Source organism: Belnapia moabensis DSM 16746, assembly GCF_000745835.1.
GTDB lineage: Bacteria > Pseudomonadota > Alphaproteobacteria > Acetobacterales > Acetobacteraceae > Belnapia > Belnapia moabensis.
The window spans coordinates 1-55,229 of record NZ_JQKB01000028.1 but is presented as its reverse complement, the minus strand read 5'-3'; the positions used below and the strand labels follow the sequence as shown (position 1 = coordinate 55,229).

55 protein-coding genes and 1 pseudogene (1 of these 56 running past the window's edge) are annotated in these 55,229 nt (G+C 72.2%); 29 read left to right on the top strand and 27 right to left on the bottom strand.

Annotated elements, in window-relative coordinates; all coding sequences use genetic code 11:
* From EP26_RS17905 to EP26_RS38630, 3 genes are all read left to right on the top strand, one after another.
* A protein-coding gene (locus tag EP26_RS17905; RefSeq protein WP_043340553.1) for a hypothetical protein crosses the window boundary here: on the top strand, window positions 1-247 show its 3' portion. The gene continues 209 nt to the left of window position 1, outside the view; 247 of the gene's 456 nt are visible here — the last part of the coding sequence; its start codon lies off the left edge, out of view; its stop codon occupies window positions 245-247.
* Between the two features lie 12 nt (window positions 248-259).
* The gene (gene ychF, locus EP26_RS17900; RefSeq protein ID WP_043340551.1) at window positions 260-1,354 is read left to right on the top strand and encodes a redox-regulated ATPase YchF; all 1,095 of its coding nucleotides are present in this window, start codon (window positions 260-262) and stop codon (window positions 1,352-1,354) included.
* A gap of 73 nt (window positions 1,355-1,427) precedes the next feature.
* Window positions 1,428-1,595: an MgtC/SapB family protein gene (locus tag EP26_RS38630; protein WP_084112638.1), complete on the top strand. Its 168-nt coding sequence runs from the start codon at window positions 1,428-1,430 to the stop codon at window positions 1,593-1,595.
* Between the two features lie 159 nt (window positions 1,596-1,754).
* Here EP26_RS38630 and EP26_RS17890 read toward each other — a convergent pair whose 3' ends face one another.
* Together EP26_RS17890 and EP26_RS17885 are read right to left on the bottom strand one after the other, a co-directional pair.
* Complete coding sequence (locus tag EP26_RS17890) at window positions 1,755-2,195, bottom strand: hypothetical protein (protein ID WP_043340549.1); 441 nt, start codon at window positions 2,193-2,195, stop codon at window positions 1,755-1,757.
* A gap of 38 nt (window positions 2,196-2,233) precedes the next feature.
* Window positions 2,234-2,476 carry a DUF4169 family protein gene (locus EP26_RS17885; RefSeq protein ID WP_245624440.1) on the bottom strand — a complete coding sequence of 81 codons (243 nt, stop codon included), beginning with the start codon at window positions 2,474-2,476 and terminating at the stop codon, window positions 2,234-2,236.
* On the opposite strand from EP26_RS17885, the pseudogene EP26_RS17880 reads away from it, so the two are divergent.
* From EP26_RS17880 to EP26_RS33280, 5 genes and pseudogenes are all read left to right on the top strand, one after another.
* A pseudogene (locus EP26_RS17880) lies at window positions 2,475-3,139 on the top strand (dienelactone hydrolase family protein). The gene EP26_RS17885 and the pseudogene EP26_RS17880 overlap by 2 nt on opposite strands.
* A 91-nt stretch (window positions 3,140-3,230) precedes the next feature.
* Window positions 3,231-4,223, top strand: a complete 993-nt coding sequence (locus EP26_RS17875) for a TRAP transporter substrate-binding protein (RefSeq protein WP_043340547.1) — start codon at window positions 3,231-3,233, stop codon at window positions 4,221-4,223.
* A 52-nt stretch (window positions 4,224-4,275) separates the two neighbouring features.
* Complete coding sequence (locus EP26_RS17870; RefSeq protein WP_052389332.1) at window positions 4,276-4,785, top strand: TRAP transporter small permease; 510 nt, start codon at window positions 4,276-4,278, stop codon at window positions 4,783-4,785.
* Entirely contained in the window at window positions 4,785-6,104 is a 1,320-nt protein-coding gene (locus EP26_RS17865) for a TRAP transporter large permease (RefSeq protein ID WP_043340545.1), read from the top strand. Before EP26_RS17870 ends, EP26_RS17865 begins: the two co-directional genes overlap by 1 nt.
* 73 nt (window positions 6,105-6,177) lie before the next feature.
* Window positions 6,178-6,333 carry a DUF3309 domain-containing protein gene (locus EP26_RS33280; protein ID WP_043340543.1) on the top strand — a complete coding sequence of 52 codons (156 nt, stop codon included), beginning with the start codon at window positions 6,178-6,180 and terminating at the stop codon, window positions 6,331-6,333.
* Between the two features lie 42 nt (window positions 6,334-6,375).
* Here EP26_RS33280 and EP26_RS17855 read toward each other — a convergent pair whose 3' ends face one another.
* Genes EP26_RS17855 through EP26_RS17845 form a run of 3 tightly spaced genes read right to left on the bottom strand, consistent with a single transcriptional unit; the run spans window position 6,376 to window position 8,119 of the window.
* Window positions 6,376-7,299 carry a 3-hydroxyacyl-CoA dehydrogenase NAD-binding domain-containing protein gene (locus EP26_RS17855; protein ID WP_043340539.1) on the bottom strand — a complete coding sequence of 308 codons (924 nt, stop codon included), beginning with the start codon at window positions 7,297-7,299 and terminating at the stop codon, window positions 6,376-6,378.
* A 4-nt stretch (window positions 7,300-7,303) separates the two neighbouring features.
* Entirely contained in the window at window positions 7,304-7,681 is a 378-nt protein-coding gene (locus tag EP26_RS17850) for a rhodanese-like domain-containing protein (RefSeq protein WP_043340537.1), read from the bottom strand.
* A gap of 30 nt (window positions 7,682-7,711) precedes the next feature.
* Complete coding sequence (locus EP26_RS17845; RefSeq protein WP_043340536.1) at window positions 7,712-8,119, bottom strand: MAPEG family protein; 408 nt, start codon at window positions 8,117-8,119, stop codon at window positions 7,712-7,714.
* Window positions 8,120-8,184: 65 nt separating this feature from the next.
* Here EP26_RS17845 and hemW point away from each other — a divergent pair, with 65 nt between their 5' ends.
* The gene (gene hemW / locus EP26_RS17840; protein ID WP_043340606.1) at window positions 8,185-9,336 is read left to right on the top strand and encodes a radical SAM family heme chaperone HemW; all 1,152 of its coding nucleotides are present in this window, start codon (window positions 8,185-8,187) and stop codon (window positions 9,334-9,336) included.
* On the opposite strand, the gene EP26_RS17835 is transcribed toward hemW, so the two are convergent.
* Window positions 9,333-10,193, bottom strand: coding sequence for a hypothetical protein (locus EP26_RS17835; RefSeq protein WP_052389331.1), 861 nt, complete (start codon window positions 10,191-10,193; stop codon window positions 9,333-9,335). The genes hemW and EP26_RS17835 overlap by 4 nt on opposite strands.
* Window positions 10,180-11,082 (bottom strand): 16S rRNA (cytidine(1402)-2'-O)-methyltransferase, encoded by a 903-nt coding sequence (rsmI, locus tag EP26_RS17830; RefSeq protein WP_052389330.1) that lies wholly within the window; start codon window positions 11,080-11,082, stop codon window positions 10,180-10,182. The genes EP26_RS17835 and rsmI overlap by 14 nt, the downstream gene beginning before the upstream one ends.
* On the opposite strand from rsmI, the gene EP26_RS17825 reads away from it, so the two are divergent.
* The 4 genes from EP26_RS17825 to EP26_RS17810 all read left to right on the top strand — a co-directional run bounded on the left by EP26_RS17825 (window position 11,067) and on the right by EP26_RS17810 (window position 14,979).
* On the top strand, window positions 11,067-12,209 hold the full coding sequence (locus EP26_RS17825; protein ID WP_084112634.1) for a penicillin-binding protein activator: 1,143 nt from the start codon (window positions 11,067-11,069) through the stop codon (window positions 12,207-12,209). The genes rsmI and EP26_RS17825 overlap by 16 nt on opposite strands.
* A gap of 6 nt (window positions 12,210-12,215) precedes the next feature.
* A complete protein-coding gene (locus EP26_RS17820; RefSeq protein WP_043340534.1) occupies window positions 12,216-13,619 on the top strand; it encodes an ATP-binding protein in 1,404 nt (467 codons plus the stop codon).
* 132 nt (window positions 13,620-13,751) lie between these two features.
* A complete protein-coding gene (locus EP26_RS17815) occupies window positions 13,752-14,471 on the top strand; it encodes a Crp/Fnr family transcriptional regulator (RefSeq protein WP_043340533.1) in 720 nt (239 codons plus the stop codon).
* A gap of 79 nt (window positions 14,472-14,550) precedes the next feature.
* The gene (locus EP26_RS17810; protein WP_052389328.1) at window positions 14,551-14,979 is read left to right on the top strand and encodes a response regulator; all 429 of its coding nucleotides are present in this window, start codon (window positions 14,551-14,553) and stop codon (window positions 14,977-14,979) included.
* A 155-nt stretch (window positions 14,980-15,134) separates the two neighbouring features.
* Here EP26_RS17810 and EP26_RS17805 read toward each other — a convergent pair whose 3' ends face one another.
* From EP26_RS17805 to EP26_RS17795, 3 genes are all read right to left on the bottom strand, one after another.
* Complete coding sequence (locus EP26_RS17805) at window positions 15,135-15,650, bottom strand: SRPBCC family protein (protein WP_043340532.1); 516 nt, start codon at window positions 15,648-15,650, stop codon at window positions 15,135-15,137.
* A gap of 61 nt (window positions 15,651-15,711) precedes the next feature.
* A complete protein-coding gene (gene uvrB / locus EP26_RS17800) occupies window positions 15,712-17,913 on the bottom strand; it encodes an excinuclease ABC subunit UvrB (RefSeq protein ID WP_043340531.1) in 2,202 nt (733 codons plus the stop codon).
* 83 nt (window positions 17,914-17,996) lie between these two features.
* Complete coding sequence (locus EP26_RS17795) at window positions 17,997-18,368, bottom strand: hypothetical protein (RefSeq protein WP_043340530.1); 372 nt, start codon at window positions 18,366-18,368, stop codon at window positions 17,997-17,999.
* Between the two features lie 84 nt (window positions 18,369-18,452).
* Between EP26_RS17795 and EP26_RS17790 the strand changes: the two genes are divergently transcribed.
* Window positions 18,453-19,646 carry a TIGR03862 family flavoprotein gene (locus EP26_RS17790; protein WP_043340529.1) on the top strand — a complete coding sequence of 398 codons (1,194 nt, stop codon included), beginning with the start codon at window positions 18,453-18,455 and terminating at the stop codon, window positions 19,644-19,646.
* Between the two features lie 3 nt (window positions 19,647-19,649).
* Here the strand turns inward: EP26_RS17790 and EP26_RS17785 are convergent, their stop codons facing one another.
* From EP26_RS17785 to EP26_RS17770, 4 genes are all read right to left on the bottom strand, one after another.
* On the bottom strand, window positions 19,650-20,606 hold the full coding sequence (locus EP26_RS17785; protein ID WP_052389327.1) for an esterase-like activity of phytase family protein: 957 nt from the start codon (window positions 20,604-20,606) through the stop codon (window positions 19,650-19,652).
* Window positions 20,607-20,661: 55 nt separating this feature from the next.
* Window positions 20,662-22,530 carry a cobaltochelatase subunit CobT gene (gene cobT / locus EP26_RS17780; protein WP_043340528.1) on the bottom strand — a complete coding sequence of 623 codons (1,869 nt, stop codon included), beginning with the start codon at window positions 22,528-22,530 and terminating at the stop codon, window positions 20,662-20,664.
* Between the two features lie 54 nt (window positions 22,531-22,584).
* The gene (gene cobS, locus EP26_RS17775; RefSeq protein ID WP_043340527.1) at window positions 22,585-23,595 is read right to left on the bottom strand and encodes a cobaltochelatase subunit CobS; all 1,011 of its coding nucleotides are present in this window, start codon (window positions 23,593-23,595) and stop codon (window positions 22,585-22,587) included.
* 90 nt (window positions 23,596-23,685) lie between these two features.
* Window positions 23,686-24,291, bottom strand: a complete 606-nt coding sequence (locus EP26_RS17770; RefSeq protein WP_084112633.1) for a J domain-containing protein — start codon at window positions 24,289-24,291, stop codon at window positions 23,686-23,688.
* Between the two features lie 86 nt (window positions 24,292-24,377).
* Between EP26_RS17770 and EP26_RS17765 the strand changes: the two genes are divergently transcribed.
* From EP26_RS17765 to EP26_RS17755, 3 genes are all read left to right on the top strand, one after another.
* Entirely contained in the window at window positions 24,378-24,662 is a 285-nt protein-coding gene (locus EP26_RS17765; protein ID WP_043340524.1) for a BolA family protein, read from the top strand.
* Window positions 24,663-24,721: 59 nt separating this feature from the next.
* The gene (locus tag EP26_RS17760; RefSeq protein ID WP_043340522.1) at window positions 24,722-24,940 is read left to right on the top strand and encodes a DUF3126 family protein; all 219 of its coding nucleotides are present in this window, start codon (window positions 24,722-24,724) and stop codon (window positions 24,938-24,940) included.
* Between the two features lie 163 nt (window positions 24,941-25,103).
* Window positions 25,104-25,385 (top strand): hypothetical protein, encoded by a 282-nt coding sequence (locus EP26_RS17755; RefSeq protein WP_043340520.1) that lies wholly within the window; start codon window positions 25,104-25,106, stop codon window positions 25,383-25,385.
* A gap of 1 nt (window position 25,386) precedes the next feature.
* Here the strand turns inward: EP26_RS17755 and bcp are convergent, their stop codons facing one another.
* A complete protein-coding gene (gene bcp / locus EP26_RS17750; protein WP_043340518.1) occupies window positions 25,387-25,860 on the bottom strand; it encodes a thioredoxin-dependent thiol peroxidase in 474 nt (157 codons plus the stop codon).
* Complete coding sequence (locus EP26_RS17745) at window positions 25,857-28,799, bottom strand: bifunctional [glutamine synthetase] adenylyltransferase/[glutamine synthetase]-adenylyl-L-tyrosine phosphorylase (protein ID WP_043340516.1); 2,943 nt, start codon at window positions 28,797-28,799, stop codon at window positions 25,857-25,859. The genes bcp and EP26_RS17745 overlap by 4 nt, the downstream gene beginning before the upstream one ends.
* Before the next feature lie 17 nt (window positions 28,800-28,816).
* Between EP26_RS17745 and EP26_RS32120 the strand changes: the two genes are divergently transcribed.
* Window positions 28,817-32,512, top strand: a complete 3,696-nt coding sequence (locus tag EP26_RS32120; RefSeq protein ID WP_157033607.1) for a YhdP family protein — start codon at window positions 28,817-28,819, stop codon at window positions 32,510-32,512.
* 194 nt (window positions 32,513-32,706) lie between these two features.
* Window positions 32,707-33,903 (top strand): sensor histidine kinase, encoded by a 1,197-nt coding sequence (locus EP26_RS17735; RefSeq protein ID WP_052389324.1) that lies wholly within the window; start codon window positions 32,707-32,709, stop codon window positions 33,901-33,903.
* Between the two features lie 8 nt (window positions 33,904-33,911).
* Here the strand turns inward: EP26_RS17735 and EP26_RS32115 are convergent, their stop codons facing one another.
* Both EP26_RS32115 and tyrS read right to left on the bottom strand, forming a co-directional pair.
* On the bottom strand, window positions 33,912-35,456 hold the full coding sequence (locus EP26_RS32115) for a GGDEF domain-containing protein (RefSeq protein WP_052389323.1): 1,545 nt from the start codon (window positions 35,454-35,456) through the stop codon (window positions 33,912-33,914).
* A gap of 183 nt (window positions 35,457-35,639) precedes the next feature.
* Window positions 35,640-36,875 carry a tyrosine--tRNA ligase gene (gene tyrS / locus EP26_RS17725; RefSeq protein WP_043340514.1) on the bottom strand — a complete coding sequence of 412 codons (1,236 nt, stop codon included), beginning with the start codon at window positions 36,873-36,875 and terminating at the stop codon, window positions 35,640-35,642.
* A 63-nt stretch (window positions 36,876-36,938) separates the two neighbouring features.
* Here tyrS and EP26_RS17720 point away from each other — a divergent pair, with 63 nt between their 5' ends.
* Window positions 36,939-38,087: an anhydro-N-acetylmuramic acid kinase gene (locus EP26_RS17720; RefSeq protein ID WP_157033608.1), complete on the top strand. Its 1,149-nt coding sequence runs from the start codon at window positions 36,939-36,941 to the stop codon at window positions 38,085-38,087.
* Window positions 38,088-38,227: 140 nt separating this feature from the next.
* Window positions 38,228-38,509 (top strand): hypothetical protein, encoded by a 282-nt coding sequence (locus tag EP26_RS17715; RefSeq protein WP_043340509.1) that lies wholly within the window; start codon window positions 38,228-38,230, stop codon window positions 38,507-38,509.
* Between the two features lie 467 nt (window positions 38,510-38,976).
* Here the strand turns inward: EP26_RS17715 and EP26_RS17710 are convergent, their stop codons facing one another.
* Together EP26_RS17710 and EP26_RS17705 are read right to left on the bottom strand one after the other, a co-directional pair.
* Complete coding sequence (locus tag EP26_RS17710) at window positions 38,977-39,936, bottom strand: DMT family transporter (RefSeq protein ID WP_245624439.1); 960 nt, start codon at window positions 39,934-39,936, stop codon at window positions 38,977-38,979.
* Between the two features lie 152 nt (window positions 39,937-40,088).
* On the bottom strand, window positions 40,089-40,694 hold the full coding sequence (locus EP26_RS17705; protein WP_043340508.1) for a DUF2889 domain-containing protein: 606 nt from the start codon (window positions 40,692-40,694) through the stop codon (window positions 40,089-40,091).
* 173 nt (window positions 40,695-40,867) lie between these two features.
* On the opposite strand from EP26_RS17705, the gene EP26_RS17700 reads away from it, so the two are divergent.
* From EP26_RS17700 to EP26_RS17685, 4 genes are all read left to right on the top strand, one after another.
* Window positions 40,868-41,755, top strand: a complete 888-nt coding sequence (locus EP26_RS17700) for a cation diffusion facilitator family transporter (protein ID WP_043340506.1) — start codon at window positions 40,868-40,870, stop codon at window positions 41,753-41,755.
* Window positions 41,752-42,639, top strand: coding sequence for an energy transducer TonB (locus EP26_RS17695; protein ID WP_052389322.1), 888 nt, complete (start codon window positions 41,752-41,754; stop codon window positions 42,637-42,639). Before EP26_RS17700 ends, EP26_RS17695 begins: the two co-directional genes overlap by 4 nt.
* 11 nt (window positions 42,640-42,650) lie before the next feature.
* Window positions 42,651-43,211 (top strand): cob(I)yrinic acid a,c-diamide adenosyltransferase, encoded by a 561-nt coding sequence (locus tag EP26_RS17690; RefSeq protein WP_043340505.1) that lies wholly within the window; start codon window positions 42,651-42,653, stop codon window positions 43,209-43,211.
* Between the two features lie 242 nt (window positions 43,212-43,453).
* The gene (locus tag EP26_RS17685; protein WP_043340502.1) at window positions 43,454-43,996 is read left to right on the top strand and encodes a DUF1003 domain-containing protein; all 543 of its coding nucleotides are present in this window, start codon (window positions 43,454-43,456) and stop codon (window positions 43,994-43,996) included.
* 230 nt (window positions 43,997-44,226) lie between these two features.
* On the opposite strand, the gene EP26_RS17680 is transcribed toward EP26_RS17685, so the two are convergent.
* The 6 genes from EP26_RS17680 to modB all read right to left on the bottom strand — a co-directional run bounded on the left by EP26_RS17680 (window position 44,227) and on the right by modB (window position 50,609).
* The gene (locus tag EP26_RS17680; RefSeq protein ID WP_043340501.1) at window positions 44,227-44,772 is read right to left on the bottom strand and encodes a cytochrome b; all 546 of its coding nucleotides are present in this window, start codon (window positions 44,770-44,772) and stop codon (window positions 44,227-44,229) included.
* Window positions 44,769-45,824, bottom strand: coding sequence for a catalase family peroxidase (locus tag EP26_RS17675; RefSeq protein WP_043340499.1), 1,056 nt, complete (start codon window positions 45,822-45,824; stop codon window positions 44,769-44,771). Before EP26_RS17675 ends, EP26_RS17680 begins: the two co-directional genes overlap by 4 nt.
* An 82-nt stretch (window positions 45,825-45,906) precedes the next feature.
* Complete coding sequence (locus EP26_RS17670; RefSeq protein ID WP_043340498.1) at window positions 45,907-47,862, bottom strand: molybdopterin biosynthesis protein; 1,956 nt, start codon at window positions 47,860-47,862, stop codon at window positions 45,907-45,909.
* A gap of 43 nt (window positions 47,863-47,905) precedes the next feature.
* Window positions 47,906-48,835, bottom strand: coding sequence for a molybdopterin-binding domain-containing protein (locus tag EP26_RS17665; protein ID WP_052389321.1), 930 nt, complete (start codon window positions 48,833-48,835; stop codon window positions 47,906-47,908).
* Window positions 48,832-49,920, bottom strand: coding sequence for a molybdenum ABC transporter ATP-binding protein (modC, locus tag EP26_RS17660; protein WP_043340497.1), 1,089 nt, complete (start codon window positions 49,918-49,920; stop codon window positions 48,832-48,834). Before modC ends, EP26_RS17665 begins: the two co-directional genes overlap by 4 nt.
* Window positions 49,920-50,609: a molybdate ABC transporter permease subunit gene (gene modB / locus EP26_RS17655; RefSeq protein WP_043340496.1), complete on the bottom strand. Its 690-nt coding sequence runs from the start codon at window positions 50,607-50,609 to the stop codon at window positions 49,920-49,922. Before modB ends, modC begins: the two co-directional genes overlap by 1 nt.
* Window positions 50,610-50,706: 97 nt before the next feature.
* Between modB and EP26_RS17650 the strand changes: the two genes are divergently transcribed.
* The 3 genes from EP26_RS17650 (at window position 50,707) to ggt (ending at window position 54,305) form a co-directional block, all read left to right on the top strand.
* Complete coding sequence (locus tag EP26_RS17650) at window positions 50,707-51,681, top strand: ATP-grasp fold amidoligase family protein (protein ID WP_043340495.1); 975 nt, start codon at window positions 50,707-50,709, stop codon at window positions 51,679-51,681.
* A gap of 49 nt (window positions 51,682-51,730) precedes the next feature.
* Window positions 51,731-52,528, top strand: a complete 798-nt coding sequence (locus EP26_RS17645) for an enoyl-CoA hydratase-related protein (protein ID WP_043340494.1) — start codon at window positions 51,731-51,733, stop codon at window positions 52,526-52,528.
* Between the two features lie 124 nt (window positions 52,529-52,652).
* Window positions 52,653-54,305 (top strand): gamma-glutamyltransferase, encoded by a 1,653-nt coding sequence (gene ggt / locus EP26_RS17640; RefSeq protein ID WP_043340492.1) that lies wholly within the window; start codon window positions 52,653-52,655, stop codon window positions 54,303-54,305.
* 71 nt (window positions 54,306-54,376) lie between these two features.
* Here the strand turns inward: ggt and EP26_RS34955 are convergent, their stop codons facing one another.
* Complete coding sequence (locus tag EP26_RS34955) at window positions 54,377-54,652, bottom strand: hypothetical protein (protein ID WP_157033605.1); 276 nt, start codon at window positions 54,650-54,652, stop codon at window positions 54,377-54,379.
* Between the two features lie 188 nt (window positions 54,653-54,840).
* Here EP26_RS34955 and EP26_RS32110 point away from each other — a divergent pair.
* Window positions 54,841-55,229, top strand: a 389-nt coding sequence (locus EP26_RS32110) for a transposase (protein ID WP_157033604.1), incomplete at its 3' end; no start/stop codon positions are given.

Here is a 55,229-nt window from a genome sequence, read left to right as displayed (position 1 = left end):
CCTCGCCATGGCCGCCGCCGGCGAGGCCGCGCTGAAGGCCGCGCTCCTGCTGGAGGCCGCCGACCTCATCGCCCCCGGCGGCAACGCGGCCGAGCCGATCATTGCCGCCCGCCGCGCCGGCGCATCTCCCGCGCTGCTGGTGCCGCCCATCCGCGCCGCAGCCCTTTCGCTCGCCACCGATGACGGCGCCGCCCGCATCGCCGCCGCCACCATCGCCGAGGCGCTGGCCCAAGCCCTCGTCGCCTAGGAGTACCACCCCATGGGTTTCAACTGCGGCATCGTCGGCCTGCCCAATGTCGGCAAGTCCACGCTCTTCAACGCCCTGACCGAGACCGCCGCCGCCCAGGCCGCGAACTACCCCTTCTGCACCATCGAGCCGAATGTCGGCCGCGTCGGCGTGCCCGACCCGCGCCTCCAGGCCCTGGCGAAGATCGGCAAGAGCCAGAAGATCGTTCCGACTACGCTTGAATTCGTGGACATCGCCGGCCTGGTCCGCGGCGCCTCCAAGGGCGAGGGCCTCGGCAACCAGTTCCTCGCCAATATCCGCGAGGTGGATGCCATCGTCCACGTCCTTCGCTGCTTCGAGGATGGCGACGTCACCCATGTCGAGGGCAGCGTCGATCCGGTGCGCGACGCCGAGACGGTCGAGACCGAGCTGATGCTCGCCGACCTCGACGGCCTCGAGAAGCGCCAGATCGGCCTGCAGAAGCGCGCCCGCAACGGCGACAAGGAGGCGACGCAGCAGCTCTCGCTGATCGACCCCATCGTGAAGGCCCTGCAGGACGGCAAGCCGGCCCGCACCGCCGTTCCCAAGGGGGAAGAGGAAGCGGCGAAGCGGCTCCAGCTGCTGACGACCAAGCCGGTTCTCTATGTCTGCAACGTGGAGGAAGCCTCGGCCGCCTCCGGCAACGCCCATTCGGAGCGGGTCTTCGCCATGGCCCGCGCGCAGGGGGCCAGCGCGGTGATCGTCTCGGCGGCCATCGAGGCCGAGATCAGCCAGATGGCGCAGGAGGATCGCGGCGACTTCCTCGAGAGCCTCGGCCTGCACGAGGGCGGCCTCGACCGCGTCATCCGCGCCGGCTACGCGCTGCTCGGCCTGCTGACCTACTTCACCGTCGGCCCGAAGGAGACGCGGGCCTGGACCATCACGCGCGGGATGAAGGCTCCCCAGGCCGCCGGCGTCATCCATGGCGATTTCGAGCGCGGCTTCATCGCCTGCGAGACCATCGCCTATGACGACTACGTTGCCCTGGGCGGCGAGCAGGGCGCCAAGGAAGCCGGCAAGATGCGGGTCGAGGGTAAGGAATACGTAGTGAAGGACGGCGACGTCCTGCTCTTCCGCTTCAACGTGTAGCGTCGCGGCGGATGCTTCCCGCCGCTTTCCCTGCGAACGCTCTCGCCGTCCTCATCGCCTCGGCCTCGGCGCGCTGATCGGGGCGGAGCGCGAGTGGCGGCGCCATCCGGGCGGCCTCCGCTCCTGCGCCATCGTCGCCGCGGCCGCCTGCGTCTTTGCCCGCATCGCGGTCGAGCACGCCGGTGTCATCCTGCACCATGGGATGACGGTGAGCGGCCTCTCCACCGCCACCACCTTCTGAGCGGTCGCCGCCATCGGCACCGCGGCCGGGCTCGGCGACTACGGCATGGCGCTCGGCCTCACCACGCTGGTCTGCTTCGCCCATGTGCTGCTGCGCCGGGCCTCCTCCTGGATCGAGCACCGCGCCCCGCCGGTGGAGGACGGGCCGAAATAATCGCGCTCAGCTTCGCTTCACCATCCGCACTGCATAAGCGCAGAGCCCGTTGCGGTACTCGCCCTGGAACACCCCATCGGCGAAGAGCCCCGTGGTGGCGATGGTCCGGTCCAGCGAATCCACCATGCGGATCGAGCCGTCGGCGCTGACGAAGCCGCTCTGGCTCTGGCGAATCTGCGGGTTGAGTACGAAGACCGCCTGCCCCTGCGTCACGGTCATCTCGCGATCGCCCGAGGGCGCCCGTGGGCATTCCCGCGTCCGGTCCGGCTGGAGGGTGATGGTGCCGATCCAGCGCCCATCGAAACTCGTCACCTTCGGCGCCGGCGGCGCGGGCCGCGCGGGGGCGGTGGCGTTGCGCGCGGTGACCGAACTCGCTTCCGGCAAAGCGGTCTCGTTGGCGCAGGCGGCCAGCAGCAGCAGGCAGGTGGCGGAAAGGGTGTGGCGCATGCATATCCTCGGGTGATGGCGTTGCGCGAGGAAAACCCTCAACCCTCGTCCTGGCAAGCCTCCGGCCCCCGTCGCACGCCGTCGAGCAGCGCCTGCCGCCGCGCCTCTGCCCGCCGGTCGTTAGCCTTCTCCGCCGCTGTCCGCCCGTGCTTCACGCGATTCGCCGCCGCCTCGGCCGAGGCCCGTTCGCGCGCCTGCCGCTTCTTCGCCTGCTTCAGGTTGACGATCTCGCCCATGCGCCCAGCATAGGCCACGCAATCAGAAGGGGAGGGGTCATCCATGCCGACCATCGAACTCACCGCCGCCGACGGCCATGAACTGCCGCCTACTCCGCCGGCCCCACGGATGCGCCGCGCGCCCTGGTCGTCGTCCAGGAGATCTTCGGCGTGAACCGCCACATGCGCCGGGTCTGCGACGATTTCGCGAAGGAGGGCTACGCCGTCATCTGCCCCGCCCTGTTCGACCGCACCGAGCGCGGCGTCGAGCTCGGCTACGAAGCCGCCGATGTCGCTCGCGGCCGCGACCTGCGCGGCACCATCGATGCCGGCAAGACGCTGCTCGACGTGCTGGCCGCAGCTGCCGCCCTGCCGCGCGCCGCGAAGCGGGGCATCGTCGGCTATTGCTGGGGCGGCACCGTCGCCTGGCATGGCGCGACGCGCAGCAGCGCCTTTGCCGCCAGCGTGGGCTGGTATGGCGGCGGCATCGCCGCAGCGAAGGCGGAGCAGCCGAACTGCCCCGTCCAGCTGCATTTCGGCGAGACCGACGCCTCCATCCCGCTCGCGGATGTGGAGGCCATCCGCGCCGCCCAGCCCAGCGTCGAAATCTTCGTCTACGAGGGCGCCGGCCACGGCTTCGGCTGCGAGGAGCGAGGCAGCTACGTCCCAACCGATGCGGCGAAGGCCCAGGAGCGGACGCTGGCCTTCTTCGCCAAACACCTCGATTAGGACAGTCGGGGGCTGTTCCCACTCCGGATGATTTGCGGCTAACCTCCCGTCCAGAGTCCGGCGTCAGGCCGGCCGTCCAAGGGAGAGAAGAATGCACCGCAGGTCCTTGTTCGGCGCGGCCCTCGCCGCGCCCGCCCTCCTCGCCATCCCAGTCCGCGCCCAGGGCACCATTACTCTGAACGGCGCCTCCCAGTTCGGCGACGAGCACCCCTATACCAAGGCGCTCGTCCGCTTCGAGGAGTTGGTGAAGCAGTACTACGGCAAGCCGATCAACTTCGTGCTGCACAAGAACTCGTCGCTCGGCCTCGAGAAGCAGTATTTCGAGTACATGGCGCAGGGCCGGGCGGTGGACTACGCCATCGTCTCGCCCGCCCACATGTCGACCTTCTCCAAGGCCGCGCCCTTCGTCGATGCGCCCTTCCTGTTCCGCGACGTCGCCCATTGGAACGCGGTGCTCGACCAGGACATGTTCAAGCCGGTGGCCGACGAGGTCGAGAAGCGCGCCCGTGTGGCGATGATTGGCTATGGCGGCGGCGGCGTGCGCAACATCTTCTTCAACAAGCGCGTGACCAACCTCGCCGGGCTGAAGGGCCTCAAGGTCCGCGTGCAGGGCGCGCCGATCTGGTCGCGCACCTTCTCGGCCATCGGCATGTCGCCGACCGTCATTGCCTATAACGAGATCTACAACGCCATCCAGAACAACGTCATCGACGGCGGCGAGAACGAGGCGGCAGGCGTCGAGCAGATGCGGTTCTACGAGGTGGCGCCCCAGCTCTCCATGACGCAGCACGCCATCACCATCCGCCCGCTCTGCATCTCGACGCAGGTGATGGGCCGGCTGCCCAACGACCTCCAGGCCGCCATCCGTCGCGCGGGCAAGGAGGCCAGCGCCTTCCACCGCACCGCGGAGGCCGGCGCCGACAGCCAAATCCTCGAGACCCTCGAGAAGGCCGGCCGCCTGCACCGCGTCGAGTTCACCGACCGCGCCGAGATGAAGCGCCTGGTGGACCCGGTGATGGCCACCTATGCGCGGGAGATCGAGGCCGAGGGCATCCTCAACCGCATCAACGCCCTCACGGCCTGACGACGGGCCGCGGCGCCGGGCCCGCCCCCGGCGCCGCCAGCAAGGACTCCCCATGCCGACCACATCCCCCGGCGCGCCGGCGCTGCTGCGCCGCGTCAACGGCGCGCTCGCCAGCCTCATCGCCTTCCTGCTGATCCTGAGCGTTGCCATCCTCGTCATTCCGGTGACCTTGCAGATCCTCTCACGCTACACGCCCCTCATCCCCGCCTATATCTGGACGGAGGAGCTGGCGCGCTTCTGCCTGGTCTATGCGGTGATGCTCGGCGCCATGCTGGCCGTTCGCGAGGGCACGCATTTCGTCGTCGACGTCTTCCCCCGCCTCTCACCCGTCGGCGAGGCGAGGGTCGAGCTGGTTGCCGGCAGCTTCGTCCTGCTCTTCGCCTTCGTCTTCCTCTGGTGGGGGTGGGAGTTCACGGAGTTCGCCATCTACCGCATCAGCGAACTGGCGGAGCTGCCGCTCTGGATCATCCATGCCGCCTGGCCCATCGCCGGCGCCGTCTGGATGCTCTTCGAGGCGGAGCGGATGCTGAACGCGCTCGCCGTGCTGCGGGGGCACGCGTGATGGGCGGCAATGTCCTCGACGCCGGCAGCGCGGCCGCGATCCTCTTCGGCATCTTCTTCACGCTGCTCGTGCTGCGCGTGCCCGTCGCCGTCTCGCTCGGCCTCGCCTGCCTGCCGATCCTGCTGATCGAGCCGCGGCTCTCGCCCATGATGCTCGCCCAGGAGACCTTCAACGCCTACAACTCCTTCATCCTGCTGGCCGTCCCCTTCTTCCTGCTGACCGCCAACCTGATGAACATCGGCGGCATCACCGACCGGCTGATGACGCTCTCCCGCACCCTCGTCGGGCATTTTCCCGGCGGGCTCGCCCAGATCAACGTCGTGCTCTCCTTCTTCTTCGCCGGCATCTCGGGCAGCAGCACGGCGGATGCCGCGTCGCAGTCCAAGATCTTCATCGAGGCGCAGCGGAAGGAGGGCTACGACGACAGCTTCTCGGTCGCCATCACCGCCGTCTCCGCGGTGCTCGCCGTCATCATCCCGCCCTCCATCCTGATGATCGTCTGGGGCGGCGTGCTGACCGTCTCGATCGGTGCGCTCTTCCTCGCCGGCGTCATCCCCGGGGCGCTGATCGCCATCGTGCAGATGGGCACCGTTCATGCCTATGCGAAGGCGCGCGGCTACCCGACCTACCCACGCGCGGGGCTCGGCCAGATCGGCCGCGCCTTCCTCGTCTCCATCCCGGCCCTGCTGACGCCGCTCATCATCATCGGTGGCAAGATCTTCGGCTGGTTCACCGCGACGGAGAGCGCCTGCATCGCCGTGCTCTACGCCGGCATCCTCTCGCTGCTGGTCTACCGCGAGATGGACTGGAAAGGCCTCGTCAACGCGCTCGGTGACACGGGGCGGCTGGCCGGCATCACCCTTTTCTGCGTCGGCACCGCCTCCGCCTTCGGCTGGCTGCTCGCCTTCTACCAGATCCCGGAATACCTGCTCTCCGGCGTCAAGGCCTGGGAGATGGGGCGGATCGGCACCGGCTTCTTCATCGCCGCCGTCTTCCTTGTGGTCGGCTGCTTCCTCGACGCCATCCCGGCCATCATCATCGTCGGCGCCATCCTCCAGCCGCTGACCCAGGCCGTCGGCATGGACCCGGTGCATTTCGCCATGATCGGCATCGTCTCCCTGGCCTTCGGCCTGGTGACGCCGCCTTACGGGCTATGCCTGATGATCGCCTGTTCGGTCGCCGGCCTGCGCGTCGGGGATGCGCTGAAGGATACGATGATCATGCTGATGCCGATGTTCGCGGTGCTTGCGCTCATCATCGTCTTCCCCTCGATCGTGCTGGTGCTGCCGAACCTCGTCTCGCCGGAATTCCTGCGTTGACGTGATCGAACCCGCCACCATGTAACAACGTTTGTTCTCCGCAACCGGCGCCGCGCCGGACGGAGGGCAAGCGATGAACTCGACGATCCTGCTGATCATCCTGATCGTGGTGCTGCTGGGCGTGCTGCCGACCTGGCCCTACAGCTCGGGCTGGGGCTACTACCCGAGCGGCATCCTCGGCATCATCGTGGTTGTGCTGCTCGTCATGGCGCTGACTGGCCGCTTGTGACCGATCCCCGCGAGGCCGCGCCACGGCCTCGCGGGTTCCGCCTCAGCCGGCCTTCGCGCCGAGCAGCCGCACCAGCGCGGCATCCCGCTCCGCCGCCAGCGCCAGGATCGGCCTGCCGCCGGTCGTCTCGCCGACGCCCTCGATCAGCGCCCGCTGCAATTCCGGCGTCAGCGTCGGGTTGCCGAGGCTCTCCCACCAGCCCGTCACCGCCGGCATCAGGTGGTGCATGAAGTGCTCGTAGCCGCCCTCGCCGCCCGCCAGGTGGAAAGTGGCATGCGGCCCCATCAGTGCCCAGCGCAGCCCGGGCCCGTGGCTGATGGCGGCATCCACATCAGCGACGCTGGCGACGCCTTCCGCCACCATATGCACCGCCTCGCGCCACAGCGCCGCCTGCAGGCGGTTCGCCAGATGGCCCGGCACCTCCTTATTCAGCACGATCGGATGCTTGCCGATGCCGCGGTAGAACTCGACCGCCGCCTGCACCGCTTCCGCACTCGCCGTGCTGCCGCCCACCACCTCGACCAGCGGGATGAGATGCGGCGGGTTGAAGGGATGGCCGATCACCACCCGCTCCGGATGGGTGCAGCCCTCCGACAGACGGCTGACCAGCAGGCCGGAGGAGGAGCAGAGGATCAGCGCATCCGCCGGCATCGCCGCGCTGATGGCACGGAGCAGGGGCTGCTTCACCTCGTAGCGCTCCGGCGCGCTCTCCTGCACCGCGTCGCAGCCGGTGACCGCCTTCACCGGGTCCGGCTCGAAGGACCAGCGGCCCGGATCGGCCCCCTCCACCGCGCCGAGCTGCTGAAGGATGGGCCAGGCCCCCTCCACCATGCGTCGGATCAGCTCCGGCGCGCCCGGCGAGGGGTCGCTCGCCACCACCTCCAGCCCGCGGCTGAGGAACCAGGCGGCCCAGCTCGCGCCGATCGTCCCGGCGCCGATGACCGCGATGCGGCGGATGGGCCGCATCGGCTCAGCCCTGCTCGACCGGGCCGCCGCCCTCGGTCCAGTCCTTGAACCCGCCGAGATTGCGGACATCGGCATAGCCGAGCTGCTTCATCACCTGCCCGGCCAGCGCCGCGCGCCCGCCCGAGGCGCAATAGGTGACGACCACGGGCTTGCCGAGCGCCGGGTCGCGCGCCGGGCTTTCCGGATCGACGCGGAACTCCAGCAGCCCCCGCGGGATGGCGAGCGCCCCCGGCACCTTCCCCGAGGCAGCGATCTCGGCCGGCTCGCGCAGGTCGATGAACACGGCTTCGCCCTTGGCATGCAGCGCCTGCGCCTCGGCGGCGCTGATCCGCGGCACCGCGGCATTGGCGGCGGCGACCATCTCCTTCACGGTCTTCGGCATCCTGCATCCCTCCCGGTTGGTAGGCGAAGGCTAACCCAGGACCGCGACCGCCGTAAGCGCCCGCAGGAGCACGGCGATGCTGGCCACGATCAGCACCGTGACCGTCAGCACCGCCCCGCCGCCCCGCGCCGCGCTCAAATCCGGCTCCCGGCTGATGCCGATGGCGTGCAACACCCGCGCCACGACCAGCGCCGCCCCCAGCAGGTGCAGCAGGAAGGAGGAGAGCCGCATCCCCTCGCCGAGCCCCATGAGGATCAGGATCAGCGGCACGAATTCGGCGAAATTCGCATGCGCCCGGACCGCGCGGTAGAGGCGCTTATCCTGGCCGGTGCCGAGCATCACCTTGCTGCCGAAGCGCCCGCGGACCACCAGGAGGGTCAGCACCGCATAGAGCAGGCCGAGCAGCGCGGCATAGAGAGCGGTCACCGGAAGCGCCATCGAACCGCTCCTTGCCTGGCTCTGCGTTCGACAAGCCGCCCGCGCATCGCCATATCGGGCCCATCATGGAACCCCTCGCCCTCTATATCCACTGGCCGTTCTGCCTGCGCAAATGTCCGTATTGCGACTTCAACAGCCATGTCCGCGAGGGGATCGACCAGGACGCCTGGCGCGAGGGGCTGCTGCGCGAGCTGCGGCACGAGGCGGCGCGGCTCGGACCCCGCCCGCTCGCCAGCATCTTCTTCGGCGGCGGCACGCCGAGCCTGATGCCGCCTGCGACCGTCGCCGCCCTCATCGAAGAGGCCCGCCGCCTCTTCCCGGCTCCCTCCGACCTCGAGGTGACGCTGGAGGCCAACCCCACCAGCGTCGAGGCCGCCCGGCTCGCCGAGATCCGCGCCGCCGGTGTCAACCGCCTCTCCCTCGGCATCCAGGCGCTCGACCCGGCGGCCTTGCGCTTCCTTGGCCGCGAGCACAGCGCCGCGGAGGCGGTGGCCGCGCTCGAGACCGGCCGCGCCATTTTCCCCCGCCTCAGCTTCGACCTGATCTATGCCCGCCCCGGCCAGCCCGAGGCTGCCTGGCGCGCCGAGCTGCGCCAGGCGCTAGCCCTCGCCGCCGATCACCTCTCGCTCTACCAGCTGACCATCGAGCCCGGCACGCGCTTCGCCACGGAATACGCCCGCGGCGCCTTCGCCCTGCCCGACCCGGATGAAGCCGCCCGCCTCTACTGGGCGACGGTGGAGGAGGCCGGCCGCTTCTCCCTCGCCCCCTACGAGATCTCCAACTACGCGCAGCCCGGCGCCGAGAGCCGCCACAACCTCGCCTACTGGCGCTATGGCGATTACCTGGGCATCGGCCCCGGCGCCCATCAGCGCCTGCTGCTGGGGGAACGGATGCTCGCCACGCGCCGCCACCGCGCGCCGGAGGAGTGGCTCGCCCGCGTCACCCGCCAGGGCCACGGCACGGCGGAGGAGGAGGAACTGCTCCCCGCCGACCGCGCCCGCGAGGCGCTGCTGATGGGCCTCCGCCTCGCCGAGGGCATCGACCCGGCCCGCATTGCGACCCGCAGCGGCCTGACGCTGGCCGAGGCGACCGACCCGGCGATGCTGCTGGCCTGCATCGAGGAGGGCTATCTCGAATGGACGGAGGCTGGCCGCCTCCGCGCCACCGATGAGGGCCGCATGCGCCTCGATGCGATGCTGCCGGTGCTGCTGCGCTAACCCTTGGCCCGCTTGCGCGGCTTTGGCGGTGCCGGCTCCCCCGGCACCGCCCGCGCCAGCCAGTCCAGCGCCCCCGGCGCCGCCCGCCAGCCCGCCGCCCCGGTCTCGCAATAGACCACCGCCTCGTCCGCATCGCCGGGGCTGTAGAATTCCGGCGAGTCCGCCGGCATCGGCACCCGGCCGAGCAGCAGCCCCGGCACATGCGGGTTGTTCTCCAGCGCCGCCGGCAGCGCCTCGGCCGCCTTCGCCTCGCCGCCCTGGCGGAAGGCCAGCAGCACCGCGCCGTAATGCCAAGCGGCGCTGTCATCCTCGTGATAGGCTTGGTGCAGCGCCGCCGCCTCGGCATCCGCCCCGGCCTCGATCAGCCAGTCGAGCAGGATGTAGCGCAGGCCCTGGTTGTCGTTCGGGTTCAGCGCGAGGCTGCCGCGCAGCGTGTCGATGGCCTCCGCCGCCATCCCCTGCCGCCGCAGCTCGATGGCGAGCCCCTGGCGCGCGCGCATGTAGGCCCGCGTCTCGATGACGGACCAGAACTCGCCGTGCCACTCCGCCATGCGCCAGGGACCGATGAACACCTCGCCCGCCGCCACCGCCTGGCGCCACAATTCCAGGGTGAAGGGCTGCCCCTCCGGCGCCTCGCTCGCAAGGATGCCCCAGGCATCGACGCAGAGCGGGCTGGCCTGCAGCGCCTTGGCGGCAAGGTCCAGGCGCTCCTTGCCGGTGACCTCCATAGCGTCGAAGGCGATGTCCTGGGCGCCGTTGACCTGATGGTCGATCTCGGTGGTGCTGTCCTCCAGCACCTGCATCACGCGGCGTTCCTGTGCCGTGACCGCCGCCTTGCCGCCCTTAGCCTTCGCCATCGCCGCCTCCCAGCTCCAGCGCCCGCCGATAGACCTGCTTCCGGGGCAGCCCGGTCGCCGCCGCCACCGCCGCCGCGGCGTCACGCAGGCTCATCCCCGCCGCCTGCGCATCGCGCAGCGCCCGGTCCAGCTCCGCCTCGCCGGCCGCCTCCTCCGCCGCCGGGCCGATCACGATCGCGATCTCGCCCCGCGCGGCCTCGGCGGCATAGTGGGCGGCGAGCGTGGCGAGGCTGCCGCGCCGGACCTCCTCGAAGCGCTTCGTCATCTCCCGCGCGACGGCGGCCGGCCGCGCCGCGCCGAGCCCCTCCGCCAGCGCCGCCAGCGTCTCCGCCAGCCGGTGCGGTGCCTCGTAGAACACGATGCTGGCCGAAAGCCCCGCCCGCTCCGCCGCCCGCAGCTGGGCGATCTCCGCCGCCCGCGGCCCTGATTTCGAGGGCAGGAAGCCATGGAAGAGGAAGGGATGCGGCGGCAGGCCGGAGAGCGTCAGCGCCATCACCGCCGCATTCGGCCCAGGCACGGCCCCCACCTTGAGCCCCGCCGCGATCGCCGCCCGAACCAGCCGGTAGCCGGGGTCGGAGACCAGCGGCGTCCCCGCATCGGAAACGAGGGCGATCCGCCCGCCCGCCCGCAGGCGGTCAAGCACGCGTGGGGTCTGGTCATCCTCGTTGTGCTCGTGCAAAGGGATCAGGGTCACCGAAACGCCATGCCGTGCCAGCATGGCGCCGGTTACCCTGGTATCCTCGCAAAGCACGGCATCGGCGCCGCGCAGCGTGGCCAGCGCGCGGGGCGAGAGATCGCCGAGATTGCCGATCGGCGTCGCCACCAGGGTCAGCCCCGGCAGCGGCCCATCGGGGGAAGGGTCAGGAGGTTCGTTTGCCGGTTCCGTCACGCCGCACCCCGCTTCGCCACCTGCTGCGGCTCGCCTTGCTCTTGCCTCTCGCCGCATGTGTCACGCAAGCCCCGCCGGCCTATGTCACCCCCGGCTACCCGGCCCAGGCCGCGCCGCTGCCGGAGATCCCGCGCACCCGCGTCGGCCTGCTGCTGCCGCTTTCGGGTTCCAACCGACCGCTCGGCCAGGCGATGCTGAACGCCGCCCAACTCGCCCTCTTTGACCAGAACGACCCGGGCGTCGAATTCCTCCCCCGCGACACCGCTAGCACCTCCTCCGGTGCCGCCCAGGCCGCGCAGTCGGCGCTGGGGGAGGGGGCGCGGGCGCTCGCCGGCCCGCTGACCCTGAATGAAACCGCCGCCGTCGCCGGCCAGGCCCGTGCCGCGGGCGCGCCGGTGATGGCCTTCACCAGCGATGCCGCCCAGGCCGGCAACGGCGTCTGGGTGCTCGGCACCACGCCGGCCGAGCAGGCCGAGCGCGTGGCCGCCGCCGCCGCCGAGGCCGGCGCGCGCCGCTTCGGCCTCATCGCGCCGGATGACGAGTTCGGCCGCCGCCTCGCCGCCGCGCTGCGCAGCCGCCTGCCCGCGCTCGGCCTGCCGGCGCCTATCATCGTGCTGCAGGCCCGGCTCGGCGACAGCGCCGCCGCCGCCCGCGACCTCGTCGCCCAGGCCGGGCCGGAAGGGGTCGATGCCGTGCTGCTCGGGCTCGGCGGCGAACGGGCCCGCGCCGCCGCCCAGACCCTCTCGACCGCGCTGCCGGCGAAGCCCCGCCTGCTCGGCACCGTGCTCTGGGCGCAGGACCCGGTGGTGGCGCAGGAACCCGCCCTCACCGGCGCCTGGTTCCCCGGCGCCGACCCGGCGACACGGGCCGGCTTCGACCAGCGCTACCAGTCCGCCTTCGGCGAGCGCCCGCCGCGCCTTGCCGGCGTCGCCTATGACGCGGCCGCGCTCGCCAGCCGCGCCGCCCGCGTCGGCACGGCCCCGGTCGGCGAGGCGATGCTCGGCGCCGACGGGCCGGTGCGCCTCGCGCCGGACGGGCTGGCCCAGCATGGCCTCGCCATTTTCGCGGTCGATCCCTCGGGCGAGCCTCGCCTCGTCCAGCCGGCGCCCATCCCTGGCGCCAGCTAGGCTCCGATGCCCGCCCGCCCGCCGACCGGCCGGATCCTCGCCGCCGCCGGGCTGATCGGCGCCGTCCCGGCCCTGACCCTGCTGCTGCTGCTCGCCGAGGGCGAGCTGTCCCTCGGCCCCGGCCTGCTCGCCCTTCTCGCCTGCGCCCTCGGCGCGCTCGCCGTCGCCCAGCTCTGGATCGGCAACCTCGCCCGCTTGGCCGAGGCGCTGCGCCGCGCCGCCGCGGCCGATGGGCACCTCGTCCCACCCGACGGCACGCCGCTGCTGCCGGCGGTCGGCGAGATCGCCGAGGGCGTGGCGCGCCTCGCCCGCACGCTGGCCGACCAGGGCGAGCTGGTCGGACGCCTGCGCCGCGCCGACGAGGCGATCGTCGAGCGGCTGCCCGACCCGCTGCTCGTCCTCTCGCCTGAGCGCCGGCCGCTGCGCGCCAATGCCGCGGCGCGGGCCCTGTTCGGCGCCGCCGACAGCGGCCCGCCGCGCGACGGCGACGTCGCCGCGCTGCTGCGCCACCCCATGCTGGCCGAGGCGGTGGACCGGGCGCTGGCCGAAGGGCGGCCGCACACCGCCGATATCGCGCTGCCGGTGCGGGTGACGCGGGAGATCGCCGCCCAGGTCATCCCGATGGACCCGCCTCTCGCCGATGGCGGGCGCATCGTCATCCTCCTCTCCGACCGCTCGCGCGAGCGCGCGGTGGAGCGGATGCGCGCCGACTTCGTCGCCAATGCCAGCCACGAGCTGCGCACGCCGCTCGCCAGCCTGATCGGCTTCATCGAGACGCTGCGCGGCCCGGCGGAGGACGACCCGGCGGCCCGCCAGCGCTTCCTCGGCATCATGGCCGAGCAGTCGGAGCGGATGCGCCGGCTGATCGACGACCTGCTCGGCCTCTCGCGCATCGAGCTGACCGAGCACCAGCCGCCGACGGGGCAGGCCGACCTCGCCGCCATCGCCCGCGCCGAGGCGGATGCGCTGGAGCCGCTCTTCCGTGCCCGGAAGGCCAGCCTCGCGGCCGAGCTGGAGCCGGGCGCGCTCGCCGCGCCGGCGGATGCCGAGCAGCTCGCCCAGGTGCTGCGCAACCTGCTGGAGAACGCCATCCGCCATGGCCGCGAGGGCGGCGCCGTGCGCCTCGCGGTCGCGCGCTGCCAGGGCGGGCCGCGGCTGCCGAGCCGGCCCGGCGTGCTGCTCTCCGTCCATGACGACGGGCCGGGCATTTCGCCCGAGCACATCCCGCGCCTCACCGAGCGCTTCTACCGCGTCGACCGCGGGCGCTCGCGCAGCGCCGGCGGCACGGGGCTTGGGCTCGCCATCGTCAAGCACATCGTCAACCGGCATCGCGGCCAGCTGCTGATCGAAAGCGAGCCGGGCAGCGGCGCTTGCTTCAAGGTCTGGCTGCCGGCAGGCCCCGCCGCCTGATCCATGCGGGCGCGTTGAAACCGTACCGACACGATGGAACGCGGCCTCTAATGACTCGCTCTCCCGCGCCGTAACGCCGCGCGGGCGGCTGGGAGATTCGCGCTCTCGCCTGAACCTGGCGAGGATCGACCATTGAGCGAATCGGTGCTTCCTCATCCATCCAATCGAATCCTCGCTGCTCTTCCGCCCGCCGACCTGCAACGACTCTGGCCCAGCCTGAAGCCCATCGAACTGCCCTTCCGCCAGAGCGTGCAGAAGCCGGGCGTCCCCATCGCGGCCGTGCACTTCATCGAATCCGGCTTCGTCTCCATGGTCGTCATGCTGCAGGACGGCAACGGCGCCGAGGTCGGCCTGGTCGGCCCGGAGGGAATGCTTGGGCTGCCGCTGCTCTACGGCACGGACCGCGCGGATATCGAGGGCATCGTGCAGCACACCGGCATCGCCTTGCAGCTCGATGCCGACTCCTTCGCCGAGGCGCTGGAGTGGAGCCCGGTGCTCCGCCGCGAGCTGCTGCTCTACGCCATGGCGCATCTCCAGCAGGTGGCACGCACCGCCGCCTGCAACGGCCGCCACCATACCGAGCAGCGCCTCGCCCGTTGGCTGCTGATGGCGCATGACCGCGCCGATGGCGACCGCTTCGCCATCACCCACGAGCTGCTCTCGATGATGCTCGGCGTGCGCCGCGCCGGCGTGACGGTGGCGGCGGGCAGCCTGCAGCGCGCCGGCCTGATCCGCTACGAGCGCGGCCAGCTCGAGATCACCAGCCGCCACGGCCTCGAGGCTGCCTCCTGCGAATGCTACGCGGCGGTCCTTCAGGAAGCGCAACGGCTGGCCGGACACAGCGGCCGCTGATACCGTCAGGTATCCTTACGTACAGACGGGTTTTGCCGTCCGGCGCTAACCCGGCTTTGGTCAACCCTGGAGATGCACGATGGCCGTGACGCTTCCGGAAGACGCTGCCGCAAGCCTTGGCTCGCTCCGCCTCCTCGTCGTCGAGGACGAGGCGCTCGTCGCCATGCTGGTCGAGGATGAGCTGACTGAGGCCGGCGCCACCGTGCTCGGCACCGCCGCCACGGTCGAGGATGCGCTCCACCGGATCGAGGCCGCCTGCGCCGATGGCGGGCTGGATGGCTGCCTGCTCGACATGAATCTCGGCGGCCGGAGCGCCCTGCCGGTGGCGGACCGGCTGGCGCAGCGGGGCGTGCCCTTCGTCTTCATGACCGGCTATGGCGACGATCTCGGCCAGGGCGGCCATGCCGGCGTGCCGACCGTGCGAAAGCCCTTCGACCCGGAGCATCTGGTGCATGTGCTGCGCCGAGCCGCGCTGCGGCGGGCGGATGGTCCGGTGAACGGACCCTAAAGCGGGTGGCGGCCAAACTATTGATAAAACGGGTTTTGTGGCCCGGATTTAGGACTTAAGGGTTTTAAGTGGCGGGCTCGGGATGCAGGCCGCAGGAAAGGCCTGGGCGGATATTCCTATAATGGACTACCCGCGCCGAGGCAAGCGGAAGCGGCTCAGATATCGGGGTTGAGGGTCGCGCTGCTGCCGAAGGGGCGGCTGTCGGGCAGGTCGTCGGCGCTGCGCGGGGCATCCGGGGCCGGGTCGCCGCTGCCTTCGCAGGCCGCCTTGATGGCGCCGAGCGTCCGCTCCATCGCCTTCCGCATCGCATGGTCGACGGCGCCGGATTCCTGCTCCATCCGTTCGGCGACCTGCGGCTCGGGCACGATGCTGAGGCGGATGGAGACCTCCGCCCCGCCTTCCGTCTCGGTCACCATCATCTCGCCGCCATAGTCCTTGAGCCGGTCGGAGCCCCAGTGCATTCGCCGGGCCTCCGGCTCGACCTTGATCCAGCCCTCGTCGCGGTACTGGTGGCCATGCGCCTCGCCTTCCATGGCGATGCGGCCGGGACCCTGCTGCTCGACGCGCCGCACGGTCTGGAGGTAGCGCGGCATGGCGGTCGGGTCGGAGAGGAAGGCGAAGACCTCCGATGCCGGACGGTCGATCCTGATCCTGCCAGTGAACTCGCCCATGGCTGCCTCCTCCTGCCTGTTGCGGGCGAAACGCCCAGTGGGGGAGGGGCGTTCCCCGTGGTCAGGCGCGGGCGCGCTTCCGCCCGCCGCGGCGCTTCTCCGGGTCGTAGCCGCCGCCGCCCGGTCCGAGGGGCTTCGGCTTCCAATCGGCCTTGGCGCGGCCGGGGGATTTCGGCGCGCTGCCCTGCAGGGAGCGGCCGGCGAGGTTGGGCTCCAGCCCGAGGTCGAGCGCCTCCATGCGCTTGATCTCGTCGCGCAGCCGGGCGGCCTCCTCGAATTCGAGGTCGGCGGCGGCGGCGCGCATGCGCTTCTCCAGGTCGGCGATGGTGGCGCGCAGGTTGCTGCCGATGAACTGCGCCGAGGCATCGCCCTCGACCGCCTCGACCGTCACGTAGTCCTGCTCGTAGACCGACTGCATGACATCGGCGATCTGCCGCTTGATGGTGGTCGGCGTGATGCCGTGCTCGGCGTTCCAGGCCATCTGCTTGGTGCGACGGCGCTCGGTCTCCTCCAGCGCCTTCCGCAGGCTGTCGGTCATGCGGTCGGCGTAGAGGACGACGCGGCCCTCGGCATTGCGCGCGGCGCGGCCGATGGTCTGGATCAGCGAGGTGGCGGAGCGGAGGAAGCCCTCCTTGTCGGCATCGAGGATGGCGACGAGCGTGCATTCGGGGATGTCGAGCCCCTCGCGCAGCAGGTTGATGCCAACCAGCACGTCGAAGACGCCGCGGCGGAGGTCGCGGATGATCTCGATGCGCTCCAGCGTGTCCACGTCGGAATGCAGGTAGCGGACCTTGATGCCGGCCTCAGTCATGTAGTCGGTCAGGTCCTCGGCCATGCGCTTGGTCAGCGTGGTGACGAGGACGCGGCCGCCCTTGGCGATCTGGTCGCGGCATTCGGCGAGCAGGTCATCGACCTGCCCCTCGACCGGGCGGATTTCCGTCACCGGGTCGATCAGGCCGGTCGGGCGGATCACCTGCTCGGCGAAGACGCCGCCGGTGCGCTCCATCTCCCACGGCCCCGGCGTCGCGCTGACGAAGACGGTCTCGGGCCGGTAGGTCTCCCACTCCTCGAATTTCAGCGGCCGGTTGTCCATGCAGGAGGGCAAGCGGAAGCCGAACTCGTTCAGCACGCTCTTCCGCGCGAAGTCGCCGCGATACATGCCGCCGAGCTGGCCGACGGTGACGTGGCTTTCATCGACGACGAGCAGCGCGTTCTCCGGCAGGTACTCGAAGAGCGTCGGCGGCGGCTCGCCGGGGCGGCGGCCGGTGAGGTAGCGGCTGTAATTCTCGATGCCCTTGCAGGAGCCGGTGGTCTCCAGCATCTCGATGTCGAATTGCGTGCGCTGCTCAAGGCGCTGCGCCTCCAGCAGGCGGCCGGCCTCGTGCAGCTCCGCCAGGCGCTGCTTCAGCTCCGCCTTGATGGAGATGATGGCCTGCTGCATCGTCGGCCGCGGCGTGACGTAGTGGCTGTTGGCGTAGATATGGACGCGCTGCATCTCGGCGGTGATCTCGCCGGTCAGCGGGTCGAATTCCTTGAGGCCGTCGATCTCGTCGCCGAAGAGGTTGATGCGCCAGGCGCGGTCCTCGAGGTGGGAGGGCCAGATGTCCACCGTCTCGCCGCGGATGCGGAAGGTGCCGCGGGCGAAGAAGGCGTCGTTGCGGCGGTATTGCTGCTCGACGAGGCCTTTGACGAGCACGTCGCGCTCGATCCGGCCGCCGAGCTCGAGCTTCACCACCATCCGCGAATAGGTCTCGACCGAGCCGATACCGTAGATGCAGGAGACGGAGGCGACGATGACCACGTCGTTCCGCTCCAGCAGGGACTGGGTGGCGGAGTGGCGCATGCGGTCGATCTGCTCGTTGATCTGGGCGTCTTTTTCTATGTATGTGTCGGTCCGCGGGACGTAGGCCTCGGGCTGGTAGTAGTCGTAGTAGGAGACGAAGTACTCGACGGCGTTCTCGGGGAAGAAGCTCTTCATCTCGCCGTAGAGCTGGGCCGCGAGCGTCTTGTTGGGTGCGAGGATGAGCGTCGGGCGCTGGAGCTGCTCGATCACCTTCGCCATGGTGAAGGTCTTGCCCGAGCCGGTGACGCCGAGCAGCACCTGGTCGCGCTCGCCGGCCTTGAGGCCCGCGACGAGCTGCTTGATGGCCTCGGGTTGGTCGCCGTTCGGCTCGAAGGGGGAGACAACCTTCAGCCGCCGCTCCGGCGGCGGGGCGGGCCGCTTCGGCGGGTAGAACATCACGGGCGGGAGGATCTGGTTCATCGCCCCTTTAAATTGGACTTCCGGGCGGCCGAATCCAGCGAAAAACCTGCAACGAAAGGGGGGCCGAAGCCCCCCTCGGAGCCTTAACGGCGGCTGCGCAGCATGGCGCTGATCGCCCAGGTCGCCGCGACGGCGACGCCGATCGCCAGCAGCGGGCGCGACCGCGTCACTTCGCGCAGCTGGTCGGCCACGTCATAGGCGGCGTCGCGGCCGTCGCGGGCGTAGTAGCTGGCGCGGCTGGCGACGTCGTTGGCCGCCGGGCCGAGGCGGCGCTCGACCAGGTCCTCGAGCTGGCCCCAGAGGCGGGACAGCTCGCCGCGGGCGTCGTCGCCCCTATCGCGGAGGCGCTCGCCGGTGTCGCGCAGGCTGCTGGAGGCGCGGCGGCCGTAACGCTCGGCATCATCGCGCACGTCATCGGCGCGGGAACGGAGGCTGGACAGGAAACCATTGGCCATTGGAACTCTCCATTTCGGTTGCGCTCCCTAACGGCGCTCGCCGCCCCGGGTTCACCGGCCATCCCCACGGCGTTACAAGCCGGCATGAACCCCAATGAAGTCGCCGTCATCGGCGCCGGGCCGGCCGGGTTGGTGGCGGCCGAGACGCTCGCGGCGGCCGGGCTGGCCGTCACCGTCTTCGACCGCATGCCAAGCCCGGGCCGGAAGTTGCTGATCGCCGGGCGGGGCGGGCTGAACCTGACGCATTCGGAGCCGCTGGAGCGGTTCATCGGCCGGTATGGGGCGGCCAGCGGGCGGCTGGAGGCGGCGCTGCGCGCCTTCCCGCCGGCGGCGCTGATGGACTGGGCGGAGGGGCTGGGGCAGCCGCTCTTCACCGGCACCAGCGGCCGGGTCTTTCCGCAGGCGCTGAAGGCCTCGCCCTTGCTGCGCGCCTGGCTGGCGCGGCTGGCGGAGCAGGGGGTGGGATTCCGCTTCCGGCATCGCTGGGAGGGGTGGGCGGAGGATGGGGCGCTGCGGCTCGCCTCGCCGGAGGGGGAGATGGCGTTGCGGCCGGCGGCGGTGCTGCTGGCGCTCGGTGGCGCCTCCTGGCCGCGGCTCGGCTCGGACGGGAGATGGGTGCGATTCTTCCCGGCGGACGAGGTCGCGCCGCTGCGGCCGGCCAATTGCGGGTTCCTGTTCGGGTGGTCGGAGGTCTTCCGCAGCCGGTTCGAGGGGCAGCCGCTGAAGCGCATCGCCCTCGAATTCGGGGGCGAGCGGGTGCGAGGGGAGGCGCTAGTGACGGCGGGCGGGATCGAGGGCGGCGCGGTCTATGCGCTCGGCGCGCCGCTGCGGGAGGCGATCGCGGCCGGGGGCGAGGCGGTGGTGAGGATCGACCTGCGGCCGGATGAGGCGGCGGAGGCGCTGGCGGCGCGGCTGGATGGGCCTCGCGGGGGGGTATCGGTCTCGAACCGGCTGCGGCGGGTGGGGCTTTCGCCCATCGGCATCGGACTGGTGCAGGAGGCGCTGCATGGGGGCACCAGGGAGCCGCTGTCGCGGCTGGTGAAGGGGGTGCCGCTGCGGCTGACCGGGACGGCGCCGATCGAGCGGGCCATCTCCACCGCGGGCGGGGTGGGGTGGGAGGCGGTCGACGAGCGGTTCATGCTGCAGGGGCGGCCGGGGACCTTCCTCGCCGGGGAGATGCTGGACTGGGAGGCGCCGACCGGGGGCTACCTGCTACAGGCCTGCTTCAGCACGGGGGTGGCGGCGGCCAGGGGCATCCTCGGCTATCTCGGGCGGTAGGGCCTACTCGTCGATGACGGCGAAGAGCAGCAGCAGCGACCGCTGCAGCATGTTCTCGTTGTCGTCGGAGACGAGAGCGACGAGCGTGCGCCCGCCGGCGCGGAAGGTGGTGATGCCCTCGTAATTGTCGCGGGGGATGGGGGCTTCGAGGCGGAGGACTTCCTCGCCCTGCATCACCCCGGCCTCCAGCTGCGCGGCCGAGAGGCGGACCACACGCCCGCCGAAGCCGGCGAAGACGGAGAAGCTGCGCTCCAGCACCAGCGCGCCGCCCTCGGGCAGCGCCGCCACATCGGCCGGGTCGAAGCCGTCCTCGGGGCGGTAGGCGATGCGCCGCCATCGGCCGGGCCCGCCGATCCAGGCGCGGCGCAGCGTCTCGTCGCCGCGGGGGTAGAGCTTCTCGGCAATGGCCAGCCAGCGGCCGTCGCCGAGCACGGTGAGGGATTCGAGCCCGCCGTTGCGCGGGGCGAAGTCGAGGCCGGGCGGGGCCTCGACATATTCGCCGGGGCCGTCGATGTCGCGGTAGCGGCGGATGCGCTGCCAGCGCTCGAAGCCGACGAGCCAGCCGCCATCCGGCAGGCGGGCGAGGGATTCGGCATCGCCGCCATAGCCGCGGCGGAGCGGCATGCCGCTGCCGTCGCGGAGCGGGCCGGTGCGCAGCTCGGCCAGCGCCTCCGGGCGGCCATCGCGCAGCACGAGGCGCGCGGTCACCCAATGGCCGACATCACTGATGGCGGTCAGGCGGAGGTCATCGTCGATATGCAGCGCCGAGAGGCCGCCGAAGCCGAGCGCGTCGTCGTTGATCTGCAAGGCGCCGAGCGCCTCGAAGCGGCTGCCGGCGGGGAGCGGGTCGAGCGCCAGCGGGCGGGTGGCGGTCTGGGCGCCGCCGCGGGAGCAGCCGGCGAGGGCCAGCGCCGCCAGCAGCGAGCGGCGGGAAAGGCGGTGCGGAGCCCGCGGGGGCATGGGGGTTCAGGTCCTCAGGGAGCGACCTGCAGATAGTCCGAAACCCCGGCCGCTGTCACACAAGAACGGCGGAGCGCTCCGCCGAGGCCCGCTGCCAGGCCTCCGCCGCATCCTCGTCGAAGAGCTCGGCCAGCTTCTTCATCATGGTGCCGCCCAGTTCCTCGGCATCGACGATGGTCACCGCCCGGCGGTAGTAGCGCGTCACGTCATGGCCGATGCCGATGGCGATCAGCTCCACGTCGCCGCGGCCCTCGATATCGGCGATGACCTTGCGCAGGTGGCGCTCCAGGTAGTTGCCGGGATTGACCGAGAGGGTGCTGTCGTCGACCGGCGCGCCGTCCGAGATCACCATGAGGATGCGGCGGTGCTCCGGCCTGACGCGGAGGCGCTTGTAGGCCCATTCCAGAGCCTCGCCGTCGATGTTCTCCTTCAGCAGCCCCTCGCGCAGCATGAGGCCGAGATTCTTGCGGGCCCGGCGCCAGGGAGCGTCGGCGGCCTTGTAGACGACGTGGCGCAGGTCGTTGAGCCGGCCGGGGTTGCGCGGCTTGCCCTCTTGCACCCAGCGCTCGCGGCTCTGGCCGCCCTTCCAGGCGCGGGTGGTGAAGCCGAGGATCTCGGTCTTGACCGCGCAGCGCTCCAGCGTGCGGGCCAGGATGTCGGAGCACATCGCCGCCACCGTGATCGGCCGGCCGCGCATGGAGCCGGAATTGTCGATCAGCAGGGAGACGACGGTGTCGCGGAAATCGGCCTCGCGCTCGCGCTTGTAGGAGAGCGAGAGCATCGGGTTGGCGACGATGCGGGCGAGGCGGGCTGCGTCGAGCTGGCCTTCCTCTAGGTCGAACTCCCAGGCGCGCTGCTGCTGCGCCAGCAGGCGCCGTTGCAGGCGGTTGGCGAGCTTGGAGACGACGCCCTGAAGGTGGCTGAGCTGCTGGTCGAGCTGCTGGCGCAGGCGGCCCAGCTCCTCCGGGTCGCAGAGCTCCTCGGCCTCGGTGATCTCGTCGAAATTGGTGGTGAAGGGGTGGTAGCGGCTGGCGTCGTCGGTCTGCGGGACCTCGCGGCGCTGCTGCGGGCCGCCGGGCTTGTCGTCGCCCTCGGCGGCGGCGCCCTCGTCCTCGGTCTCCTGCGCCTCTTCCTCGGCGGCCTCGCCCTGCATGGTTTCGGGCTGGGCGCCGAGCATGCTCTCCTGGTCCTGCGACTGGGCCTCGCCCTCGCCGGACTGGTCCTGCTGGCTGGACTGCTCGCCGCTCTCCTCGCCGTCCTCCTGCTCCTCGGCCTCGCTCTCCACCTCGGCCTCGGCCAGGTCGAGCGCGGTCAGCAGCTTGCGGGCGGCGCGGGCGAAGGCGTCCTGGTCGTCGGTGGAGCGCGCCATCTCCTCGAAGGCCGCATCGGCATTCTCACCGAGCGACTCCCGCCAGAGGTCGAGCACCCGATGGGCCGCCTGCGGTGCCGGCTCGCCCGAGATGCGCTCCCGGGCCAGGAGGGACAGCGCCGCCGGCAGCGGCAGCTGGTCCTTCCGGGTCATCCGGTCGTAGCCCTCGGTCTCGCAGAGGTCGTTCAGCCGGGCGCGGAGATTGGCGGCGACGCCGGCCATGTGCTTGCTGCCGACGGCCTCGACGCGCACATCCTCGAGCGCGTCATAGACCTCTTTCGCCTCACGGCGCTGCGGCAGGCGCGAGGCATGCACCGTCTCGGAATGATGGCGGAGCTTGAGCGCCGCAGCATCGGCCGCGCCGCGCAGCTTCGCCATCTCGGCGGGCGGCAGGGCGCGGGTCGGCAGCGGCAGCCGCACGCGCTTGCCCGCGACGCCGCCCGGCCCCGGCTGGAAGGCCACCTGGACCTCCACATTGGCATGGGCGATGGCGCGCAGCGTGCCCGCGGTGGCGCGCTTGAACTCTTCCTGGCGGGTCAGGTCCTGCTTCGACATGCTTCTATGACTTCCGCTTCAGTCCCCGGCCGCTGGTCGCTGTGAAGGCGGGGCTCAGCCCGCCTTCTTCAGCAGCCCCGTGCTCGGCAGGTCCTCGTTGAAGCAGCGCTGGTAGTACTCGGCCACCGTGCTGCGCTCCGCCTCGTCGCACTTGTTGAGGAAGGTGAGGCGGAAGGCGAAGCCGACATCGCCGAAGATGCGGGTGTTCTCGGCCCAGGTGATGACCGTGCGCGGCGACATCACCGTGCTGATGTCGCCGGCGATGAAGCCGGCGCGGGTGAGGTCGGCCAGCGCCACCATCGCCTCGACGCGCTTCTTCATCTTGGCGTCGGAGGCGTCGATGCCGAGCTTCGCCATCACGATCTGCGTCTCCTGCGCGTGCGGCAGGTAGTTCAGCGTGGCGACGATGTTCCAGCGGTCCATCTGGCCCTGGTTGATCTGCTGCGTGCCGTGATAAAGGCCGGTCGTATCGCCGAGGCCCACCGTGTTCGCCGTGGCGAAGAGGCGGAAATAGGGGTTCGGCCGGATCACCCGGTTCTGGTCGAGCAGCGTCAGCTTGCCCTCGACCTCCAGCACGCGCTGGATGACGAACATCACGTCCGGCCGGCCGGCGTCGTACTCGTCGAAGACCAGCGCGCAGGGGTGCTGGAGCGCCCAGGGCAGGATGCCCTCGCGGAACTCCGTCACCTGCTTGCCGTCCTTCAGGACGATGGCGTCCTTGCCGATCAGGTCGATGCGGCTGATGTGGCTGTCGAGGTTGACGCGGATGCAGGGCCAGTTCAGCCGGGCCGCGACCTGCTCAATATGGGTCGACTTGCCGGTGCCGTGGTAGCCCTGGATCATCACGCGGCGGTTGTTGGCAAAACCTGCGACGATGGCGAGCGTCGTCTCGCGGTCGAAGCGGTAGGTGTCGTCCACCTCCGGCACGTGCTCGGTGCGCTGCGAGAAGGCAGGCACCTGCATGTCGATGTCGAGGCCGAAGGCCTCCCGCGCGCTCACGCTGGTGTCCGGGGCTTCGATCGCCGAGGTGGGACGGATTTCGGCGAGGTTGGCGACCTTGTTCATCGGCATCCGCTCAGGTTCTTGAGGAAAGTCTAGGACAGGGGAAGGCGGCAGGCTACCCGGCTTCCGGCGATTTCAAAACCGCGGGCCGGCTCATCGGGCGGCGCCCGCTTCGGCCGGCGCCGCCTGGAAGCCGCCCGCGCCGGCCCGCTGGCGCAGCAGGCTGTAGGCGCGGTTGACATCCTTCAGGCGGTCCTCGGCGCCGCGGTCGCCGCCATTGGCATCCGGGTGAAGTTGCTTGGCCAGCGCGTAGTAGCGGGCGCGCAAGGTCGGCTGGTCCAGCGGCCACTCGAGCCCTAGAACGTCGAGCGCGGCCCGTAGTTCGGGCGGGGCCTGCGGCCTTTCGGGCTGTTTCGTCCGCTTGGCATGCAGCGGCGTCGCATAGAGCAGGCCGAGCGGGTCGCGCAGGAACTCGGCGCTGAAGCGCTGGCTGCCGCCGAGCCGGCCGAGCGGCCAGGTCGGCCGCTGCCAGGCGGTGTCGTGGCGGAGATTGGCCTCGATCTCGTTCGGGCCCATGCCTTTGTAATAGTCCCAGGAGGCGTTGTACTCCCGGACATGCGGCAGGCAGAACCAGCGGTATTCGTTGAGGGTCGTGCGGGATTTCGGGGCCCGGTACTCGGCTTGCGCCTCGCAGCCCGGCATCTCGCAGGGGCGGGGCGGGCTCAGGGGCTCGGGCTTGGCACCACGTCGGGGGGGCATCGGTGATTTATGGGCGCCCACCCCCCGGTCTGCAAGCCGAGGCGGCCCGGCTTGCCCGAATGGCTGAAAGCCAGCAGAATCCTCCCATGCAGACCCGCGCCAGCCGCATCGAAGCCGCTCTCCTCGCCGCCTTCCCCGGCGCCAGCATCGCCGTCGAGGATGACAGCCATCGCCATGCCGGCCATGCCGGCGCCCAGCCCGGCGGCGAGACGCATTACAGCCTGCTGGTGGTGAGCGAGGGCTTCGTCGGGATGGGCCGGCTGGCCCGCTCGCGCGCCGTGCATGCGGCGCTGGAGGCCGAGTTCCAGGGCGGGATGCATGCGCTCTCGCTCCGGCTGCTGACGCCGGAGGAAGCCGGATCAAAGGGGTAGCGGCGGGGCGCGGCTGGGTCTATGCCTCCGCGTTCCCGTCTTTGTCAGGATAAGCCAGAATGACCCCAGCCGAACTCGCCGCGGTGCAGGCGCATCTCCGCCGGCTGCTGGGCAACGAGAAGATCAAGCTCAGCACCCCGCAGCGGAAGAACGCCTCGGTGGAACTCTTCGTCGGCGGGGAATTCGTCGGCACCGTCCATCGCGACATGGAGGATGGCGAGGTCTCCTACGCCATCCAGATCGTCGTGCTGGCGGAGGACCTGTCGCAGATCAACTGATTACTCCCCACGACACCGCTGCGCGGCGTCGTGGGGGCCCCGGTTTGCGCTTCCGGTCCCGAAGCCTCGTCCCGCCTGCCACGGCAAAGCCGCGGCAGGGCACCAGCAGGGGCAAGGGGCGGTTTCATCTGAACTGTGCCCCGGTTCGCGCATTAATGCGGGCATGAGCGACAGCGCACCCCCGCCCGCCTCCCCGCGGCTCGAAGCCATCCAGTGCCCGCATTGCGAGGAGGTGACGATGCCGAACCTGCTGCCCGACGGCAGCACGGTCTGCTCCTGCACGGCGGAGCGGGCGATCCCGCTCGCCGAGGACGGGCCGCTCGAGGCCGTCCCGGTCCAGGCGGCGCCGATGGATACCGGCGCCCCGGTCGATCGGGGCCCGTTGCCGGAGGATAAGGGGCAGTTCGGCGAGGACATCGCCACGGAGGACTACAAGCGGATGTAGGTCAGAGCGCCTGCGCCGCCTTCAGCACCTCGGCCGCATGCGCCTCCGGCTTCACCTTGCGCCAGATCTTCGCCACCTTGCCCTCGGCATCGACGAGGAAGCTGCTGCGCTCCATGCCCATGTACTTCTTGCCGTACATGCTCTTCTCGACCCAGGTGCCGTAGGCCTCGGCCACCGTGTGGTCCTCGTCGGAAGCCAGCGGGAATTCCAGGCCGAATTTCGCGGCGAATTTTTCGATGGGCGGCAGCTTGTCCGGGCTCACCCCGACCACCGTCAGGCCGAGCTTGCCGAGCTGGGGCAGCGCCTCCTGGATGCCGCAGGCCTGTTTGGTGCAGCCGGGGGTGTCCGCCTTCGGGTAGAAATAGAGCAGGAAGGGCTTGCCCCGCAGCCCGTCGAGGCTGACGGTCCGCCCCCCGCTCGCCGGCATGCTGAACTCCGGGGCCGCCTGGCCCTCCACCGGTCCCGCCTCGCTCATCCTGCGCCCCCCAACACACCGACGCGCCGCTCGAAGATCGCGCGGACCGTTCCGGCCATGTTCTGCATCTGAGCGCGCAACGCCGAGAGGTCAACCGGGCGCGGGTCGAGCAGCGGCCCGACGGCGCGCAGCAGGGCGGCCTCGGCCGGGGCCGGCAGCGCCACATCGCGCGACTTGCCGATGGTCAGCCGCACCAGCCCGAGCACGGTCCGCCACAGCCGGTCGGCGGCGATCAGCGTCGCGGCCTCCTCCGCCGGCAGGATGCCGTGCTGGCCGAGGCGGGCGAGGGCAGTCCGCGTCGTCGTCGCCAGGATGCGCGGCTCGCGCGGGGCGTGGGCGAGTTGCAAGGCCTGGGCGATGAACTCCACCTCGATCAGGCCGCCGGGCATGGCCTTCACGTCCCAAGGCCCCTCGGCCGGCAGCTCGCGCAGCATCCGCGCCCGCATGGCGGTGGCGTCGGCGAGCGCGACATCGGCGGCGCCGGGCTTCAGCATGGCGGCGCGCAGGATCTCGTTGATGCGGCGCTTGAGGGCCGGGGGGCCGGCGACCGGGCGGGCGCGGGTGAGGGCCATCCGCTCCCAGGTCCAGGCATTCTCGCGGTGGTACTGCTCGAGTCCGGCCAGGCGGATCGCCACCGGCCCTTTGTTGCCGGAGGGGCGGAGGCGCATGTCCACCTCCCACAGGCGCCCCTCGGCGCCCGGCGCGGTGATGGCGCCGACCACCTGGGGGGCGAGGCGAATGAAGTATTCGGAGGGGGCGAGCGCCTTCCGCCCGCCCACGCTCTCGGTGGCGTCGGGGTCGTGGTCGTAGAGCAGGACGAGGTCGAGGTCGGAGCCGGGCAGCATCTCCCGCCCCCCGAGCTTGCCGAAGGCGACGACGGCCAACGCCCCGCCCGGCACCCTTCCGTAGCGCTCGGCGAAATCGGCCGATACCCGCGGCAGCAGCGCGGCGATGGCTGAATCGGCGAGATCGGCGCGCAGCTCGCCGGCCGTATCCCCATCGAGCTGGCCCTCCAGCTCGGCCGCGTCGATCTCGAATTTTCGTTCGGTAGCGAGGCGGCGCGCGGCCTCCAGCGCCTCCTCCAGGTGCCGGGCGTCCTTCACCAGGGCGGGCAGCCCGGCCGAAGGGTCGGCGCCGGCGGGCGAGAGGCTGCCGGCGAGCAGCCCGTCGAGCGCCGCCGCGTTGTGGGCCAGATGATCCGCCAGCTGCGGCGCCGCGCCGAGCAACCCCGCCACCCGTTCCAGCAGCGCCGGGTTGCGCCGGAACAGGCTCAGCACCTGCACCCCGGCCGGCAGCCGCGCCAGCACCCGGTCGAAGCGCGCCAGCGCCTGGTCGGGGTTGGACTGCTTCGAGAAGGCGGTGAGCAGCGCCGGCATCAGCTCGGTCAGCAGCTCGCGCGCCCGCTCGCTCCGCGTCGCCCGCGGCCGGCCGTGGTGCCAGGCCCGGATCATGGCCGAGACCGAGGCCGGGTCGCCGAAGCCCATCCGCTTCAGCGTCGCCGAGGTCCCCGGGTCGTCCTCGACGCCGGTGAAGACGAGGTCGCCCCGCTGCGCCTCCTCGCCGGCGAGCGAGAGCGAGGGCGAGGTCTCGAAGAAATCGCCGTAATGCCGCCCCACGCGCTCCAGATGCGCCATGAAGGCGGCCGAGAAGTCGGCGAGCGAGGGATAGCCCATGAAGGACGCGATGCGCGCGAGCCCCGGCTCGTCCTCCGGCAGCCTGTGCGTCTGGCGGTCGGCCACCATCTGCAGCCGGTGCTCGAGGTTGCGCAGGAAGACATAGGCATCGGCGAGGTCCGCCGCCGCCCGCCGGTCGATCCGCCCGGCCCCTGCCAGCGCCGCCAGCGCGCCGAGGGTCGTCGGGTCGCGCAGGCCCGGGTCGCGCCCGCCCCAGATCAGCTGCAGGACCTGGGCGGTGAACTCGATCTCGCGGATGCCGCCGCGGCCGAGCTTCACGTCATGCCCGGCGAGCGCGATGGTGGCGCCGGCGCCCTTCGAGCCCTTATGCGCGTGGATCTGCCGCTTGATCGAATGGATGTCAGCGACGGCGGCGAAGTCGAGGTGGCGACGCCAGACGAAGGGTCGGATCTCGCGCAGGAATTGCTCGCCCAGCGCGCGGTCACCGGCGACGGGCCGCGCCTTGATCATGGCGGCGCGCTCCCAGTTCTGGCCCATGCTCTCGTAATAGGTGATCGCCGCCTCGATCGAGACGGCGAGCGGCGTCGCTGCCGGGTCGGGCCGCAGCCGGAGGTCGGTGCGGAAGACATAGCCCTCGGCCGTTCGCTCCTCCATCAGCCGCACGAGGTCGCGCGCCAGCCGGACATAGGAGGCGCCCGCCCGGTCGCTGTGATAGGCTGCCGCCTCCGGGTCATAGAGCACCATGAGGTCGACATCCGAGGAGTAGTTCAGCTCCCGCCCCCCGAGCTTCCCCATCCCCAGCAGGACGAGGCCGCTACCCGAGGCCGGGGTCTTGCCCGCGATGCGCAGCTCCCCGCGGGCGGCGGCGGCGAGGAGCAGATGGGTGCAGGCGAAGTCGATCACCTGCTCTGCCACGGTGGAAAGCGACCCGGTCACCTGGTCGAGCGTCCAGAGCCCGGCGATGTCCGCGACGGCCGCGATCAGCGCCGCCTGCCGCTTCGCCTGGCGCAGCAGCACGCCGACTGCCTCGCGCGACGCCGCCGGGTCGGCCCGCCCCAGCGGGTCGAGGGCCATGGCGAAGGCCTCGTCCGGGTCGCGCTCCACGATGCGCAGCAGGGCAGGGGCCTCGCGCACGGCGAGATCGGCGAGATAGGGGCTGTGGCCGCCCAGCGCCGCGAGCAGCGCCGCGCCCTCGGCGCTGGCGGCGAAGGCGCGGCAGGCGGCATCCCGCTCGGCGAAGCGTTCCGCCAGCCGCGCGGCGGCCTCGGGGTCGAAGGGGCGGGGCAGGCGATCCAGGGTCAGCATCACCCCCGAGGGAAGGCGTGAGCACCCCCGCAGGTCAAGCGCCGCGTCGCATCGGCTGGCGCTGGCTCGGCTCTGCCTGCCACATGGTGATCGCCGGGGCCCTGCTGCTGGCGCTGGCGCTCGGCACGCTGGCCTGGAGGCTGGGCGAGGGGCCGCTCGGGATTCCCTTCCTCGCCCGGCAGATCGAGGCCGGGGTGAACGACCGGAGCGATGGCCTGCGCCTCGGGATCGGCCGCGCCGCCATCGCCTGGGAGGGCTTCCGCAACGGCTTCTCCGCGCCGCTCGACATCCGCCTCGGCGATGTGCGGCTGCACGGGCTGGCCGGCGCCCCGGTGGTGGAGCTGCCGGACGCCGCGGCGACGCTCTCGCTGCGCGCCCTGCTGCGCGGCGTCGTCGCACCCGCCAGCGTCACCCTGCTGAACCCGCGGCTGGAGGCCGTGCTCGCCCCCGATGGCAGCATCGCCATCGGCCCGCCCGGCGAGGCCGAGGCGACCGGCGGCGACCCGCTCGCCCTGCTGCGCATGCTGATGCGCCCCGCCTCCGACCGCAGTGCCACCACTTCCCTGCGGCGGCTGCGTATCCGGGACGGCAGCCTCGCCCTGCGCGACCCGGCGAGCGGCCGCCGCTGGACCCTGGCCGGGCTGCAGCTCGACCTCCGCCGCGGCGTGGCCGGCGGACTGGCGGGCGAGGGCGCCGCGCGGCTCGAATCCGGCGATGCCTCCGTCCAGGTCCGGCTCGAGGCCCGCGCCGAGGGCGAGCCGATGCGGCTCAGCGCCAGCATCAGCCTGCCCGCCCTCCGCCCCCCCGAACTGGCCGCGCTCTGGCCGCCGCTCGCGCCGCTCGGCCGGGTCGATGCGCTGGTCAGCCTTACCGCCCATGCCGAATTCGACGCCGAGGGCCGGCCGCAGCACCTGCGCGCCGCGCTCGGCGCCGGCGCCGGCGCCTTCGACCTCGGCCCCGGCCCGGACGGCACCGCCCGCCGCCTGCCCTTCACCAGCCTTGCGATAGCCACCAGCGGCAGCGGCCGCGCCCTCCGCCTCGAGACCGCCCGCCTGACGCTTGCCGGCCCCGGCCCCTCCCTTACCGCCCGGGGCGAGTTGCTGAACCGCGACGGCGCCTGGCACGCGGCGCTCGACCTCGCCGCCGAGCCCATCGAGGCCGCCGACCTGCCGCGCCTCTGGCCCGCCGGCTTCTTCCCCGAGGCCCGTGCCGCGACGCTCGTCGCCCTGCCCGCCGGGCTGCTGCACGAGGCACGGCTGCAGGCCCGCTTCCGCGTCCCCGAGGCGATGGACGACCTGATGCTGGAGGATGCCCAGCTCGCGCTCGCCATCCGCAATGCCGTGGTCGATCTCGGCCGCGGCCGCCGCATCGCCGCCGAGCGGGCCGAACTTGCCCTCTCCGGCAGCCCCGACCATCTCCGCCTCGACCGCGGCACCCTCCGCCTGCCCCGCCTGCCGCGCGGCGGCCCCGCCCCGACCCTCCAGGCGAGCGGCGCCGCTACGCGCGAGGCCGGCCTCTGGCGCGGCGCGCTCGACCTCTCGCTCGACCGCCTCGCCTTCGCCGACCTCCCGGGCTATTGGCCGCGCGGCCTCGGCAGCCCCACGGGCGGCGAGCGCGACTGGATCACCCAGAACATCACCGCCGGCGAGGTCCGCAACGGCCGCTGGCGCATCGAGGCCGAAGCCCCCGCCGGCGCCCCCGACGACCTCAGCGTCACCGGCCTCTCCGGTACCGCCCAGGCGAGCGATGCGACGGTCCATTGGCTCCGCCCCATCCCGCCTGCCACCGGCGTCGCCGGCACGGCCGAATTCTCCCTCAACGAGATCACGCTGCGCGCCCGTGCCGGCCGCCAGGGCATCGCCGAGGGCAGCCGCGCCGGCCTCGACCTCCGCGAGGGCACCGTCCGTTTCCTCAATCTCGACACCGAATCGAGCAATGCCGAGATCAGCCTCGGCGTCGCGGGTGGGCTCGCCGACGCGCTGGTGCTGCTGAAGCACCCCCGCCTCAAGCTGTTCGAGCGCCAGCCGCTGAAGCTCCAGGTCGCCGGCGGCACCGCCGAGGCCCGGCTCGATATCGCCTTTCCCCTGCTCGACGACCTTCCCATCGACCTGCTGAAGATCAAGGCCACCGCCCGCATCGCCGATGCCCGTCTGCCCGGCCTGATCCTCGACCAGGACCTCGACCGCGCCGCCATCGAGCTTTCGGTCGATACCGACGGGCTGCGCGCCAGCGGCCAGGGCAGCCTGCTCGGCAGCCCGGTGAAGGTTTCCGCCGAGCTCGACTTCCGCCGCGGGGCGCCCAACCAGGTGACCGAGCGCGCAACCCTCGCCGGCCGGCTCGATGCGCGGCAGATCGCGGTGCTCGGCTTCGACGCCATGCCCATCCTCACCGGCCCCGTCGCCCTCGAGGCCCGCAGCGAGCGCCGCCGCAACGGCCAGGGCCAGGCGGTGGTGCGCGGCGACCTCGCGGATGCCCGGCTCGGCATCGAGGCGCTGAACTGGGCCAAGCCCCCCGGCAGGCCCGGCACCGCCGAGGCCACCCTCCGCCTCCAGGGCGAGGCGCTGGTCGCCGCCGAGAGCTTCCGCGTCGAGACCCGCGACCTGTCGCTGCGCGGCGCCGTCCGCTTCGCCGCCCAGTCCCGCCTGCAACGGGTGGAGATCACCGAGAGCCTCTTCGCCGGCTCCCGCCTCACCGGCGAGGTGCTGCCGCCCGAGCGGGGCGGCGCGCCCTGGACCATCGTGCTGCGCGGCCCGCTGCTCGACCTGCGCACCGCGCTCGGCCCGCCCGACCCGGCCGCCCAATCGCCGCCCACGGCCGCGGACCCGCAAGGCCCGCCCCTGCTGCTCGACCTCCGCTTCGACCGGGTGACGATGGGGGAGGACCGCAACCTGCTCGGCGTCCAGGCCCGCGCCCGCACCGATGCGCGCGGCGTGGTGCGCGAGGCCCGCGCCACCGGCCGCACCGCGCCGCGAGGCCTCGGCCCCGCCGCCGGCCGCGCCCCGCCCGGCGCCTTCGAGGCCTCGCTCACCCCGCGCGGGCAGCAGCGCGTGCTGAGCCTCGTCGCCGAGGATGGCGGCGGGCTGCTCAACGCCCTCGACCTGGTGAACGAGATCCAGGGCGGGCGCCTCACCGTCACCGGCCTCTATGCCGAGCCCCGCCCCGGCGCGGCGCTGACCGGCACGGCGGAGCTGACGGGCTTCGTCCTGCGCGACGCCCCGGCGGCGGCGAAGCTGCTCCAGGCGATGACGCTCTATGGGCTGGTCGATGCCGCCCGCGGCAATGGCGGCCTCGTCTTCAGCCGCCTCGTCGCGCCCTTCGCCCTGACGCCGGAGGCGCTGACGCTGGCCGATGCGCGCGCCTTCTCCGCCTCGCTCGGCGTCACCGCCAAGGGCCGCATCCTCCGCGAGCGGGCGGTCGCCGAGATCGAGGGCACCATCGTCCCGGCCTATGTCTTCAACACGCTGCTCGGCAACCTGCCGCTGGTCGGGCGGCTGTTCAGCCCGGAGGCGGGGGGAGGGGTCTTCGCCGCGACCTACCGCATCCAGGGCCCGCTGACCGACCCGGCGGTGACGGTGAACCCGCTGGCGGCGCTGACGCCCGGCTTCCTGCGGGGCCTCTTCGGCCTGTTCGAGAACGGGCGGAACGAGGCTGCCCGCAATGGCGGCGCGCCGCCCGAGCCGGCCTGGGACGGGCGAGGCCCGCCGCCGCGCTGACATGCGTCGTCCTCGCCATGCGGCTTCCGCCACGTCACCCCGCGCTTCGCAGTCGCCGGGAAGGTGGTGCGGGCGCCGGACTGCTTCCCCATCCCGCCGCCACGGGTGGTGAGCCGGGGCTCGGGCCGAGCCGTACCGGCACAAGATGCGGGTCGCTGTGCAACCCTCGCCCGCTGCATGACTTTTTCGTCCCCATGCCGGGACAGTCCGAAGCCGATCAGACCGAACTCCTCGAACAGCAGCGCGTGCTCGCCCGGTTCGGCGAGTCGGTGCTGGCATTGGAAGATCTGGACGAGATCCTCACCGAGGCCTGCCGGCTCGTCGGCGGCGCGCTCGGCACCGCGCTCGCCAAGGTCGTCGAGGTGCAGCCGGACGGGCGCACGCTCCTGCTGCGCGCCGGCGTCGGCTGGCGGCCGGGCATCGTCGGCCATATGCGGACGGACCTCGACGACGCCACCCCCGAAGGCCTGGCGCTGCGCGAGAATGGCGCGGTCGTCTCGCCCGACCTCGAGCGGGAGGATCGCTTCGGGGTGCCCCCCTTCGTCGCCGAGCACGGCGTGCGCGCCACCGTCTGCGTCCCGATCATCGGCGCCGACGGCCAGCCGCCCTATGGCGTGCTGCAGGTGGATGCCCGCGAGCCGCGGCCCTTCGGCGAGGCCGAGGTCGACTTCCTGCGCACCTACGCCAACATGCTGGCCTCCGCCGTCACCCGGCTGCGCGCGAATGCCGAGCTGCGCCGCCGCGCCGAGGACAATGAGCGGCTGCTGCGCGAGCTGCAGCACCGGGTGAAGAACAACCTGCAGGTCATGGTGGGGCTGGTCGAGGTGCAGGCGCGCCGGACGCATTCGGCCTCGGCCAAGGCCGCGCTGCGGGCCGTCGCCCGCCGCATCGAGGCGCTGCGGCTGCTGCACGACAAGCTGCATCTGGCGGGCGAGGTGGACCGGCTGGACCTCGGCGACTATCTCGGCCAGCTCGTGGGCGGGCTGCTGCGCTTCCACGAGGGCGAGGCGGCGCGGATTCAGCTGATCCTGGAGGTCGACCGGGGGATCGTCACCACGCCCGACGCCGCGGCGCCGCTCGGCCTCGTGGTGAACGAGTTCGTCACGAACAGCCTCAAGCATGCCTTCGGCACCGGGCCGGGGACGGTCGGCATCCGGCTCGGGCCCGATGGCGGCCGCGTCGGGCTGGAGCTGTGGGACGATGGCCGCGGGCTGCCCGCGGGGGCGACGACGGTCGGGCAGGACACCCTCGGCACCGGCATGCGGATGATCGGGAACCTCGCCCGCCAGCTCGGCGCGGTGCCGGTCTGGGGCGCGGGCCCGGGCGGCCGCGGCACGCGGCTGGCGCTCACCTTCTACCGGCCGGCCTCTCCGCGCCTCGGCGGGGACTGAGCGGCGCCTCAGGCCGCAGCCAGCTCCACCCGGTTCCGCCCGCGCTCCTTCGCGGCATAGACTGCTGCATCCGCCCGGCGCATCAGCTCGTCGAGCGAGCGGTCGGCCATTCGCGCCTCGGCCACGCCGAAGCTGGCGCTCAGCCAGCTCGCGCCGCCATCCCAGGGCATCTCGCGGATGGCGGCCCGCAGCCGCTCCGCCACCTGCGCCGCCTCGGCGAGGCCGGCCCCCGGCAGCAGCACGGCGAATTCCTCGCCACCCATGCGGAAGAACAGCGGCGCCTCCCGCAGCACGGCCTTGCAGGCGCGGACGACGCCGCGCAGCGCCGCATCCCCGGCCTCATGCCCGGCGCGGTCGTTGAGCGCCTTGAAGTAGTCGAGGTCGAAGAGGACCATCGAGAAGGCCTCCCCCCGCTGCCGCGCCCGGTAGAGCGCCGCGCCGCCCGCATAGTCGAAATGCCGCCGGTTGCCGGCGCCGGTCAGCGGGTCGGTCAGCGCCTCGCGCGCCAGGGTCTCGGTCCGCGCCATGCTGCGCGCGAGCGTGCCCCGCGTCTCCGCCAGCCGCGCCCGCGCCTCGCGCCCCTCGCTGGTCAGCGCGATCAAGGTCAGCGCGTCCATGGCGAAGAGCACCGTCATCAGCCCGACCGATTGCAGCGGGTTGGCGACGCCATGACCCTGGAAGGGACCTTCGCCCATCACCGTGCCGACGGTCGCCGTGATGCAGATCGCCGTCAGCAGCGTATAGGCCGCTCGCAACGAGATCCGCAGCGTGATCCAGGAGAGCGGCACGGTCAGCAGGAAGACGGCATCCGGCCGCACCAGCAGCCCGGCCCCCGGCACGGCGAAGAGCGCCGCCGCCCCCAGCACCGTCGCCGCCAGCACGAGGTGGTCGACCACCCCCGGCGCCCGGTCCACCGGCGCCGCCCGCCGCTCCGCCCCGAGCCAGAGCAGCAGGGCGGGGGCGAAGAAGAAGGTGCCGCCGCTGTCGCAGAGCCACCAGGCAGAGAATGCCGCATAGGCCTGCCCGGCCGACATCGGCGTGGCGAGCGAGAGCGCCAGCGTGCCGACCGCCGCCGTCACCGCCGCATGCAGCAGCACGCCGCCGAGGATGAATCCGAGCACGCCGATGAAGCGGGTGAACAGCCCGGTCTGCGGCCGCATCGCCCGGGTCAGCATGACGCCGGCCCAGGGCCCCAGCGTGTTGCCCGCCGAGATGGCGAAGGTCAGCCAGGCGGCGCTGCCGAAGAACAGCCCGTTGACCAGGCAGGAGCCGAGGAAGACGCCCGGCAGCAGGCCGGCCCCGCCGACCATGGCGGCGACGCAGGCGAGGCCGGCCGGCAGCCAGATCGGCGCCGGGAACAGCCCATAGGCGCCAAAGAACCGTCCCACCACCACGCCGAGCCCGGCATAGAGCAGCGCGACGGCGAGGTTCCCGAGAACCCAGCGCGCCGCGCCGCCGCGCGCCAGGAAGGGCAGCAGCCAGGGATTCGCCGGTGGATCTTCAGCGGCCGACAGGGCGTAGCCGGAAGCCGCAGCGGATTGAGCGAGTGACATCGACGCTGCCGCACCACCACCTGATCAAACTCTTGTGACAGTACGCCAAATGTCGCTCCCGCTCAAGCAGATGCCCAGGAGCGGCCATGTTGCAGGCATGTATTTTCGGACAGGGGTTACGGACCCGAACAATCCTGAACAAGAATGGTGTCACCGGTACGGATTGGCCCGCCCGGCGGGACGTCAGGCCGGGCGCACGAGTACATGGCGCTTGCGCCCCAGGGAGAGCTTCGCCGCCCCTTCGCGCAGGTCGTCCGGCGTCACCATCCGCGCCGGATCCTCGACCACCGCGTCGTTCAGCCGGATGCCCGCCTGGGCAACCAGCCGCCGTGCCTCGCCCTTGCTTTTCACGAAGTCGGCCGCCAGCAGCAGGTCGAGCAGCCCGGCCGGCAGCGCGGCGGCGATGGCAGGCAGCGTTTCCGCCGCCTCGCCCTGCTCGAAGGCCCGCCGCGCGGTCTCGGCCGCCGCCCCGGCAGCCTCGCGGCCGTGCAGCAGGGCGCAGGCCTCGGTCGCCAGCACCTTCTTCGCCTCGTTCACCTCCGCGTTCGCCAGCGCGCCAAGGCGGCGGACCTCATCCATCGGCAACTCGGTGAAGAGGGCGAGGAAGCGGCCGACATCGGCATCCTCAGTGTTCCGCCAGAACTGCCAGTAGTCGTAAGGGCTGACGCGCTCCGCATTCAGCCAGACGGCGCCGGCGGCGGTCTTGCCCATCTTGGCTCCGGAGGCGGTGGTCAGCAGCGGCGTCGTCACGCCGAAGGCCTCGGCGCCATCCATGCGGCGGCACAGCTCCACCCCCATGACGATGTTGCCCCATTGGTCGGAGCCGCCCATCTGCACGGTGATGCCATGCCGCCGCCGCAGCTCGGCGAAGTCGTAGCTCTGCAGCAGCATGTAGTTGAATTCGAGGAAGCTGAGATTCTGCTCACGGTCCAGCCGCAGCCGCACGCTGTCCATGGTCAGCATGCGGTTGACGCTGAAATGCCGGCCGACGTCGCGCAGGAAGGGGATGTAGCGCAGCTCGTCCAGCCACTCGGCATTGTCGAGCATGATCGCATCCGACGCGCCCTCGCCGAAGCGGAGGAACCTGTCGAAGACGCGGCGGATGCCGGCCTTGTTGCGCTCGATCGCCGCATCGTCCAGCAGCGGCCGCGCCTCGTCGCGGAAGGAGGGGTCACCCACCTTGGTCGTCCCGCCGCCCATCAGCACCACCGGCCGGTGGCCGCAGCGCTGCATCAGCCGCAGCAGCATGATCTGCATCAGGCTGCCGACATGCAGGCTGTCCGCCGTGCAGTCGAAGCCGATATAGCCCGAGACCACCCCCTCGCGGAGCCGGGCCGAGAGCGCCTCGGCATCGGTCACCTGGTGGATGTAGCCGCGCTCCTGCGCCTGGCGGAGGAAGTCGCTGTCCGGGCCGGTCATGGGGCTATGCGTCACATTCGGGTCTTGTGGAGGGGGCCGCCTCCGTAGCACACGAACCGGATGCTGAGAACGATCGGGCTGATGAGCGGCACCTCCCTCGACGGCGTGGACGCCGCCTGGGTGGAGACGGATGGCGAGGCGATCGGCCGCATCGGCCCGACCGTGACGCTGCCCTACGACCCGGGCCTGCGCCGCGACCTCCGCCGCCTGCTCGACCTGGCGCCGACGCTGGCGCCGGACGATCCCTTCCTCGCCGATTGCGTGCGGCGGCTGACCGACCGCCATGCCGATGCCGTCGCCCGCATCCGGGAACTGGCCTGGGAGAGCTTCCGCGAGGGGGCGGACCTCATCGGCTTCCATGGCCAGACCATCTTGCACCGGCCGCCGCCCATCCGCCCCGGCCGCAATGCCGCGACGGCGGCCGAGGCGCTGCCGCGCGAGCCGGGCTTCACCTGGCAGGTGGGCGATGCGGCGCTGCTCGCACGGCTGACCAACCTCCCCGTTGCCTACGACTTCCGCTCCGCCGATGTCGCCGCCGGCGGCCAGGGCGCGCCCCTCGTCCCCGTGGTCCACGCGGCGCTGGCCGCGGCGCTGCCGAAGCCGCTCGCCGTGCTGAACCTCGGCGGCGTCGGCAACGTCACCTGGATCGGCGAAGGGGGGGAGCTGATCGCTTTCGACACCGGCCCCGCCAACGGCCCGCTCGACGACTGGGCGCGCAAGTCGACCGGCAGCGACTACGACCAGGACGGCCGCTTGGCGCTAGCCGGCGAGCCGGATGCGGCGGTGCTCGGGCGGCTGATGGCGCACCCCTATCTGGAGGCGCCGCCGCCCAAGTCGCTCGACCGGCTCGACTTCAGCCGCGCCTTGCAGGAGGCGGGGGCCGACCGGCTCTCGCCGCAGGACGGGGCGGCGACGCTGGCGACCTTCTGCGCGCTCTGCGTGGCGGCGGCGGGGCGGCACTTCCCGGCGCCGCCGCTGCAATGGCTGGTCGGGGGCGGGGGGCGGCGGAATCCGGCGATCATGCGGGCGCTGGCGGGGGCGCTCGAGGCGCCGGTGCGGCCGGTGGAAGTGGCCGGGTGGAATGGCGATGCGCTGGAGGCGCAGGCCTTCGGGGTGCTGGCGGCGCGGGTGCGGCGCGGGTTGGCGATCACCTTCCCCGGGACGACGGGGGTGGCCGAGCCGATGACGGGGGGGAGGGTGGTCGAGCCATAGAGAGCGCTCAAGCGACCTGGAGCCCGCTTCACGATGAGGCCGGAACGACCGCTTTCGGCCCAAGGCAGCCCATAGTCGTCTAGCCACTTACGACCCGCTTACCTACCTTCCCGAGCATGTCCCGCTCCCCTAATGCCGACTTGGCGCCCCTTATCAAGCTCATGCAAGCGGGCGTTCCACCCGCCCGGGCTGCCGCCGAATTTTCTCGTATCCTGGCGATCTGGTCGGCTGAACTCACGGGTGATGACGAGCAACTACAGGAGCGGCTATCGGGCCTGGCCGAACAAATGACGACAGGGATCGAGGAAATGCATGAGGGCATTGCCGAGGCGAGCGACAAAGGGAAACCCACGCTTCGGCGGATACTGGCGACGCATGAGGCTGTGCTCAACGAGGTGCGGAAGGCGCAGGGGAGAGAATAGGCATCCCGCGGACCAGCCCCTGATCGATGCCGATGGTTGCGGGATTTGCACGAACAAGATCGTTGCGGCGCTTCACTGGACGCTGGAATTCAGCGACTTTTGCTTGGTAGTGCGAACGCTTGCCGGTGTCGGTAACCAGACTAGCGAAGCCGATGAGATCGTGGGCAATCATGCCCGCCGTTTTAAGGTTACTCCGGAAAGGTAACCGGGGTTCAACGTCTCGCCGCAATATATGGCGTTCCATTCAAGGCCGGCGAAGCACCCAGTCGCCATGCCGAGCGACGAAAGGTCAGCCGCATCTCCAGGAGCTCTGAGGCGATCGTCCCTCATGGGTCCAAGTTATCGGCCGACGCAACAATCGCTGTTGAGGGCGCCTTGAAGGGCCAACTTCCCGGCCATTGCTGCGATTTCGAGACAAATGCGACGTTGGTTTTCTCCTTCGGAAATCAACCCATCCAGGGCCACTCCTAACCCCCAATCCGCCCCCTCAACTGCTGCTCCCGCATGAAGATGAACAACCCCGCCCCCACGATCACCGCCGCCCCCGCCATCGGCAGCGGCCCCAGCACCTCGCCGAACACCAGATACCCGAACAGCATCCCCCATAGGATCAGCGTGTACTGGTAAGGCACCACCACGGAGGCCGGCGCCATCCGCAGCGACTGGTTCACGCAGAGATTGCCCGCCAGCGAGCCGAGGCCGAGGCAGAGCATCAGCGCGAGGTCGAGCGCCCCCGGCGGTGTCCAGCCCTGCACCAATACCAGCACCGCGCCGAAGAGCAGCGCGGCCACAAGCTGCGCCGTCATCAGCACCGTCCCCGGCGTGCCGGCCAGCTTCCGCGTCGCCACCATGAAGCATGCATAAGCGAAGCTGCCGACCAGCGCGCTGGCGGCCCCGGCCGAGAAGGAGCCGGGCGAGGGGCCGAGCGCCAGCACCACCCCGCCGAACCCGACCGCCACCGCCGTCCAGCGCCGCCAGCCCACCCGCTCGCCGAGCAGGAAGGGCGAGAGCGCCGTCACGTAGATCGGCCCGGCCATGTAGTAGGTCATCACCTCCGCCAGCGGCAGCTCGGTCAGCGCCCAGAAGAAGAGCGAGCCCTCCATCGTCGAGAAGACGATGCGCAGCAGCTGCAGCCCCGGTCGCTGCGGCCGCAGGAAGGCCTGCGCGCCGGTGCGCCAGGCAAAGGGCGCCATGACGCAGAGCCCGGCGATGCTCCGCACCAGGAAGAGCTGCCCCACCGAGTAGGCGCCGACCAGCCACTTGCCGAGCGTGTCGTTGATGGCGAAGAGCATGACGCCGAGCAGCATCATGGCGATGCCGCCCGTGGCGCGCACGGGCTCGGCCCCGGTGTGCGGGACTGCGGTTCTGGCGATGATCCACCCCTCGCGGCCCGTTCTTCCCGGCAGGGAAAGGCCGCGGCGCAGCACTAGAGCAAACTCCGGTCAGGTGGAATCACCCGACCGGGGTAATTTGCTCGATCAAGCAACAGGCCGGAGCGGGGTCCGTGAGTCGATGCGAACGGACGCCGCTCCAGGCCGAGCGGCGCTCGGCTGCCAAAGTCCGCGTCGGGCGAGGAGCCTCAGCCCTGGCTGGACTCCGCCGGCTCCTTCAGCCAGGGCCAGCGCGCCAGCGAGACCGGGCTGTCCGGCGCATAGGCGAGGCAGCTCCCGAGCATCGCCGGGCGGCGCCGTTCCCCCGCCGCGTCCCGTGCCCCGCCCTCGGCCATGATCCGCGCCGCCTCCTCGCGCTCGCGCCGTGCCCGGATCGGGTAGAGGGTCTGGAAGGCGACGGTCGCCATCTGCCCCAGAACCTCCCGCAGATGGGTGCAGCCCTCGACGCCGCCGACCCGCTCCTGCACCGCCCGGTTGAAGCCCGGCCCGATGCGCAGCCCCGCCAGCCGGGCGAAATTCGGCGCCGCCTGCGGGCAGACCGCATAGGGCGTGAAGTCGGAGGACGCCTCGCAGGTGACGATCTCCATGTCCTCCCTGAGGGTCAGCCGCAGCCACATCCCGTGCAGCGCCTCGCCGGGCTCGATCGTGCCGCGGTCGTCATTGACGAAGGCGTAGGACTTCGTGTCGACCAGATGCGCCTCGACATCGAACAGCCCGTCCTCCCGCCGGTAGCCGCGGATGTCGATGGCGCGGCGGTGCAGCGGCTCGCGCGGGGCGGGGGAAGAGAGGGGCATCGGGGGCGGTTCCGTTGTGCAACGCGGCATCATGCCTGAACCGGCCGGGGCGGAAAAGCTAGCCGGCTAAGGAAAGCCCGGCGGCACCCCCTTGCCCCGCCGTTGCCGCCCGGTCCAAAACACCCCCCACCCCCGGAGCCCCGCGTGATCCAGAGCCCTGCCCAGAGGTGCCGATGAGCCGCACCCTCCGCTTCGCCATCGGCAGCGTCGTCATCGCCGCCCTGGTGCTGGCGCTGAAGCTCGGCGCCTGGGCGCTGACCGGCAGCGTCGCGCTGCTGGCCGATGCGCTGGAGAGCGTGGTGAACGTCGCCGCCGCCGCGGCCGCCCTCGTCGCCGTCCACTACTCGTCGATGCCGGCCGATGCCAACCACCCCTACGGCCATACCAAGGCGGAATACTTCTCGGCCGTGCTCGAGGGCGCGCTGATCGTCATCGCCGCCGTCGTCATCCTGCATGAGGCCTGGGCCGCCTGGCAGCGCCCCATCGTGCCGGAGCAGCCCGGCTTCGGCCTCGCCATCTCGGCGCTGGCGACCGCGATGAATGCCGGCTGGGCCAGCCTGCTGTTCCGCCAGGGTCGCCGCGCCCGCTCACCGGCGCTGCTGGCCGATGCCCGGCACCTGGTCGCCGATGTCGTCACCTCCTTCGGCGTGCTGGTCGGCGTCGGGCTGGTGGCGCTCACCGGCATCCTCTGGCTCGACCCGCTGCTGGCGGCGCTGACGGCGCTCAACATCCTCTGGTCCGGTGGCCGGCTGGTGCGCGAGAGCGTCGGCGGGCTGATGGACGAGGCGGTGGAGCCCGGCCTGCTCGCCCGCATCCGCGGCGCCGTCTCGACCCATGCCGAGGGCGCGATCGAGGCGCATGACCTCCGCACCCGCCATGCCGGGCGCCTCACCTTCATCGAGTTCCACCTGGTCGTGCCGGGGACGATGACGGTCGACGCGGCGCACGCCATCTGCGACCGCGTCGAGGCGGCGCTGAAGGCGGAGATCGAGGGCGCGACCATCACCATCCATGTCGAGCCCGAGGGCAAGGCGAAGCATCACGGCGTCCTCGTGCTGTGACCCTGGCCGGGTCGCCGCTCGGCCGCGCTGCCGCCGCCTCGCTCATGCTGCATGCCGGGGCGCTGGCGGCGATGATCCTGTTCCTCAACCGCCCGAAGCAGCCGGACCCACCCGCCGAGCAATCGGTCGAGGTGGTCTGGCAGGAGCAGACCGGCACGACTGAGGACGAGCCGGCCCCGCCTGCCGCCCCCGCCGAGCCGGCGCCGCCACCGCCGCCCCCACCCGCCGTCGCGGCCCCGCCGCCGCCGAGCCTCGCCCCGCCGCCCCCGCCGCTCGCCGCGCTGCTGCCGCCGCCCGCGGCGCCGGACGCCGTCACCCTGCCGCCCCCGCCGCCCGAGGAGCGCCCGGCGCCCGAGGCCCCGCCGGCGCCGGCCGCACCTCCCGCACCGCCGCAGCCCCAGGCCGAGGCCGAGCCGGAGACGGAGCCGCTGCCCCTCCCGCCACCCGAGCCGGCCCCGCCGCCACCTCCCCAGCCGCGCCCGCGTCCCACCCCGGCGCGGCCGGCCGCCCCAGCCCCCGCCGCCCAGGCGGCCGCCCCGCCTCCTGCAGGCCCGGTGAGCCAGCAGCCGCTGACCACCGGCGCCGCCCCCGCGCTCGGCGCCATCACGCCCCCCGGCCTCGCCGAGGGCATCCGCAACCCGACGCCCGAATACCCCAATGAGAGCAGGGAGCGCGGCGAGCAGGGCGTCGTCACCGTCCTCCTCCGCATCTCGCCGAACGGCACCGTCGAGGATGTCGAGATCGCCGCCAGCTCCGGCTTCCTTGCCCTCGACGACGCGGCGAAGCGCGCCGTCCGCCGCTGGCGCTTCCGCCCGGCGATGCGCGACGGCATCCCCATCTCTGGCAACATCCGCACCTCGATCCATTTCCAGCTGAACCGGTAGAAGGGCGCCCCATGGTCAGGCTCGACGTCATCACCACCCGCGGCGGCGATGCCGGCGAGACCTCGCTCGGCGACGGCAGCCGGCTGCGCAAGGATTCGCTCCGCATCGAGGCGATCGGCACGGTGGACGAGGCCAATGCCACGCTCGGCCTGCTCCGCCTGCACACCGCGGGCGATGCGGAGGCCGACCCGGTCCTCGCCCGCATCCAGAACGACCTGTTCGACCTCGGCGCCGATCTCTGCGTGCCCGGCGAGGATGGCGGGCGCCTCCGCCTCGCCGCCGCCCAGACCGCACGGCTGGAGCAGGAGGCCGCGGCGCTGAACGCGCCCCTCCCGCCGCTCCGGAGCTTCGTCCTGCCCGGCGGCACGCCCGGCGCCGCCATGGCCCATCTCGCCCGCACGGTCAGCCGCCGCGCCGAGCGCGTCACCGTCGCCCTCGCGGCGGCCGAGGCCGTGAACCCGGAGGCGATTCGCTACCTCAACCGCCTCTCCGACCTGCTCTTCATCCTCTCCCGGCGGCTGAACGGCAACGGCGCCGGCGACGTGCTTTGGGCGCCTGGCGCCACGCGGTAAAGGGCAAGGCTCGGCGCTGGGTAGTCGTGGAGCCATGGCCGCTTCTGACCCGAGGCAGGCCCTCTTGCCGGGAATTCGAACGGCTCAGTTCGGCCGGAAGCGGACTGACCGCTTCTGGACGGCTCCCGGGCAGAGCCGACCTCCTGCATCACCAGGCGTTCTGGCCTCCACGGGCCCGAAGCTGTCCCCGGCGCGTTCTCCTCGAGGCTCACCCGCCTCCGAAGCCGAGGATCACCGCCGATATGCCAAGCCCGACACCGACCGTGCCGCCACCGAAACCGGACAGCCTCAGCACCTCCCTCAGGCGTAACATCAAGGCCCTGGAAAACCGACGCCGCGAGGAAGCCGCGGCCGCAACCCGCGAGGAGCGGATCGCCGAGACCATCACCCGCTTCACCGGCAGCATGGTCTTCGTCTACATCCACCTTGCCTTTTACGGCGCATGGATCCTGGTGAATCTCGGGCTCATACCAGGTGTACCCAAGTTCGACCCATCCTTCGTGGTGCTTGCGATGGAGGCCTCGGTAGAGGCCATCTTCCTCTCCACCTTCGTACTCATCAGCCAGAACCGCATGGCCGCCACGGCCGATAAGCGCGCCGATCTGGACCTCCAGATCAGCCTCCTGACGGAGCATGAGCTGACCAAGCTGTCCGAACTTGTCGTCGCCATTGCCGAGCGTCTGGACATCCGGGCGAGTGCCAACCCTGAGCTGCGAGAGGTGCAGCAGGACGTCGCCCCGGAAGCCGTGCTGGATGAAATCGAAGCGCGGCACCAGAAGTGCTGAGGGTGAAAGGCAGGGGATGATCGCCTTCGTCGATCGCTGTTCACCTGGGCGCCGCAAGGGCACGGCCGCTTTCGGGAGGTAACTGCGGCGCGAATGACGACACGGGGCAAACCGGTAGTCGAAGAGCCAGCCGGCTAGGTGCGCTTCCCACCCAAGGCGGCCCTCCCGCCCTGGGCACCATCCACGGAAACCCGTCCAGCCAGGCAGCGCCCCGTGCGGATTGTCCGTCCCTACTCCTCCGCCCGGCCCGCCACCGGCGCCATCGCCGCGAACACCCCGTCGCGCCGCACCAGCGCATGGAACAGCGCCGCGCCGAGATGCGCCAGGATCACCGCGAAGAAGGCATAGCCGAGCAGCCCGTGCGCCTGCCGCAGCAGCGCATAGGCCCCAATGTCCTGCGGCAGGATCGGCGGCAGCCGCAGCCCCTGCCACAGCACGATCGGATAGCCCTCGGCCGAGAGCATCGCCCAGCCCAGCAGCGGCATGGCGATCATCAGCCCGTAGAGCGCGACATGCGAAAGATGCGCCGCGAGCTTCATCGCCGCCGGCAGGCCAGCGGGCAGCGGCGGCGCGCCGCGGCGCAGGCGCAGCCCCAGCCGCAGCAGCGCCAGCAGCAGGATGGCGATGCCGAGCGGCTTGTGGATCGAGACCAGCGCCAGGTAGCGCGGCGAGATGGTCGAGACCATGCCGACGCCGATGAAGAGCATCGCCAGGATGCAGGCGGCCATCAGCCAGTGGAGCAGCCGCTGCACCGGGCTGAAGCGGGCGGCGGTCATGGGCGGCCTCCGGGCGCGGTGCGGGGATAGGCCGCCGCCTCGGCGGCGCGGCGCTCATAGGACAGGGCGTAGGCGGAGGAGCGCGCGGCGGGGAAGGGGTCCGCCGAGGGCCGCATCCCCGGCGGCAGCACCGTCGGGTCGTAGTTGATGTCGCGGCAGGGCCCGTCTGCCTCCTCCTGGATCGCCTGCACGGTCAGCGTGCCGACCTCGAGGGTGCGGCGCCCCTCCGGCCAGGCCTTGCTCGGGTCGGCCACCGGGTCGCCTGGCCCGGCCTCCGTCACCGTCATCCTCCAGCGCACCGGCCTGGCGGCGAGGCGTGCCTTGATCTCGTCGCCGAGGAAGTCCGGCGGCTTCGCCGCGATCTGCTCCTTCGGCACCGGCACCGGCACCGCCTCCGGCCGCACCGACCAGCGCACCGCGTGGCCTCGCCCCTCGGCATCGGTGAAGATGAAGGCGTTGAGCGCGTTGTAGCTCTCCTCGGCATAGCTGCCGGTCCAGGGCGCGCTGCCCGCCCAGCCGCCGAAACCCGCGATCTCGGGATGCGCCGCGGCGAAGGCCTGCATCGCCCCCGGCTCCTTGCTCCGCACCGCCATCTGCAGCGCGTAGAAGGCGTCCACGCCGGAGACCGGGAAGACGGGCGCGCTCAGCATGCCCGTCCGCCACTCCGACCCGTCCGGGCCGGTGATGCTGAGGCTCAGGCCCCGCACCCGCGCCGCCCCGTCCGGCTGCGCCAGCACGGAGGAGGCGAGGTTGAACCGGCCGATCACCGGATAGCTGCCCGCCGCCAGCATCGGGGCGCGGGAGAGGGCCGCGCCCGCCCCGTTCGCCTCGAAGCTGCCGGTGAAGCAGATGCCCTTCGTATGGTTGCGCCGATGCCCGGGCGCCGGCCCGCCGGGCGGGCCCAGCGAGGCCACGACCCGCTCGCGGGACAGCCGCTCGGGCGAGAGCCAGCCGCCGGTATAGGCGAAGGCTGCGGCGCTGCCGCCGAGCACGGCGGCGATGAGGACAAGGGAACCCAGCGGCCTGCGCGATGGGCGGGATGGCTGCTCCAACGGACACCTCTCATGCGTGATCCGGTTGGCTATTCGCCGCGCCCTCCGCGCCCGTTACATCGCAATCCGCACCGGTCGCGCGTCAGCCCGGCTCGAACCCCAGCGCCCGGAGCCCCGCCTTCCCCTCCTCGCTGGCAAGCACATCGAGGAAGGCCCGCACCGCCGGCCGCCCCGCCCGCGCCTCGGGCAGGAAGAAGTCGTAATGCTCGTCCGCCAGCGGTGCGAAGCCAAGCCCATAGGCCTCGGCCACGCTGCGGATGGCCACCCCCCAATCCGCCCGCCCCTGCGCCACCGCCGCGGCCACGGCATTGTGCGACTTCGGCTGGTTGGCATAGCCCGCCGGCCGCGCGCCACCGAGCAGCCCGTCGAGCAGGATGCGTGTCCCCGACCCCGCATTCCGGTTGACCAGCAGCAGCCCTCCGCCCTCCGCCCCGCGGCTGACGGCCTCTCGCCCCTCCAGCCCCTCGAACCGCGCATCCCCGCGCCGGAAGACCACGCCTTGCACCCGCCGCCACCCCGGCACCAGCCGCAGCCCCTCGGCGAGGAAGGGCCGGTTGTACGCGCCCGTCGCCGCATCCAGCAGATGCGCCGGCGCCAGGTCGCACTCGCCCCGCCGCGCCGCCGCCAGCCCGCCCATGCTGCCGACCGCGAGGCTCCGCCCCCTGACCCCCCGCGCCGCCAGCAGGTCGAGCATCGCATCGAGCCCCGTGCAATGGCTGCCGATGATGGCGAGGTCCGGCAACGGATGCGCGCCCCCGATCAGCCGCACCCGCTGCACGCTCCCCGCCGCCGCCCCCTGCTCCTCGGCCGGAATGGCGAAGAACCCGTCGGCTTGCGAGAAGGCGGTGACGCTCCCCGAACCCTTGCCCAGCGGCCAGGCCATCCGCCGCCCCGCCGGGTCCTCGCCGAGCGCGGCCATCACGTATTCGACGCGCCCCGCCTCGCTCGGCGTCCTGACGGCGAGCACCGCCTCCACCGCCGCCTCCGCCCGGGGCGGCAGCCCCGCCATCGCCCGGATCACCGGCACCGCGAATTCCTGGAAGGTGAAGACCGCGCTCGTCGGAAACCCCGGCAGCACCACCACCGGCTTGCGCCCGACCGCGCCGAGGCAGAGCGGCTTGCCCGGCTTCAGCGCCACCCCATGCACGAGCACCCCCGGCCCCGGCAGCCGCCCGAGGATGCGGTGCGACACGTCGCCCGCCCCCTTCGAGGTACCGCCCGACATCACCACCATGTCGGCCAGGTCGAGCGCCCGCCGCAACGCCGCCTCCAGCACCGCCTCGTCGTCGCGGAAGATGCCGAGCGGCACCGCCTCGCCGCCATGCTCGGCGACGGCGGCGGCGAGGATCGCGGCGTTGCTGTCGTAGATCCCGCCCGGCGGCAGCGCCTCGCCCGGCGCCACCAGCTCGTCCCCGGTCGAGAGGATGGCGACCCTCGGCCGCCGCACCACCGGCACCGTGGCGAGCCCGGCCGCCGCCAGCATCCCGATCTCCCGGCTGGTGATGACGATGCCGGCCCGCAGCACCGTCTCTCCCCGCGCGATGTCGCTGCCGGCGTAAGCGACCGCCTGCCCCGCCGCCACCGCGCGACGGACCAGCACCACCGGCCCTTCCGGCGCATCCTCCGCCTCGGTCTGCTCCACCATGACGACCGCGTCCGCCCCGCGCGGGATGACGCCGCCCGTGGCGATGGCCGTCGCCGTGTCCGGCGCCACCTCGATCGCGGGCGCCACGCCGCAGGCCAGCACTTCGGCATTGAGCAGGAGCCGCCGCGGCGCCGCCTCGCTCGCCCCGAGCGTATCGGCGGCGCGCACCGCGAAGCCGTCCATCGAGGCGCGGTCGAAGGGCGGCGCATCCGCCGCCGCCGCCACCGGCCGTGCGGTGACGCGCCCGAGCGCCGCAGCGAGCGCCACCGCCTCCGCCGGCAGCGGCGCGAGGTCGATCGCCGCATGGAAGCGGGCGGTCGCCGCTTCGGCCGAGAGGACGTCGAGGAATTGCTCCTGCCGGGCGGCACGGCGGATGCGGTCGGTGAGGGACATGGCGCGAGGTCTAGCAGGCGGGGAGGGGCGAGGGGAGGAGCGCTCAGGCGGCCTCCACCTCCACCTCCGCTCCGGCCTCATAGCCTTCGCGCCCCGCCGGCACGGTCAGCACCCAGGCCGCCGCCCCCAGCGCCCCAACCTGCGCCCCATCCGCCCCCAGCATCACCGCCTCGGTGAAGCCGAGCGGCGAGGCCACCTTGCGCGCCAGCGCCACCCGCCCTGGCGCGGGCCGGGCGCGCCCCGCCATCGCCCGGACCGCGGGCCGCCCGAGCAGCCACCAGCCGGCCAGCATCGCCGCCGGATCGGGCGGCAGCAGCAGCGCCGGCACGCCGCCGACCAGCCCGACCGCCACCCCATCCCCCGGCCGCAGGGCAATGGCCGGGCAGAGCACCTGCTCCGCTTCCCCAGCGAGGGCGATTGCCAGATCGGCTCCGTCCTCCACCACGACCGCCCCTTCCGCCCGCAGCAGCGCCGCGAGCCCCGGCACTCCGCGCAGCACCACGCGTGGCACCCGGACCGGGACCTCATCCACCCCCGCCGCGCCCAGCATCAGGTCGAGCGGCCCGAGCAGGTGCCCGGCCTCCCGCAGCACCGCCCCCGCCGCCGCATCCTCGCCGGCTGGGCGGACGCCCTCGCCGGGCGCCACCGCCTCCAGCACCAGCTCGCCATCGCGGGCGAAGGCGGGCAGCACCGCATCCGTCCCGGCCGGCAGCGCCTCCCCCGGTGCCACCCAGGCCAGCCCCGGCAGCGGCACCGGCGCATAGGGCCCTGCCCCCTCGGTCGTCGCGGCCTCGACGGCCCAGCCCTCGCGCAGCGCGACGGCGACCTTCGGCACCGCGACGGCCGCCCGCACCGACGCCGCCAGCACATGGCCGATGGCTTGGCCGAGCGGCATCGCCCGCGCCGCCACCGGCGCCCCCGGCAGCAGCGCCCGCGCCTCCGCCACCGGCGCCAGCCGCGGGGCGTCGCTCATGCCGCCACCGCATGGTCGAAGGCGATGGACTTCACCAGGGCGAAGACCGCCATCCCCGGTTCGAGGCCGAGCCGCCCGACGCTGTCCCGCGTCACCCGCGCCAGCAGCGCCGTCGGCCCGATGCGCAGCCGCAGCATCGCCTCCGCCTCGCCAGCCTGGGCCACCGCCTCGATCACCGCCGGCAGGATGTTGTGCATGGAAATCCCCCGCGGCGCCTCGATGGCGACGGCCACGTCCCGCGCGCGCAGCCGCAGCCGCAGCCGCGCCCCGACCCCCAGCCCCGGCCGCTGCGCCACCACCAGCTCGCCGCCGTCGAAGCCGAGCCGGGTCAGCCCCCGCAGGTCATCCTGCGCCAGCACCGTGCAGCCGATCAGCGCCCCCGCATCCCGCCGCCGGGCGAGGGCAGGGAGGTCCGCCCGCGCCGCCAGCGCCTCCACCGGCCCTTCCGCCAGCACCCGCCCCGCCTCCAGCAGCACCAGCCGGTCGGCCAGCGCATCCACCTCGTCGAGCGCATGGGTGACGTAGAGGATCGGCAGCCGCGCCGCATCGCGCAGCCGGGCGAGGAAGGGCAGCACCTCCGCCCGCCGCCCGGCATCGAGCGCGGCCAGCGGCTCGTCCATCAGCAGCAGCCGCGGCCGGGCGAGCAGCGCCCGCCCGAGCGCCACCCGCTGCCGCTCTCCGCCCGAGAGCCCCAGCGGCCGCCGCCTCAGCAGCCCGCCGATCCCGAGCAGTTCCACCACCTCGCCGAAGCCCGGACCTGCGGTCCCTCGCGGCGCCCGCCGCAGCCCGTAGCGGAGATTGGCCGCGACGCTCAGATGCGGGAACAGCCGCGCATCCTGGAACACCACGCCGCAGCGCCGCCGCTCCGGCGCGACCGAGATGCCGCGCGCCGTATCCAGCAGCACCTCGCCCCCGGCCGCGACCCGCCCCGCCTCCGGCCGCAGCAGCCCCGCGACGGCCGCGAGGATCGTCGATTTTCCGCAGCCCGAAGGCCCGAACAGCGCCGTCACCCCCACTCCCGGCGAGGCGAAGGCGACATCGAGCGCGAAGCCGGGGAAGCGATGCCGCAGCGCGACCTCGATCATCACGCCCGACCCAGCCAGCGCCCGAGCCTGCGCCCCAGCAGCTCCGCCAGCAGCAGCCCCGCCAGCGCCAGCGCGAAGGAGACGAGCGCCAGCCGCCCCGCCACCGCCTCGCCGCCCGGGCTCTGCGTCGCGCTGTAGATCGCCAGCGGCAGGGTCTGCGTCTCGCCGGGGATGTTGGAGGCGAAGGTGATGACAGCCCCGAACTCCCCGAGCCCCGCCGCGAAGGCCGTCACCGCGCCGGCCAGGATGCCGGGCGACATCAGCGGCAAGGTCACGGTGAGGAAGCGGTCGAGCCAGCCGGCGCCGAGCGTCCGCGCCGCCGCCTCCAGCCCCGGGTCAAGCCCCTCCAGCCCCAGCCGCACGCTGCGCACGATCAGCGGGAAGGACATCACCGCCGTCGCCAGCGCCGCCCCCTCGGTGGTGAAGACGAGGCGGATGCCGAACCAGTCGTTCAGCGGCGCGCCCAGCGGCCCGCGCACGCCGAACAGCATCAGCAGCCCCCAGCCGACGACGACCGGCGGCACCACCAGCGGCAGATGCACCAGCGCATCGAGCAGCATCCGCCCAGGGAAGCGCCCGCGCGCCAGCGCCCAGGCGACGAGCACCGCCGGCAGCAGCGAAACGAGCACGGACCGCCCCGCCACGCCGAGGCTGAGCCGCACCGCCTCCCATTCTTCCGCCGAGAGCATTCGCCTTTTGCCTCCCGAAAACGTTCATCTCTTCCGCATCCGTATCCCCCCGGCCGGACGTAGCGCCACCGAGCTTCTACATTACATGGGCTTAAGCATGACGAACGCCGCCAGCCTTGCCCTGCCTCGCCTCCCGCACCCGGGCCATGCCCTGCTGCGCCAAGCCTTCCACCGTGCCGCCGACCATCTTGGCTGGCTCGACCGCCTGCGCATCGCACGCCGCCTCCGCCGGATGATGCGCGCCTCGCTCGGCTACGAGCCCGACCTCTGCCGCCCGCGCAGCTTCAACGAGCGCATCGCCTGGAAAATCCTGCACGACCGCAACCCGCTGATCCCGCTGACGCTCGACAAGGTCGCCGTCCGCCCCTGGGTCGCGGAGCGCATCGGCTGGCGCTACCTCGTGCCCGCGCTCGGCCTCTGGGACCACCCGGGCGAGATCCGCTGGGAGAAGCTGCCGCGCCGCTTCGTCCTGAAGGCCAATCACGGCTCCGGCTACAACGCCTTCGTCGCCGACCGCGACACCGCCTGCCGCGCCGCCATCCTCGCCACCGCCGCCGGCTGGCTCGCCGAGAATTACGGCCGGCGCACCGGCGAATGGGGCTACCGCCCGATCCGCCCGCGCCTGATCGCCGAGGAATACCTGCCCGGCAACGGCGCCGGCGGCGTGCCGGAGGACTACAAGCTCTACGTCTTCAACGGCCGGCCGTACCTGCTCCAGGTCCATCTCGGCCGCTATACCGATCAGCGGCGCGAGGTCTTCTACGACCCGCTGACACTCGCCCCGCTCGATTTCGGCCGCCACCGCCAGGCCGACTGCCCGGACTATCCCGGCCCCCCGCCCGAGGCCGCTCTCCTTCACGACCTCGCCGCCCGGCTCGGCGCCGGGTTCGATGCCGTCCGCGTCGATTTCTACATGATCGGCGGCGAGCCCCGCTTCGGCGAGATGACCCATTACTCGGGCGGCGCCACCGTCCCGTTCGGCTCCATCGCGGAGGATTTCGCCCTCGGCGCCGTCTGGGCCGAGGCTCAGCGGAAGGGTCCCGCCGCCCCCGGTCCCGCCGAGCCGGGCTGACAAGCGCCGGCGGCGCGTCCACCCTGCGCAGCGAGGAGGACCCGCCACCGTGAATCTCGCCCCGCTCGACACGCTCAGCCTCGAAACCCCCGCGCCCCATGTGCTGGTGGTGCGCCTCAACCGCCCCGAGGTCTCGAACGCGCTGAACACCCAGATGGGCCTCGACCTTTATTCGGTCTGGACCGGCCTGTTCCAGGACCCGGGCGACATCCGCTGCGTGGTCTTCGCCGCGGCCGGCGAGCGTGCCTTCTGCGGCGGCGGCGACCTGAAGGAGCGCAACGGCATGACCGACGAGGCCTGGCGCCGGCAGCACGAGATCTTCGAGCGCGCCTTCTGGGCCCAGATCGACTGCCCCATCCCGATCATCGCCGCCGTCTCGGGCCACGCCTATGCCGGCGGGCTGGAGATGGTCCTCGCCTCCGACTTCGCCTATGGCGCCGACCACGCCCGCTTCGCCCTGACCGAGGTGACGATCGGCATCATGCCCGGCGCCGGCGGCACCCAGACCCTGCCGCGGGTCGTCGGCGAGCGCCGCGCCAAGGAGATCATCCTCGCCGGCAAGCCCTTTACCGCCCAGCAGGCGGCCGACTGGGGCATCCTCAACCGCGTCTGCACCAGGGAGGAGCTTTGGCCCGCCGTGATGGAGACGGCCACCGCCATCGCCGGCAACGCCCCGCTCTCCGTCCGCCAGGCGAAGAAGTCGATCCATTTCGGCCTGCAGATGGACATCCGCACCGCGCTGCGCTTCGAGATCGAGGCCTACAATCACTTGGTCGGCACCGAGGACCGCATCGAGGGCATCCGCAGCTTCAACGAGAAGCGCAAGCCGGTCTTCAAGGGGCGCTAGAATTCCCCACGACACCGCTGCGCGGCGCCGCGGGGGCCCCGGTCCTTCGCCCGGTCCCTGACGCCTCGCACGCCGTCCGCGGCAACGCCGCGGAAGGCCCCGCCATCCAGAAAGGCCACCCGGAATGACCGAGAAGCACCCCGCCCTCGCCCCCCGCGGCATGGTCGTCACCAATCACCCCCTCGCCTCAGCGGCGGGGGCGGAGATGCTGGCGGCCGGCGGCAACGCCATCGATGCCGGCGTCGCCGCGCTCTTCGCGCTCACGGTGGTGGAGCCGATGATGGTCGGCCTGCTCGGCGGCGGGATGATGCATCTCCGCCTGCCGGACGGCAGCCACACCGTCCTCGACGGCCTCTCCACGGTCCCCGCCGCCGGCCGCCCCGACATGTACCGCCCGATCTCGCCCGACTGGCCCGCCGCGCTGGAAACAGAGGGCCGCGCCAACGCCCTCGGCCCGCTGGCCATCGCCACCCCCGGCAACCTCCTCGCCTGGGCCGAGGCGCTGCGCCGCCACGGCCGCCTGTCGCTCGCCGAGGTGATGCAGCCCGCCATCCGCCTCGCCGAGCGCGGCTTCCAGGTCACCCCCTATCTCGCCGAATGCATCGCCGAGGTCGCCCCCGACCTCGCCCTCGACCCGGCGATCGGCGCCGTCTTCCTCCCTGGCGGCCAGCCGCTCGCCGCCGGCACCCGCCTCATCCAGGCCGAGGCCGCCGCCTCCCTCCGCCAGATCGCCGCCGATGGCCCCTTGGCCCTCCATGACGGCCCCCTCGGCGCCGCCATCGCCACCCACATCCAGCGCCTCGGCGGCATCCTCACCGAGGTCGACCTGCACTCTGCCCGCCTCATCGAGCGCGCCCCCGTTCGCGGCACCTATCGCGGCCTGGAGATCGTCGGCCCGCCGCCCCCTTCCTCCGGCGGCGTCCATGTCATCCAGATGCTGAACATCCTCGAAGACTTCGACCTCCGCGCCTCCGGCTTCGGCACCCCCGAGACCTGCCACCTCCTCGCCGAGGCGCTGAAGATCGCCTTCGCCGACCGCGCCGCCGCGACGGCCGACCCGGACTTCGTCGCCGTCCCAATCGACCGCTTGCTCTCCAAGGACTACGCCGCCGAGCGCCGCGCCCTGATCGACCCGCACCGCGCCCGCGCCTGGACCGCCGGCGTCGCGGCGGGCGAGAGTCCCAACACCACCCACCTGACCGTCGCCGATGCCGAGGGCCATATCCTCTGCGCCACCCACACCATCAACAGCCTCTTCGGCGCCCGGCTGATGGTCCCGGGCACCGGCCTCATCCCTAACAACTACATGGCCCTCTTCGACCCCCGCCCGGGCCACGCCCTCTCCATCGCGCCGGGCAAGCGGATCACCACCAGCCAGGCCCCCCTCATCGCGCTGCGCGACGGCAAGCCGATGGTCGCCCTCGGCCTCCCCGGCGGGTTGCGCATCTTCGGCAGCGCCATGCAGGCCCTCATCGCCCTCATCGACCACGGCATGAGCCTGCAGGAGGCGGTCGAAGCCCCCCGCCTCTGGACCCAGGGCCAGGCGCTCGAGGTCGAACCCGCCATCCCCGAGCCGACCCGCACCGCCCTCGCCGCCATGGGCCATGACGTGCTGCCACTCCCCCATATCGGCGGCGGCATGGCGGCGATCCGCTTCCACCCGGACGGCCTGCTGGAAGGCGCCGCCTGCTGGCGCGCCGACGGCACGGCGATCGGCCTCGGCGGCGGCCTCGCCCGCCCCGGCGCGCGCTTCTGGCCAGAGGGGCCGAGGCGGTAGCCGCAGCCTGGAGGGGCCTTGCCCCTCCAAACCTCCCCACCAAGGGCCGAAAGGCCCTTGGAACCCTTGAGTTATGATGCGGGCGGGATTGAAACCAGTTGGAATGCTTTATCCGCTAGGGCTTCGAGCTGGGTACCATCGCCGGGCGGTGACCCACTCCTGCAATATTCGTCGAATACATATCGCAGCCTGTCAGCGATGCGCATGTTGCTGCCCGGCCTGAGGCTGACCCGCTTCAGGAAGCAAGCTTGAAAGCTGCCGATGCTCTCGGCTCTCTTCTTGGCATGGAAATGGTGAAGCCGCGAAAACGCCGCGTCGCCGAAGCCGATCTTCTCCAGCTCATCCAAACGCTGCAACGCGTCCTTCGAGCCTTACTGCATCCGCCATCGACCTTATCATCGCAGGCCGGGCTGCACGAACCCCGCCGATCCAGGCGGCAAGCCGCAACAAGCAACCACCCCCAGCTTAACCATTCCGGCCTTGTACCGCAACGGATTTTGTTCTATATTTGTTCCGAAGCCTCGGGACCTACCCCATGCCCCTCCGCCGCAAGCCCCGCCGCCCCGACCCCATCCCCGCCGGCCTCTTCCCCGCCGACTTCCTCACCCGCCACGACATCCTCCGCCGCATCTACCTCGACCCGCTCACCTGCCTCACCCCGCCCCGACCCTGGGCGCCCATGACCGATGCCGAATGGGCCGCCCTCGCCCCCATCCTCGCCGCCATGGGCTGCGGCATGGCCGAGCGCGGCCGACCCCTCGACTGCACCCCACGCGAGCGGCTCGACGCCATCTTCCGCTGGGCCACCACCAAGCACCGTGGCGGCCGCGCGCCCTGGCGCCTGCTGCCCCCCGAGCACGGCAAGCCCGACACCGTCTCCCGCTCCTACCGACGCTGGGCCCGCGCCGGCCTCTGGCCCCGCCT

Coding starts and splice junctions, on each gene's coding strand:
- ychF (WP_043340551.1), top strand. CDS start 260: ATGGGTTTCAACTGCGGCATCGTCGGCCTGCCCAATGTCGGCAAGTCC.
- EP26_RS17890 (WP_043340549.1), bottom strand. CDS start 2,195: ATGCGCCACACCCTTTCCGCCACCTGCCTGCTGCTGCTGGCCGCCTGC.
- EP26_RS17885 (WP_245624440.1), bottom strand. CDS start 2,476: ATGGATGACCCCTCCCCTTCTGATTGCGTGGCCTATGCTGGGCGCATG.
- EP26_RS17875 (WP_043340547.1), top strand. CDS start 3,231: ATGCACCGCAGGTCCTTGTTCGGCGCGGCCCTCGCCGCGCCCGCCCTC.
- EP26_RS17870 (WP_052389332.1), top strand. CDS start 4,276: ATGCCGACCACATCCCCCGGCGCGCCGGCGCTGCTGCGCCGCGTCAAC.
- EP26_RS17865 (WP_043340545.1), top strand. CDS start 4,785: ATGGGCGGCAATGTCCTCGACGCCGGCAGCGCGGCCGCGATCCTCTTC.
- EP26_RS33280 (WP_043340543.1), top strand. CDS start 6,178: ATGAACTCGACGATCCTGCTGATCATCCTGATCGTGGTGCTGCTGGGC.
- EP26_RS17855 (WP_043340539.1), bottom strand. CDS start 7,299: ATGCGGCCCATCCGCCGCATCGCGGTCATCGGCGCCGGGACGATCGGC.
- EP26_RS17850 (WP_043340537.1), bottom strand. CDS start 7,681: ATGCCGAAGACCGTGAAGGAGATGGTCGCCGCCGCCAATGCCGCGGTG.
- EP26_RS17845 (WP_043340536.1), bottom strand. CDS start 8,119: ATGGCGCTTCCGGTGACCGCTCTCTATGCCGCGCTGCTCGGCCTGCTC.
- hemW (WP_043340606.1), top strand. CDS start 8,185: ATGGAACCCCTCGCCCTCTATATCCACTGGCCGTTCTGCCTGCGCAAA.
- EP26_RS17835 (WP_052389331.1), bottom strand. CDS start 10,193: ATGGCGAAGGCTAAGGGCGGCAAGGCGGCGGTCACGGCACAGGAACGC.
- EP26_RS17820 (WP_043340534.1), top strand. CDS start 12,216: ATGCCCGCCCGCCCGCCGACCGGCCGGATCCTCGCCGCCGCCGGGCTG.
- EP26_RS17810 (WP_052389328.1), top strand. CDS start 14,551: ATGGCCGTGACGCTTCCGGAAGACGCTGCCGCAAGCCTTGGCTCGCTC.
- EP26_RS17805 (WP_043340532.1), bottom strand. CDS start 15,650: ATGGGCGAGTTCACTGGCAGGATCAGGATCGACCGTCCGGCATCGGAG.
- uvrB (WP_043340531.1), bottom strand. CDS start 17,913: ATGAACCAGATCCTCCCGCCCGTGATGTTCTACCCGCCGAAGCGGCCC.
- EP26_RS17795 (WP_043340530.1), bottom strand. CDS start 18,368: ATGGCCAATGGTTTCCTGTCCAGCCTCCGTTCCCGCGCCGATGACGTG.
- EP26_RS17790 (WP_043340529.1), top strand. CDS start 18,453: ATGAACCCCAATGAAGTCGCCGTCATCGGCGCCGGGCCGGCCGGGTTG.
- EP26_RS17785 (WP_052389327.1), bottom strand. CDS start 20,606: ATGCCCCCGCGGGCTCCGCACCGCCTTTCCCGCCGCTCGCTGCTGGCG.
- cobT (WP_043340528.1), bottom strand. CDS start 22,530: ATGTCGAAGCAGGACCTGACCCGCCAGGAAGAGTTCAAGCGCGCCACC.
- cobS (WP_043340527.1), bottom strand. CDS start 23,595: ATGAACAAGGTCGCCAACCTCGCCGAAATCCGTCCCACCTCGGCGATC.
- EP26_RS17770 (WP_084112633.1), bottom strand. CDS start 24,291: ATGCCCCCCCGACGTGGTGCCAAGCCCGAGCCCCTGAGCCCGCCCCGC.
- EP26_RS17765 (WP_043340524.1), top strand. CDS start 24,378: ATGCAGACCCGCGCCAGCCGCATCGAAGCCGCTCTCCTCGCCGCCTTC.
- EP26_RS17760 (WP_043340522.1), top strand. CDS start 24,722: ATGACCCCAGCCGAACTCGCCGCGGTGCAGGCGCATCTCCGCCGGCTG.
- EP26_RS17755 (WP_043340520.1), top strand. CDS start 25,104: ATGAGCGACAGCGCACCCCCGCCCGCCTCCCCGCGGCTCGAAGCCATC.
- bcp (WP_043340518.1), bottom strand. CDS start 25,860: ATGAGCGAGGCGGGACCGGTGGAGGGCCAGGCGGCCCCGGAGTTCAGC.
- EP26_RS17745 (WP_043340516.1), bottom strand. CDS start 28,799: ATGCTGACCCTGGATCGCCTGCCCCGCCCCTTCGACCCCGAGGCCGCC.
- EP26_RS17735 (WP_052389324.1), top strand. CDS start 32,707: ATGCCGGGACAGTCCGAAGCCGATCAGACCGAACTCCTCGAACAGCAG.
- EP26_RS32115 (WP_052389323.1), bottom strand. CDS start 35,456: ATGTCACTCGCTCAATCCGCTGCGGCTTCCGGCTACGCCCTGTCGGCC.
- tyrS (WP_043340514.1), bottom strand. CDS start 36,875: ATGACCGGCCCGGACAGCGACTTCCTCCGCCAGGCGCAGGAGCGCGGC.
- EP26_RS17705 (WP_043340508.1), bottom strand. CDS start 40,694: ATGCCCCTCTCTTCCCCCGCCCCGCGCGAGCCGCTGCACCGCCGCGCC.
- EP26_RS17700 (WP_043340506.1), top strand. CDS start 40,868: ATGAGCCGCACCCTCCGCTTCGCCATCGGCAGCGTCGTCATCGCCGCC.
- EP26_RS17690 (WP_043340505.1), top strand. CDS start 42,651: ATGGTCAGGCTCGACGTCATCACCACCCGCGGCGGCGATGCCGGCGAG.
- EP26_RS17685 (WP_043340502.1), top strand. CDS start 43,454: ATGCCAAGCCCGACACCGACCGTGCCGCCACCGAAACCGGACAGCCTC.
- EP26_RS17680 (WP_043340501.1), bottom strand. CDS start 44,772: ATGACCGCCGCCCGCTTCAGCCCGGTGCAGCGGCTGCTCCACTGGCTG.
- EP26_RS17670 (WP_043340498.1), bottom strand. CDS start 47,862: ATGTCCCTCACCGACCGCATCCGCCGTGCCGCCCGGCAGGAGCAATTC.
- EP26_RS17665 (WP_052389321.1), bottom strand. CDS start 48,835: ATGAGCGACGCCCCGCGGCTGGCGCCGGTGGCGGAGGCGCGGGCGCTG.
- modC (WP_043340497.1), bottom strand. CDS start 49,920: ATGATCGAGGTCGCGCTGCGGCATCGCTTCCCCGGCTTCGCGCTCGAT.
- modB (WP_043340496.1), bottom strand. CDS start 50,609: ATGCTCTCGGCGGAAGAATGGGAGGCGGTGCGGCTCAGCCTCGGCGTG.
- EP26_RS17650 (WP_043340495.1), top strand. CDS start 50,707: ATGACGAACGCCGCCAGCCTTGCCCTGCCTCGCCTCCCGCACCCGGGC.
- ggt (WP_043340492.1), top strand. CDS start 52,653: ATGACCGAGAAGCACCCCGCCCTCGCCCCCCGCGGCATGGTCGTCACC.